The 57,671-nt window shown below is 44.5% G+C and carries 44 protein-coding genes (2 of these 44 running past the window's edge); 37 read left to right on the top strand and 7 right to left on the bottom strand.

Going from position 1 to position 57,671, the window contains the following annotated elements; translation table 11 throughout:
- The 19 genes from NE473_RS07555 to NE473_RS07465 form a co-directional block, all read left to right on the top strand.
- On the top strand, nucleotides 1–16 hold the 3' end of the coding sequence (locus NE473_RS07555; protein WP_006770955.1) for a putative ABC transporter permease. It extends 488 nt beyond the left edge of the window; the window shows 16 of its 504 coding nt (coding positions 489–504); its start codon lies beyond the left edge, outside the window; its stop codon occupies nucleotides 14–16.
- Between the two features lie 55 nt (nucleotides 17–71).
- Entirely contained in the window at nucleotides 72–821 is a 750-nt protein-coding gene (locus tag NE473_RS07550) for a lysophospholipid acyltransferase family protein (RefSeq protein ID WP_022030320.1), read from the top strand.
- Complete coding sequence (pheA, locus tag NE473_RS07545; protein ID WP_022030321.1) at nucleotides 818–1,954, top strand: prephenate dehydratase; 1,137 nt, start codon at nucleotides 818–820, stop codon at nucleotides 1,952–1,954. Before NE473_RS07550 ends, pheA begins: the two co-directional genes overlap by 4 nt.
- A 64-nt stretch (nucleotides 1,955–2,018) precedes the next feature.
- Nucleotides 2,019–3,323, top strand: coding sequence for an ATP-binding protein (locus NE473_RS07540; RefSeq protein ID WP_055650762.1), 1,305 nt, complete (start codon nucleotides 2,019–2,021; stop codon nucleotides 3,321–3,323).
- Between the two features lie 70 nt (nucleotides 3,324–3,393).
- Nucleotides 3,394–4,962 (top strand): Ppx/GppA phosphatase family protein, encoded by a 1,569-nt coding sequence (locus NE473_RS07535; RefSeq protein ID WP_006770951.1) that lies wholly within the window; start codon nucleotides 3,394–3,396, stop codon nucleotides 4,960–4,962.
- The gene (locus NE473_RS07530; protein WP_055650763.1) at nucleotides 4,962–7,097 is read left to right on the top strand and encodes an RNA degradosome polyphosphate kinase; all 2,136 of its coding nucleotides are present in this window, start codon (nucleotides 4,962–4,964) and stop codon (nucleotides 7,095–7,097) included. The genes NE473_RS07535 and NE473_RS07530 overlap by 1 nt, the downstream gene beginning before the upstream one ends.
- Nucleotides 7,098–7,300: 203 nt before the next feature.
- Nucleotides 7,301–8,389, top strand: coding sequence for an MFS transporter (locus tag NE473_RS07525; protein ID WP_207749129.1), 1,089 nt, complete (start codon nucleotides 7,301–7,303; stop codon nucleotides 8,387–8,389).
- Nucleotides 8,386–8,733, top strand: a complete 348-nt coding sequence (locus tag NE473_RS07520) for a hypothetical protein (protein WP_055650764.1) — start codon at nucleotides 8,386–8,388, stop codon at nucleotides 8,731–8,733. Before NE473_RS07525 ends, NE473_RS07520 begins: the two co-directional genes overlap by 4 nt.
- A 72-nt stretch (nucleotides 8,734–8,805) precedes the next feature.
- Nucleotides 8,806–9,726, top strand: coding sequence for a cell wall anchor protein (locus NE473_RS07515; RefSeq protein WP_243138603.1), 921 nt, complete (start codon nucleotides 8,806–8,808; stop codon nucleotides 9,724–9,726).
- Between the two features lie 105 nt (nucleotides 9,727–9,831).
- Nucleotides 9,832–10,539: a response regulator transcription factor gene (locus tag NE473_RS07510; RefSeq protein WP_002601661.1), complete on the top strand. Its 708-nt coding sequence runs from the start codon at nucleotides 9,832–9,834 to the stop codon at nucleotides 10,537–10,539.
- Nucleotides 10,529–11,665, top strand: a complete 1,137-nt coding sequence (locus tag NE473_RS07505) for a sensor histidine kinase (RefSeq protein WP_022030327.1) — start codon at nucleotides 10,529–10,531, stop codon at nucleotides 11,663–11,665. The genes NE473_RS07510 and NE473_RS07505 overlap by 11 nt, the downstream gene beginning before the upstream one ends.
- Before the next feature lie 7 nt (nucleotides 11,666–11,672).
- Nucleotides 11,673–14,165, top strand: coding sequence for a DUF8725 domain-containing protein (locus NE473_RS07500; RefSeq protein ID WP_006770943.1), 2,493 nt, complete (start codon nucleotides 11,673–11,675; stop codon nucleotides 14,163–14,165).
- A complete protein-coding gene (locus tag NE473_RS07495; RefSeq protein ID WP_022030329.1) occupies nucleotides 14,165–15,127 on the top strand; it encodes an ABC transporter ATP-binding protein in 963 nt (320 codons plus the stop codon). The genes NE473_RS07500 and NE473_RS07495 overlap by 1 nt, the downstream gene beginning before the upstream one ends.
- A complete protein-coding gene (locus NE473_RS07490) occupies nucleotides 15,105–16,067 on the top strand; it encodes an ABC transporter permease (RefSeq protein ID WP_055650766.1) in 963 nt (320 codons plus the stop codon). Before NE473_RS07495 ends, NE473_RS07490 begins: the two co-directional genes overlap by 23 nt.
- A gap of 193 nt (nucleotides 16,068–16,260) precedes the next feature.
- The gene (locus NE473_RS07485; RefSeq protein WP_055650767.1) at nucleotides 16,261–17,091 is read left to right on the top strand and encodes a deoxyribonuclease IV; all 831 of its coding nucleotides are present in this window, start codon (nucleotides 16,261–16,263) and stop codon (nucleotides 17,089–17,091) included.
- A 147-nt stretch (nucleotides 17,092–17,238) separates the two neighbouring features.
- A complete protein-coding gene (locus tag NE473_RS07480) occupies nucleotides 17,239–18,306 on the top strand; it encodes a helix-turn-helix domain-containing protein (protein WP_022030331.1) in 1,068 nt (355 codons plus the stop codon).
- 98 nt (nucleotides 18,307–18,404) lie between these two features.
- Complete coding sequence (locus NE473_RS07475) at nucleotides 18,405–19,661, top strand: SPFH domain-containing protein (RefSeq protein ID WP_055650768.1); 1,257 nt, start codon at nucleotides 18,405–18,407, stop codon at nucleotides 19,659–19,661.
- A complete protein-coding gene (locus tag NE473_RS07470; RefSeq protein WP_055650769.1) occupies nucleotides 19,658–20,743 on the top strand; it encodes a TFIIB-type zinc ribbon-containing protein in 1,086 nt (361 codons plus the stop codon). Before NE473_RS07475 ends, NE473_RS07470 begins: the two co-directional genes overlap by 4 nt.
- Nucleotides 20,740–21,669, top strand: coding sequence for a TPM domain-containing protein (locus tag NE473_RS07465; protein WP_055650770.1), 930 nt, complete (start codon nucleotides 20,740–20,742; stop codon nucleotides 21,667–21,669). Before NE473_RS07470 ends, NE473_RS07465 begins: the two co-directional genes overlap by 4 nt.
- Nucleotides 21,670–21,809: 140 nt before the next feature.
- On the opposite strand, the gene sfsA is transcribed toward NE473_RS07465, so the two are convergent.
- Nucleotides 21,810–22,619 carry a DNA/RNA nuclease SfsA gene (gene sfsA / locus NE473_RS07460; protein ID WP_055650771.1) on the bottom strand — a complete coding sequence of 270 codons (810 nt, stop codon included), beginning with the start codon at nucleotides 22,617–22,619 and terminating at the stop codon, nucleotides 21,810–21,812.
- 238 nt (nucleotides 22,620–22,857) lie between these two features.
- On the opposite strand from sfsA, the gene thrC reads away from it, so the two are divergent.
- The 3 genes from thrC (at nucleotide 22,858) to NE473_RS07445 (ending at nucleotide 27,712) form a co-directional block, all read left to right on the top strand.
- On the top strand, nucleotides 22,858–24,345 hold the full coding sequence (thrC, locus tag NE473_RS07455) for a threonine synthase (protein WP_055650772.1): 1,488 nt from the start codon (nucleotides 22,858–22,860) through the stop codon (nucleotides 24,343–24,345).
- Between the two features lie 226 nt (nucleotides 24,346–24,571).
- Nucleotides 24,572–25,435, top strand: coding sequence for a class II fructose-1,6-bisphosphate aldolase (gene fba / locus NE473_RS07450; protein ID WP_006770932.1), 864 nt, complete (start codon nucleotides 24,572–24,574; stop codon nucleotides 25,433–25,435).
- Nucleotides 25,436–25,594: 159 nt separating this feature from the next.
- Nucleotides 25,595–27,712 carry a glutamine synthetase III family protein gene (locus NE473_RS07445; protein WP_006770931.1) on the top strand — a complete coding sequence of 706 codons (2,118 nt, stop codon included), beginning with the start codon at nucleotides 25,595–25,597 and terminating at the stop codon, nucleotides 27,710–27,712.
- A 118-nt stretch (nucleotides 27,713–27,830) separates the two neighbouring features.
- Here the strand turns inward: NE473_RS07445 and NE473_RS07440 are convergent, their stop codons facing one another.
- The 3 genes from NE473_RS07440 to NE473_RS07430 form a co-directional block, all read right to left on the bottom strand.
- Nucleotides 27,831–29,681: a GH25 family lysozyme gene (locus NE473_RS07440; RefSeq protein WP_055650773.1), complete on the bottom strand. Its 1,851-nt coding sequence runs from the start codon at nucleotides 29,679–29,681 to the stop codon at nucleotides 27,831–27,833.
- Between the two features lie 140 nt (nucleotides 29,682–29,821).
- Nucleotides 29,822–30,946 (bottom strand): PspC-like choline-binding domain-containing protein, encoded by a 1,125-nt coding sequence (locus NE473_RS07435; RefSeq protein ID WP_055650774.1) that lies wholly within the window; start codon nucleotides 30,944–30,946, stop codon nucleotides 29,822–29,824.
- A gap of 114 nt (nucleotides 30,947–31,060) precedes the next feature.
- Entirely contained in the window at nucleotides 31,061–32,881 is a 1,821-nt protein-coding gene (locus NE473_RS07430; protein WP_256265192.1) for a phosphotransferase, read from the bottom strand.
- A 175-nt stretch (nucleotides 32,882–33,056) separates the two neighbouring features.
- Here NE473_RS07430 and NE473_RS07425 point away from each other — a divergent pair, with 175 nt between their 5' ends.
- Both NE473_RS07425 and NE473_RS07420 read left to right on the top strand, forming a co-directional pair.
- Complete coding sequence (locus tag NE473_RS07425; RefSeq protein WP_256265191.1) at nucleotides 33,057–33,182, top strand: hypothetical protein; 126 nt, start codon at nucleotides 33,057–33,059, stop codon at nucleotides 33,180–33,182.
- A gap of 1,096 nt (nucleotides 33,183–34,278) precedes the next feature.
- A complete protein-coding gene (locus NE473_RS07420) occupies nucleotides 34,279–35,739 on the top strand; it encodes a PspC-like choline-binding domain-containing protein (RefSeq protein WP_022032306.1) in 1,461 nt (486 codons plus the stop codon).
- 262 nt (nucleotides 35,740–36,001) lie between these two features.
- Here NE473_RS07420 and NE473_RS07415 read toward each other — a convergent pair whose 3' ends face one another.
- Nucleotides 36,002–37,672, bottom strand: coding sequence for a cell wall-binding protein (locus NE473_RS07415; protein WP_148511340.1), 1,671 nt, complete (start codon nucleotides 37,670–37,672; stop codon nucleotides 36,002–36,004).
- A gap of 413 nt (nucleotides 37,673–38,085) precedes the next feature.
- Entirely contained in the window at nucleotides 38,086–39,504 is a 1,419-nt protein-coding gene (locus tag NE473_RS07410; protein ID WP_006770923.1) for an ATP-binding protein, read from the bottom strand.
- Nucleotides 39,505–39,869: 365 nt separating this feature from the next.
- Between NE473_RS07410 and NE473_RS07405 the strand changes: the two genes are divergently transcribed.
- Both NE473_RS07405 and NE473_RS07400 read left to right on the top strand, forming a co-directional pair.
- Nucleotides 39,870–41,510 carry a hypothetical protein gene (locus tag NE473_RS07405; protein WP_006770924.1) on the top strand — a complete coding sequence of 547 codons (1,641 nt, stop codon included), beginning with the start codon at nucleotides 39,870–39,872 and terminating at the stop codon, nucleotides 41,508–41,510.
- Between the two features lie 77 nt (nucleotides 41,511–41,587).
- Nucleotides 41,588–43,078, top strand: a complete 1,491-nt coding sequence (locus tag NE473_RS07400; RefSeq protein ID WP_055652488.1) for an N-acetylmuramoyl-L-alanine amidase family protein — start codon at nucleotides 41,588–41,590, stop codon at nucleotides 43,076–43,078.
- 91 nt (nucleotides 43,079–43,169) lie between these two features.
- Here NE473_RS07400 and NE473_RS07395 read toward each other — a convergent pair whose 3' ends face one another.
- Nucleotides 43,170–44,729, bottom strand: coding sequence for a hypothetical protein (locus NE473_RS07395; protein ID WP_256265190.1), 1,560 nt, complete (start codon nucleotides 44,727–44,729; stop codon nucleotides 43,170–43,172).
- A 296-nt stretch (nucleotides 44,730–45,025) separates the two neighbouring features.
- Between NE473_RS07395 and NE473_RS07390 the strand changes: the two genes are divergently transcribed.
- From NE473_RS07390 to NE473_RS07340, 11 genes are all read left to right on the top strand, one after another.
- Nucleotides 45,026–46,678, top strand: a complete 1,653-nt coding sequence (locus tag NE473_RS07390; protein WP_055652406.1) for an O-antigen ligase family protein — start codon at nucleotides 45,026–45,028, stop codon at nucleotides 46,676–46,678.
- Nucleotides 46,675–48,063, top strand: a complete 1,389-nt coding sequence (locus NE473_RS07385) for an exopolysaccharide biosynthesis polyprenyl glycosylphosphotransferase (RefSeq protein WP_055652407.1) — start codon at nucleotides 46,675–46,677, stop codon at nucleotides 48,061–48,063. The genes NE473_RS07390 and NE473_RS07385 overlap by 4 nt, the downstream gene beginning before the upstream one ends.
- Nucleotides 48,064–48,398: 335 nt before the next feature.
- Entirely contained in the window at nucleotides 48,399–49,394 is a 996-nt protein-coding gene (locus tag NE473_RS07380) for a glycosyltransferase family 4 protein (RefSeq protein ID WP_196411661.1), read from the top strand.
- Nucleotides 49,378–50,547 carry a glycosyltransferase family 4 protein gene (locus NE473_RS07375; protein ID WP_055651185.1) on the top strand — a complete coding sequence of 390 codons (1,170 nt, stop codon included), beginning with the start codon at nucleotides 49,378–49,380 and terminating at the stop codon, nucleotides 50,545–50,547. The genes NE473_RS07380 and NE473_RS07375 overlap by 17 nt, the downstream gene beginning before the upstream one ends.
- The gene (locus tag NE473_RS07370; protein ID WP_055651186.1) at nucleotides 50,534–51,310 is read left to right on the top strand and encodes an ABC transporter permease; all 777 of its coding nucleotides are present in this window, start codon (nucleotides 50,534–50,536) and stop codon (nucleotides 51,308–51,310) included. The genes NE473_RS07375 and NE473_RS07370 overlap by 14 nt, the downstream gene beginning before the upstream one ends.
- The gene (locus NE473_RS07365) at nucleotides 51,310–52,605 is read left to right on the top strand and encodes an ABC transporter ATP-binding protein (RefSeq protein ID WP_055651187.1); all 1,296 of its coding nucleotides are present in this window, start codon (nucleotides 51,310–51,312) and stop codon (nucleotides 52,603–52,605) included. Before NE473_RS07370 ends, NE473_RS07365 begins: the two co-directional genes overlap by 1 nt.
- A 2-nt stretch (nucleotides 52,606–52,607) precedes the next feature.
- Entirely contained in the window at nucleotides 52,608–54,182 is a 1,575-nt protein-coding gene (locus NE473_RS07360) for a methyltransferase domain-containing protein (protein ID WP_055651188.1), read from the top strand.
- Nucleotides 54,183–54,190: 8 nt separating this feature from the next.
- Complete coding sequence (locus NE473_RS07355) at nucleotides 54,191–55,282, top strand: glycosyltransferase family 4 protein (RefSeq protein WP_055651189.1); 1,092 nt, start codon at nucleotides 54,191–54,193, stop codon at nucleotides 55,280–55,282.
- On the top strand, nucleotides 55,279–56,322 hold the full coding sequence (locus NE473_RS07350; RefSeq protein WP_055651190.1) for a glycosyltransferase family 4 protein: 1,044 nt from the start codon (nucleotides 55,279–55,281) through the stop codon (nucleotides 56,320–56,322). Before NE473_RS07355 ends, NE473_RS07350 begins: the two co-directional genes overlap by 4 nt.
- Before the next feature lie 10 nt (nucleotides 56,323–56,332).
- Nucleotides 56,333–57,505 carry a glycosyltransferase family protein gene (locus NE473_RS07345; protein ID WP_055651191.1) on the top strand — a complete coding sequence of 391 codons (1,173 nt, stop codon included), beginning with the start codon at nucleotides 56,333–56,335 and terminating at the stop codon, nucleotides 57,503–57,505.
- Between the two features lie 3 nt (nucleotides 57,506–57,508).
- Nucleotides 57,509–57,671, top strand: the start of a protein-coding gene (locus NE473_RS07340; RefSeq protein ID WP_055651192.1) for a DUF6311 domain-containing protein. The gene runs 1,898 nt beyond the window's last position; the window shows 163 of its 2,061 coding nt (coding positions 1–163); the start codon lies at nucleotides 57,509–57,511; its stop codon lies beyond the right edge, outside the window.

Raw genomic sequence — 57,671 nt, 5'->3', positions numbered from 1 at the left:
AAAGAAAGGCGGGTAAGTCTTGTAATTACACTCTTCATTTTATATAATAGTAAAAATGGAGGGGAAGACCAATGATACGTTTTATATTTGTAGCAGCTACAGTCATTCTGTTTTTGATTTTGAGTATTCCGCTGATGCTGGTGGAGTTTCTGATCGGGAAGAAAAACCGCCATCTGCGCGATGTGCAGAGTCTGGCCGTGATCCAGTGTGTATTCCGGCTGATCCTTAAGATGGCAGGGGTGAAGATTACGGTAAAGGGAAGAGAAAATGTCCCGACAGACCAGGCGGTACTTTACGTAGGGAACCACCGCAGCTATTTTGATATCCTGGTGGGCTATGTAACGGTTCCGTCCCTGACCGGTTTTGTGGCTAAAAAGGAGATGGAGAAGATTCCGCTGCTTTCATCCTGGATGAAGCTGGTCAACTGCCTTTTTCTCGACCGTGTGAATTTAAAGGAAGGCTTAAAGACCATCCTTGCAGGGATCGAGCAGGTGAAACGCGGCGTCTCCGTATGGATTTTCCCGGAGGGAACGAGAAATAAAAATGACAATCCGCTGGATTTGCTGCCATTTAAAGAGGGAAGCTTAAAGATTGCAGAAAAGAGCGGCTGTTACGTGGTGCCGGTGGCGCTGACCGGAACCGCAGAAGTTTTTGAACAGCATTTTCCGAAGATTAAACCGTCCCATGTGACCATCACCTTTGGAGAACCGTTCCACACAAAGGAACTTCCGCCGGAAGTGAAGAAATTCCCGGGCGCCTATACAGAAGAACAGATAAAGGCCATGCTTACGCTTCAGCTGGCAGAAGGACAGGATTTATGAGTACATTCGATTTACAGGAAATCAGAAAACAACTGGATAAGATCGACAGGGAAATCGTGACCCTGTTTGAAGAACGCATGCGTTTATGCGGTGATGTGGCGGAATATAAGATTGAAAACGGCAGACCGGTCTATGACGGAGATCGGGAGAGACAGAAGCTGGAGTCTGTGAAGGCCATGACGGACGACAGCTTCCAGAAGCAGGCCGTGGAAGAACTGTTCAGCCAGATGATGACGATCAGCCGTCGGTTTCAGTATAAGCTGATGGCGGAACACGGACTGACCGCCAGGATGGATTTTCAGGCCGTGAAGGGACTTCCCATGCAGGGGGTACGCGTGGTCTACCAGGGCGTGGAAGGGGCGTACAGCCATGAAGCTACACTTCAGTACTTTGGAGATGACGTGGATGCTTACCACGTGCAGTTCTGGGAGGACGCCATGAAGGAAGTCGAGGCGGGCCGGGCCGATTACGCGGTTCTTCCCATTGAGAATTCCTCGGCTGGAGCGGTCAGCGATAATTACGATCTGCTGATCAAGTACCATAATTATATCGTGGCGGAGACCTTCATTCCGGTCAGCCACGCACTGCTGGGACTTCCGGATGCGGAACTTTCGGATATCACCACCGTATTTTCCCACCCCCAGGCGCTGATGCAGTCTTCCCGGTACTTAAACTCCCACCGGGAATGGACGCAGTACAGTGTGGAGAACACCGCGGCATCGGCAAAGAAAGTCTTAAACGACGGGAAAAAGAATCAGGCGGCGGTGGCCAGCGAGACGGCCGGCCGGCTCTACGGCTTAAAGGTGCTGGAACCTTCCATCAACTTTAATAAAGACAATACCACCCGGTTCATCATACTGTCCAGAGAACCCATATACCGGGAGGACGCGTCAAAGGTAAGCATCAGCTTTGAACTTCCTCATACCAGCGGCTCCCTGTACAATATGCTGAGCAATTTTATCTACAATAACGTCAACATGCGCATGATCGAATCGAGGCCCATTCCGGGAAGAAACTGGGAATACCGGTTCTTTGTCGACATCGAGGGGAACTTAGGCGACGCGCAGATTCAGAATGCGTTAAAGGGGATTGAAGAAGAAGCGTCCAACATGAGAATTTTAGGCAATTATTAAGGGATGAAGAACGGTCAGGCGGCCGCAGGCTGCCTGGCCATTTCGAAAAATAAGGGAGGAACATATGAAATCGCAGGAACTCATTATCTACCGAAATCTGCAGCACCGGGAACTGTTTGATCACGTTTCCACACTTCTGGCCGTCGGGCCGGACGACAAGCCGGGAACAATGCCGGATTCCTATGCCTGTGCCAGCCAGCTGATCGACATGGCGGTGACTTACGGCTTTGAGGGGAATCTCTGGCATTGTTTTTTAGCATTCTGCCTTGCCAATAACGAAAATGTATACAGCACCTCATGTGAGATTGTGGGCCATATCGAAGGTTCTTTAAATGAACTGGCCGCCCATGACTTCAACGTGATCAAGGAACTGTTTGATTACGATATCCGCACACTGGACGGAGGAGACGGCCGGACAGGCGGTATCTGGTCCGCTCTTTCAGACTATCATGCGGCCAACGGAAACAGCCGCGTGTTTAATAAGAGAATCCGGGATCAGATCGTTGCTCTGGCCGTGGAACTGGAGCAGGCCGTGGACGTGGAGGCCTTCGGAATGGCTGTGACGGAATTTTACCGCCGGTTCGGCGTCGGTAAGTTTGGGCTTAACAAGGCATTCCGAATCGAGGAGATCGATCACGAGGTCCACATTAATCCCATTCCCAACGTGGAACATATCTATCTGGACGACATCATTGGCTATGAGCTTCAGAAGAAGAAGCTGATCGAGAACACGGAGGCGTTTATCCAGGGAAGAGCCGCCAATAACGTGCTGCTGTTCGGCGACAGCGGAACGGGCAAGTCTTCCAGCATCAAGGCCATTTTAAATGAGTACTACGACCAGGGGCTGCGCATCATCGAGGTATACAAGCACCAGTTTAAGAGTCTCTCTGAAGTACAGGAGCAGGTGAAGGACAGAAATTATAAGTTCATCATCTATATGGACGATTTGTCCTTTGAAGACTCTGAGCTGGAATACAAATATTTAAAGGCTATCATCGAAGGCGGACTCGGAAAGAAGCCGGGCAACGTACTGATCTATGCCACCTCCAACCGGCGCCATTTAATCCGTGAGAAGTTCAGTGATAAGAGAGAACTGGATGATGAATTACATAATAACGACACCGTGCAGGAGAAGCTGTCGCTGGTAGCCAGATTTGGCGTGACCATTTACTTTGGTTCTCCGGATAAGAAGCAGTTCCAGAACATTGTGCGGGAGCTGGCGGAGCGGTATCATGTAAATATGCCTTTGGAGGAGCTTTACGCGGAGGCAAATAAGTGGGAACTGAGCCATGGAGGACTGTCCGGAAGGACTGCCAGCCAGTTTATCACTCACCTGATGGGGACACGGGAAGATTTTACACAAATTTGACACATGTCCTTACAAAAGGATAGTATAATGGAAAGGATGTTGCCCGTACTGGGCGGTAAGGAGGACAAGTATGGCAATTAAACTGTTTGCAGCCATCGACGTGGGTTCATTTGAACTGGAACTCGGTATCTATGAGGTTTCGCCCAAATACGGAATCCGCCGGGTAGATCATGTGCGCCACGTCATCGCCCTTGGAAAGGATACCTATAAAAACGGAAAAATAAGCTACGAACTGGTTGAGGAGATGTGCGGCGTCTTGCAGCAGTTTGCGGAGATTATGGAGTCCTATAAGATTTCAGAGTACCGCGCCTATGCCACCAGCGCCATGCGCGAGGCACGCAACAATCAGATCGTACTGGATCAGATCCGGGTTCGGACAGGAATTGAGGTACAGATCATCAGCAACTCCGAACAGCGTTTTATCAGCTATAAGGCCATTGCCTCCAAGGATGCGGAATTTAATAAGACGATACAGAAAGGGACTGCCATTGTGGATGTAGGCTTTGGCAGCATGCAGATATCCCTGTTTGACAAGGATGCGTTGATTTCCACCCAGAACCTTCTCCTGGGGGTTTTAAGGATCAGGGAGATGATGTCCAACATGCAGGCAGACATCCGGATGGAGAATACCCTGATCGAAGAACTGGTAGACAACGAGCTTATGACCTTTAAAAAGATGTATCTGAAGGATCGGGAGATCAAGAATTTAATCGGGATCGGCGAATGCATCCTCTATCTGTCCAGGGGAAGCGGAACGGGTAAGCCTGTGGACCGGGTGACAGCCGAAGATTTCAAGGCATTTTACGAAAAGCTGGTGGATATGCCTCTCTACCAGATCGAGGAGCGGTTCGGTGTCAACAGCGACTATGCGGCCCTCTTAATGCCGGCCGCCATCATTTATCGGAGAGTTCTGGAACTGACCGGCGCCGAGATGTTCTGGATTCCCGGAATCCGTCTCTGTGACGGCATTGCGGCGGAGTACGCGGAGGAGACCAGGGCGGTAAAATTCAGCCACGATTTTACCGAGGATATCCTTGCCGCATCCCGCAACATGGCAAAGCGCTACAAATGCCACGCCTCCCATACGGCGGACATGGAGAAGCACGTACTCGATATTTTCGACAGCATGAAGCGGTATCACGGCATGGGAAAGAGAGAGCGTCTCCTGCTGCAGATTTCCGCCATTATCCACTCCTGCGGCAAGTTTATCGGGATGAAATATACGGGTGAGTCGGGATACAATATCATTATGTCGACGGAGATCATCGGTTTATCCCATATGGAGCGCGAGATCATTGCCAATGTGGTGCGGTATAACAGCATTGATTTCGATTACAACGAGGTTATATTTAATGAAGACCTGTTCCGTGATACAAAGGGTGAGCTGACCCATAATGACGTGACCATACTGATTGCCAAGCTGACGGCGATTCTGAGGCTGGCCAACGCCATGGACCGGAGCCATAAGCAGAAACTCCACGACTGCCGCTTAAATGTCAAGGAGGGCCAGCTGCTTGTGACCACAACGTATGGGGGAGACATGACCCTCGAGGCGGTGGCATTTGCCCAGAAAGCGGATTTCTTTGAGGAGATCTTCGGAATCCGGCCTGTATTAAAACAGAAGAGGAGGTTATCCTGATGGCAGATATTGATGAAAGATTTTACAATCCAGACAATTATGTAAACCGTGAACTGAGCTGGCTGGAGTTCAACTACCGGGTGCTGAGCGAGGCCAGGGATAAGAACCTGCCTCTGTTTGAAAGGCTGAAATTCTTAAGCATCACCTCATCAAACCTGGATGAGTTCTTCATGGTCCGCGTTGCCTCCTTAAAGGACATGGTTCACGCAAAATATACGAAGCCGGATATCGCCGGCCTAAAGCCCTCCGAGCAGCTGGAGAAGATTGGCGTAAAGACGCACGAGATGGTGGCCATGCAGTATTCCACCTACAACCGCTCCATCCTCCCTGCCCTAAAGCAGAATGGCCTGTGCGTGGTCACAAGCCATGTTGATTTAAATGCAGAGCAGGGCGCTTATGTAGATGAGTATTTCCGGGAAAATGTATATCCCGTTCTGACTCCCATGGCGGTGGATTCTTCCCGGCCGTTTCCGTTAATCCGGAATAAGACGTTAAACATCGCGGCCCTTCTGCAGAAGAAGAGCGGGGAAGAGGATTTAGAGTTTGCAATGGTTCAGGTTCCCAGCGTACTGCCGAGAATTGTGGAGATTCCGGCCGGCAGGAAGTCCGGGCGGTCCGTGATTCTGCTGGAAGAGATTATTGAGCGGAATATCGGTTCCATGTTCTTAAATTATAATGTGATTGCCTACAGCCCCTTCCGTATCATGAGAAACGCGGATTTAACCATCGATGAAGAAGAAGCGGTAGACTTACTGGAAGAGATCCAGAAACAGTTAAAGAAGCGTCAGTGGGGCGAGGCCATCCGTCTGGAAATCGATGAAAAGATGGACAAAAGCCTGCTGAAGATCTTAAAGAGAGAGCTTTCCATCAGCTCCGGCGATATCTATGAGATTGGAGGACCTCTCGATCTGACATTCTTAATGAAGATGTACGGGCTTGAAGGCTTCGAGCATTTAAAAGCCCCGAAGTACGTTCCGCAGCGGGTTCCGGCGCTGATGAATGAGGACGACATCTTCACCAATATACGAAAAGGCGATATCCTGCTTCACCATCCGTATGAGACCTTTGCCCCTGTGGTCAACTTCGTAAAGAGCGCGGCCAAGGATCCGGATGTACTGGCCATCAAACAGACGCTTTACCGCGTCAGCGGCAATTCCCCGATCATCGCGGCCCTGGCGGAGGCGGCTGACAACGGGAAACAGGTCTCTGTTCTGGTGGAGTTAAAGGCGCGATTCGATGAGGAAAACAACATCAACTGGGCGAAGAAGCTGGAGAAAGCAGGCTGTCACGTTATTTACGGTCTGGTAGGGTTAAAGACTCACAGCAAGATCACTCTGGTGGTGCGCCGGGAGGAAGACGGAATCCGCCGCTACGTGCATCTGGGAACGGGCAACTACAACGATTCCACCGCAAAACTCTATACGGACTTGGGACTCATGACGTGCAACCCGCAGATCGGCGAGGATGCCACCGCGGTGTTCAACATGCTGTCCGGTTACTCTGAGCCGCTGCACTGGAATAAACTGGTGGTGGCTCCGATCTGGCTGAGAAACAGATTCTTAAAGATGATCCGCCGGGAGACACAGAACGCCTTAAAAAAGAAACCGGCGCATATCATGGCAAAGATGAACTCCCTCTGCGACAAGGAGATCATAGCCGCGTTATACGAGGCATCCTGCGCCGGAGTAAAGATTGAGATGGTAATCCGCGGCATCTGCTGCTTAAAGGCCGGTATTCCCAATTTAAGTGAGAATATCGAGGTACACTCCATTGTCGGTAACTTCCTGGAGCATGCCCGCGTGTTCTATTTTGAGAATGACGGGAGCCCGGAGGTTTATATGGGAAGCGCTGACTGGATGCCGAGAAACTTAGATAAGCGTGTAGAGATCATGTTTCCGGTAGAGGAGGAATCCTTAAAGGAGCAGGTGATGCATGTCTTAAAGGTTCAGCTGGAGGACAATGTGAAGGCTCATATTCTGAAGCCGGATGGAACCTATGAGAAGCCGGATAAACGCGGAAAAGTGCTGGTGAGCAGCCAGGAACAGTTCTGTGAGGAGGCGATTAATAACGTGGAAGCGGAACTGGGAAAGATGGATCCGGTGAGCAACCGGGTGTTTGTTCCGGTGAAGAGTTAGAGGGATGTGCTGTGAGAGAAAAGCAGTAGCGCAGGACGTTTTTTGAAATGAGAATATGATAACAGGGCGGTTCATCTCTGATGGGGTGAGCCGTCTTTTTTTGAGCCGGGAGAGAGCGGAGAAATTTGCGTTGAATGTAGAGAAATATTAGGAAAAAAGTAAAGATATTGAGGGGGTAAGATGATAGAATAAGTTTATGGTGAATGAGTAACGGGAAAGGCGGTGTCGGCGCTGTGACAGCGGTATATGCTCTGGTTCATATGGCAGTGGATTTATCCTGTGCCTTTCTGGTTTTTGCATACGTGTCAGGGGGAGATCAGTGGTATCTTTGGCTGCTGATTTATAATTTCTGCGCATTTGCCCTGCAGATGCCGATTGGTGCAGCTGCGGACCGGTTGGACCGCAACAGCTGCGTGGCGGCGGGAGGCTGTGCCGGCGTGCTGGCGGGGCTTCTGCTTGGAAGCGCAGGATTTCCAGCTGCTGCTGCCGTTTTGGCTGGTATTGGGAACGCCTGCTTTCATGTAGGAGGAGGGATCGACGTTCTGAACCGAAGCGAGAGGAAAGCGGCGCCTCTGGGGATTTTTGTGGCTCCCGGTGCTCTGGGAATTTTTCTGGGAACCATGCTTGGCCGGGCAGGAAAGGGGCCGGAGGTCTGGCTTGGAGGGCTTCTGATCCTGTCTGCGGCTGCGATCCGTTTGATGGCGGGAAGAGAGAGGCTATGGACCTCATCCGGGAATGCACCGGTTTCCTTTGCGGTGCAGTCGGACAGAACGGTACCGGCTGCCGCCTGTTTTCTGGCGGCTGTGATTCTTCGGTCGTATTCCGGTATGGTGCAGAACTTTCCGTGGAAAGAGACGCTGGCGGGAAGCGGTTTTATTCTGGCAGGAGCAGTAGTACTGGGAAAGATGGCAGGTGGTGTCCTGGCGGATAAGACGGGAGTTTGGAGGACTGCGTTCTGCTCTATGTGCGCGGCTGCGGTGGGATTTCTCTGTCTGGTTTACCCGGCCGCGGGTATTCTGGCGGTATTTTGCTGGAATATGTCCATGCCGCTGACACTTTGGGCCGTCGCGGAGGCGTTTCCGGGGGCGAAGGGCTTTGGCTTCGGTCTGCTGACTTTCGGCCTGTTTGTGGGCTTCTGTCCGGCCTGGCTTGGCGGAAGCAGCGTCGGTTTCGCGGCTCAGTCCGGCATCCGGCAGCTGGCCGGAGCTGCCTCTTCGCCCGTCGGCCTGGCTCTGATGGCAGTGCTGTCCCTTTTGCTGCTGGATTGGGGACTTAAGCAGGTGGTGAAATGATGGGGCTGTGGCTGGTGCCCGTTCTGCTGGTGTCGCTGGGACTTACCATTGCTTTGGAGGAAGCCTTCAGCTGGCTTGCCGGTGTGCGGGACTGGTGGAATCGTCTGCTGATTGTACTGGTCAATATTCTGACGAATCCGGCGGTGGTATTTCTTTACTACGTGAACGATCTGTATCTGGGCTGGAATCCCATGATCGTTACTGTGGCTCTGGAAGCAGCGGCAGCTGCAGTGGAAGCCGTATGCTACAGATCGGCAGGGAAAATACGCCGCCCCTGGCTTTTTTCGATCGGCGCGAACCTGTTTTCTGTTACGCTGGGGGCGATGGTGACAAAATGCTTTTGAAGCTTGCGGCGGTTTCTATTGAACGGTTTGACTGAATCTGCCATCATAAATAAACAGGGAGGAGAGAACAGAATGAAAGAAATGAATCATAAAGGAGTCAGCAGAGGCCCGGCAATGAGTGTAAAACGTATCCTGGCTGCTTCCGTATTTATCCTGGTCCTGGCGTCCTTTCTTCTGGTGCCGGGAAGAAGAGCATCAGCCGATGTGATCTGGACACCGGATGATACGTTTTATGAGAAACATTATGAAGACTGTAAGTATATAGGACGCCGTTACTACGCCAATGGCGCAGACGGATATGTCACAGTTGTGGAAAGCCCTCTGCGCAGAAACGTGATCGATTTTATAGCCAACGGCCCTGTCTTATTCGTTTACATAACTTACGACAAGGGGAATTCCGGGACATGGGGACTGGTCCAGTACGTTTTGGATGAGGAAGGAAAGCCGGAGACGGATGGTAACTGGGAAGAAGAGGCCGCCGTGGGCTGGATTAAGATGGAAGAGCTGGTGAATGTATACGATGGCATCAGCTTTTCCGAAGAGCACGGGGCGGAGATTCAGGAGACGGATGAGAGCACGGCTCCCAGAGTAATTATGCCGGATACGGGAGTTATCTGCCTGTGGGAATATCCCGGCTCGGATATTTCTTATGGGAAACTGGAATCACTGGAGAGTGAGATATCTATCGACCGGACGTATCGTGATCCCGGCGGAGATCTCTGGGGGCACTCGGGTTACTATTTCGGTCACAGAGACTTCTGGATTAACTTAAGCAGTCCGGACGAGACGAATCCGAAGTTAGAACCAAAGGCGGCGCCGGAACTGATCCCGCCTGCAGACAGTAAAACGCTGGAAAGTCTTCCGAAGACAGGAAGATCCGGCCTGGGACTGCCCCTTGCCATGGCCGGATTAATTATTTTGACAATTGTCCTGACCGTGTTTGCAATACGGTTTATGGCAGTGAAAAAGAGGGGAGAAGAAATAACGGAGTAGGAAATATCATGGTAATTTTGTAAGAAAATAGTAAAGCAAAGAACCCTTTCTTGTGGTAGAATGGAAATAGACTAAAGCTGAAATAACACAAGGGAGGTATTTTTCATGTCAGAAACTACGAACATTCTGGTGGTAGATGATGAAAAAGAGATTGCTGAGCTGGTAGAGATCTACCTGGTCAGCGACGGATATAAAGTATTTAAGGCCAATAACGCCATGGACGGATTGGATATTCTGGATAAAAACGAGATTCATCTGGTGCTGCTCGATATCATGATGCCGGGCATGGATGGGATGGAGATGTGCAGAAAGATCAGAGAGACGAACAACATTCCGATTATCATGCTGAGCGCCAAGTCCACCGACTTAGACAAGATCATGGGACTGGGAACGGGAGCCGACGATTATGTGACCAAACCGTTTAACCCGCTGGAGCTGACGGCCCGTGTGAAGTCCCAGCTGCGCCGCTACACACAGCTGAATCCCAACAGTGCAGTGAATGAGAAGGCGGGCAACGAGATTACCATCCGCGGACTGATTATCAACAAAGACAACCATAAAGTGACCGTTTACGGGGAAGAGATCAAGCTGACGCCCATCGAATTCGATATCCTCTATCTTCTGGCGTCCAATCCGGGCCGCGTGTTCAGCACGGATGAGATATTCGAGAAGGTGTGGAACGAAAAGGTATATGAGGCCAACAACACGGTCATGGTACATATCAGGCGTCTGCGGGGCAAGATGAAGGAAGACACGAGGCAGAACAAGATTATCACCACAGTGTGGGGGGTAGGATATAAAATTGAAAAATGACATGAACCGGCGCTTCCGCACCCGCGTGATAACAAATATTTTTTACAGCGCTGTCGTTACCGTCTTAATCGAGATTTTCCTAGTAACCAACGTATCCCTGATCGCCACCTATATGGATAATGCGGGAATCGATAATTTCTTTATATCGATTCTCGTAACCTTTGATGTGGTGGTTATTCTGATGTATGTGCTGTTTGGCATCCTTGTCTTTACCGTCACATTTATGATTCTTCAGGAAAAGTCGCTCCGCTATATCACAAAGATTTCCGACGCCATGCAGAACATTTCCGAAGGGGATTTGAATGTCACCGTGGAGGTGGAGGGAGACGACGAGTTTTCTTCCATGGCCGCCAATTTGAATAAGATGGTAGAAGAATTAAAGGAACTGATGGATAAGGAGAGAGAGTCGGAGCGGACCAAGAATGAACTGATTACCAATGTGGCACATGACCTGCGGACACCGCTTACCTCTATTATCGGTTACTTAGAGCTGCTCTCCGGAGATGTGAAGCTGGATCCGGAGCTGCAGAAAAAGTACATAAATATTGCCTATGTGAAGACGAAGCGTCTGGAAAAACTGATCGAGGACTTATTTGGTTTTACAAAGATGAATTACGGAAAGCTAACCATGCATGTGGCCCAGGTGGATGTGGTAAAACTGCTCAGCCAGCTGCTGGAAGAGTTTTACCCCAGCTTTGTAGACAAAAACTTATCGTATGAACTGCAGAGCAACGTTCCCGCCAAGGTGATTACCGCGGACGGGAATCTTCTGGCCCGGCTTTTCGACAATCTGATCAACAATGCCATCAAATACGGTGCGGATGGAAAAAGGATCATGGTAAAGCTGCATGCGGATGATGAGATTGTCACAGTTTCTGTTATCAACTACGGCTATGTAATCCCTGCGGATGAACTGCCGCTTATCTTTAACAAGTTTTACCGTGTGGAACAGTCCCGTTCCACCAATACGGGAGGGACCGGACTGGGCCTGGCCATTTCAAAGAATATCGTGGATATGCACGGCGGTACAATCACTGTGACCAGCGATTTGTCCGGTACGGTATTTACGGTGAAACTGAAAGTGAATTTTGACGTTAACAAGGAAAACTTTGGAAAGATAGGATGACAAAAGGATGAGATTCAGAAAAAATACCCTTGTATGGGCAGTGATACTGAGTATGGCAGGCAGTGTTCTACTGCCTGCCTCCTGTGTAACGGCCTATGCTGTGCAAACGATGACGGAGCCGGCCAATAACTTAAATACGGAGTCCGATATCTATCTGGCGTCGTCGCCGGTCGTGATGGATGTGGCTTACGGATATGACGGAGCGGCCAAGAGCGGCCGCTATGTGCCGGTTCGCATCTCTCTGGCCAATCAGGAACAGAAGGCGTTTGAAGGAACGATTCGAATCCAGGCGATGGAGTCCGACTATGATATTTATGACTACGATTATCCGGTATCCTTAGGCGCTGAGGAGAAGCTGGAGAAATCCCTGGATATTCCCGCGGGCAGAGGCGAGATTCTGTATGTAAAGCTGTTCGATGGGAATGGCACGGAGCTTGTGCGCAAGCGGCTGAGAATCAATGTGAGCCGCGAAGTTGCAGAACTGTATGTGGGCATTCTTTCTGATTCCCCGGACCGTCTGAACTATTTAAACGGCGTGGGGGTCAATTACAGTTCAGTCAGGACAAAGACATTTCATATGACGGCGGATACCATGCCGGATAAGGCGGCGGGGCTGGACCTTCTGGATGTGCTTCTGATCACGGACTACGATACGAGAAAGCTTTCAGACAGCCAGACAGGGGCCGTCTGGGAATGGGTCAGGGGAGGCGGAACTCTGTTAATCGGAACCGGAGGCCGCGCGAATGATACCCTGGCAGCGTTTCGTGAGGAGATCGTGGAGACGGCATTTCCGGCACCGGAGGTGCGCTCCGTGGATATGGGCGTGGAATACGCCACCGACGGCCCTGGAGATTCCTTTATCAATCTGACCTGTGCAGACATCTCGTTAAAGGGCGGTACCGAAGTGCTGGCCAACGACGAGTTTCCGGTTCTCACATCGACTCCGAAAGGAAAGGGGCTGGTGGGAGTTGCAGCTTATGACTTCGTGGACATCGCGGACTTCTGTGAGACACAGCGCTCCTACGTGGATAAACTTCTGACCGCCCTTCTGGGTGAAGATAAGCTGAATAACTTATCGTCCTATCTCTATTACGGCAATTCCAGCAAATACTGGTCGGTTCAGAGTATTTTAAACACAGGAAACGTAGATAAGCTGCCAAACATGCCTCTGTATGTGATCGTGATTCTCGGGTATATCATTCTGGTGGGCCCGGGGCTTTATCTGCTGTTAAAGAAGCAGGAGCGGAGAAGATTTTACCGGACAGGAGTGGTCGTTCTTTCTCTTGCCTTTGCGGCTGTCATCTATCTTATGGGAGTCGGAACCCGGTTTAAAAATACATTCTTTACCTATGCCACGATCCTGGATACCTCGGAAAAGTCCATTGATGAGTATACATACATCAACATAAGGACTCCGTATAATAAACCGTACGCAGTTTCCCTGGATCCCGGCTATGACCTGCTTCCGATTACCAGAAGCTATTATTACGACATGACGCCGGTACCGAAGTTCACAGGCACCGAGGAGAGCAAGGTGAGGGTGGAACACGGCCTCCAGGAGACGAAGATTTCCGCGCAGGGTGTGGTTGCCTTCACTCCCAAGTACTTCTCCCTTGTGAAGAAGAGTCCTAACACGGAGCATCAGGGACTGACGGGGAATGTCACACTGTTTGACGGCCGGATAAGCGGTACGGTGACGAATCGTTACACGTTCCCGGTGGAAAAAGTCGGTGTAATGATGTATGGACAGATGGTAGTGATCGATGAACTGGGACCGGGAGAGACAGTGTCGCTGGACGGTCTGAAGATCATCAATTATCCGTTAAACAGCTCTTACTTAATCGCAGAGCGGGTAACGGGCGGATATCAGTATGAGAAGCCGGATATCGAGGATGAGAACTATATGCTGGCGCTTTCCCGTTCCAAGATTCTGAGCTTTTACCTCGATACGTATGCCTCTGTCTACAGTCCCGAGGCGCGGATCGTAGCGTTTGGCAGGGAACAGTCTGACAGCAAGTTTCTGGCAAAAGGGGATTTTGAGACCTACGGTATGACCATGTTCACCTCGGCCCTGGATATCAGTACGAAGAAGAACGGCTATACCTACCGTTCGGCACTGATGAAGGCGCCCCACGTGGTGAGCGGCCAGTATTACGCCCCCAGCAATTCCGTCTACGGCATGGATCCGACGGTTTTAGAGTACTCCCTGGGGAATGATATCGAGGTGGAGAGTCTGACATTTGAAAAGATTTCGGACGAATTCCTGGAAGGTGAGAAGAACAACGGATTGTCCCTGTTCAGCGGAAGCATCTACTTCTATAATCATGATACGGGAATTTACGACCTGATGGATTCCGGAAAAGACGTTTATACTGCGGATGAACTGGAGCCTTATCTGTCTCCTGGGAATACGATGACAATCAAATATATCTTTGACAACAATACGGATTACAGCTGGGTGACACTGCCGATGCTGACCGTTATGGGAAAGGATAAATGATGCTGGAGATCAGAAACTTAAAAAAAACATTTGGAAAATTTTACGCGCTGGATGGTCTGGACATGGATATCGGCGACGGGGCGCTCTACGGCTTCGTTGGACCCAACGGAGCCGGAAAGACAACGACCATCAAGATTATGACCGGACTGCTGGAGGCGGACGAGGGGCAGGTACTGATCAATGGAGTGAATGTTACGGGAGGCCTGTCCCAGCTGAAGCTTAAGATCGGGTATGTGCCGGATTTCTTCGGCGTATACGACAATTTAAAGGTCAGTGAATATATGGAGTTTTTCGCCTCCTGCTATGGAATCTATGGCCTGAAGGCGAGAACGCGTTATATGACGCTTCTGGAACAGGTTGGTCTGGATGACAAGGTGAATTTCTATGTGGACGGCTTATCCCGCGGTATGAAGCAGAGACTGTGTCTGGCGAGGGCGCTGATCCACGATCCGGCCCTTCTCGTCATGGATGAGCCGACTTCCGGTCTGGATCCGAGAACCCGGTTTGAATTTAAGGAGATCCTAAAAGAACTGCGGGAGCAGGGAAAGACGATTCTGATCAGTTCCCACGTCCTCTCTGAGCTTTCCGAGCTCTGTACGGACATCGGAATTATCGACCAGGGGAAGATGGTGTTAAGCGGCAGTATGGAGGCGATCCTGCGCCGGGTCAATACCTCGAATCCGCTGATCATCTCCATTCTGGGAAACAAGGAGAAGGCGCTGACGATTTTGAAGAGCCAGCCCTGCGTACAGACCATTTCCGTAAAGGAAGGCGATATCATGGTCCAGTTCGTCGGGGATGAGGAGGACGAGGCGGTTCTGCTTCAGCAGCTGGTGGATGCGGAAGTGATGGTGCACGGTTTTACCCGTGAGCCCGGAAGCCTGGAGTCCTTATTTATGCAGATAACTGACCACGATGTAGAAAAGGCGGTGTTGGTACATGAAAATGAATCCGGTATATAAAAGAGAGACCACCGTCAGCTCCAGAAGCTTCCGGCTGGCGCTGATTATCATGGTATTTAACGGAATTCTTGCCCTGGTGGCCCTGCTTAATATGTATTCCGTGGTTGCGAGAGTAAAGATTACGGCGGAGATTCAATACTCCTCCTTCCTGAACCTCTATGTATTTGTGAGTGTGGTAGAGTTTGTCATGCTGATGTTCATCATGCCGGCGCTGACAGCCGGAAGTATCAGTGGGGAACGGGAGCGCCAGACACTGGATCTGATGCTGACGACGACGATGAAGCCGTCGGACATTATTTTAGGAAAGCTGAGCGCGTCCTTTTCGACCATGTTTATCCTGATCGTATCCAGTTTCCCGCTGCTGGCCGTGTCCTTTGTATACGGAGGCATCACGTTCTATGATGTCTGCCTGCTTCTCCTGTGCTATGTGGCGGTAGCGCTGCTTACCGGAAGCATGGGAATCTGTTTCTCGGCCATATTCAAGCGTTCTACCATAGCAACGGTAATGACCTACGGCATTCTGATACTGATAGCGGCGGGAACGTACGCGATTAACGTATTTGCGCTCTCTATCGCCCGCATGAACATGAACAATACGTACATAAGCTCGGTCGGTTCCATGACGGAGCAGGCCAATTCAGGCGGATTTTTATATCTGCTGCTTTTCAATCCGGTGGCAACCTTTTATGTGATGATCAACGGCCAGGCCGGAGATAATCAGGTGACAGGAGGTTTAAACCGCTGGTTTGGCCCGCATCCGGATAATTTTATTATGAATTACTGGGTGGTTATCAGCATTGTCATTCAGCTGGCGCTGTCTGCGATTTTCCTGCTGATCGCCATACGCGCCATCAATCCGGTAAAGAAAAAGCCGGTAAAACAGCAAAAAGAAAAGAGAAAGGTGGGGGTAAGCGTCCCTGCGGCAGGCAGCCAGCTGTAAGGCGGCGGCCGTGTACGCTTCGGGCGGTACTGTGCAGTATGGAACTGCCTTACCGATCACCATGATAATGAACGCGGCCCGCGAACACGCGCACTTTGTGTCCGACAGTCGCGTTTATTTTTATGGTGAAGCCGTGGTATGCCGGCCGGAGACCCTCACGTTTGCAGTGATCAAAGAGTAAAGGAGAAAAATTATGCTTACAATTGGATGTCATTTATCATCTTCGAAAGGTTATCTTGCCATGGGGAAAGAGGCTGTGAAGATTGATGCGAATACGTTTCAGTTTTTTACAAGGAATCCGAGGGGAACGAAGGCGAAGGCGATCGATGAAAACGATGTGGAACGGTTCCTGGTATTTGCAAAGGAAAATGGAATCGAACGGATTCTGGCCCATGCGCCGTATACCCTGAATGCCTGCTCAGCGGATGAACATCTGCGTGAGCTTGCGAGAGATACGATGGCGGACGATTTGAGGCGTATGGAATATACGCCAGGAAACTGCTATAATTTCCATCCGGGAAGCCATGTGGGACAGGGGGCAGAGGCGGGAATCGCATTCATTGCGGATATGCTCAACCAGATTCTGAAACCGGAACAGCGCACCACAGTACTTCTTGAAACCATGTCGGGAAAAGGAAGCGAGGTAGGCCGCGAGTTCGAGGAACTGAGAGAGATTCTGGACCGTGTGGAGTGCAGGGAACGTATGGGGGTCTGCCTCGATACGTGCCATGTGTGGGATGGCGGTTATGACATTGTGAATGATTTAGACGGCGTCATCGGAACGTTTGACCGGATCATCGGCCTGGAAAAGCTGAAGGCCATTCATTTAAATGACAGCATGAATCCGCTGGGAGCCCATAAGGACCGCCATGCGAAGATCGGGGAAGGATATATCGGTGAGGAAGCCCTGAAGCGGGTGGTAACTCATCCGGCTTTTAAGGATCTGCCGTTTTACCTGGAAACGCCGAATGAACTTTCGGGGTATGCGAGGGAGATTGCGATGATGAGAGAGGTCTGCAGATAAAACTGTGAAAATTATAGAATAAAAATATAACTTCTGGTTAAGAAATTAAACTATGAATTAAAAGATGCTCAATTGCAGACCTGCCTGTGTCCTGCTATAATAAAATCATGAAGGGCCCTTCTTCATGGAGAACAGGAGGGATGACAGATGGCAATGAATACGGTAATACGTGAAAAACGAAAAGAACTGGGTCTGACCCAGGAGAAGGTGGCTGTGTACTTAGGGGTGTCGGCGCCGGCTGTGAACAAATGGGAAAAGGGGATCACCTGTCCTGATGTTTCGGTTCTGCCTGCGCTGGCCCGTCTTTTGAAAACGGATTTAAACACGCTGCTCTGTTTCAAAGAAGAGTTGACGGAACAGGAGATTGCCGGTTTCTGCACAGAGGTGGCGGAGGCGGTCCGGGCAGACGGGATGAGTGCGGGAATCCGGCTGGTGCGGGAAAAGGTGCAGGAGTATCCCGCGTGCGGCGCGCTGATTCACAGGGCTGCAATGATCCTGGATGGCGCATGGTTTATAAAGGGCTCGTGCTCCGGGGAGCGGGAGGCGTATGCGGATGAGATCCTTTCCCTCTATGAACGCGCGGCAGAGTGCGGTGATGAGGAAGTATCCACCAGCGCCCGGTTTATGCTGGCATCGAAATATATGGTCCGGATGGAATATGATAAATCCCAGAAGATGCTGGATCTGCTTCCGGAAAACAATCACGCAGACAAACGCCAGATCCAGGCGAATCTATACATCAGACAGGAAAAGCTTGATGAGGCGGCCCGTCTGATGGAGCGGACGCTGCTGATGCGGCTGAATGAGCTTATGGGTGTCCTCTTAAGCCTGGCAGAAATCGCAGTGAAAGAGGGCCGTCCGGGTGATGCCACAGACATAGGAGAGCGCTGGAAGGTGGTGGCGGAGCAGATGGGGCTGTGGAACTATAACGGCCTGGTAATTGCGCTGCAGGCCGCTCTCGATCAGGAAGACACGGAGCAGAGCCTCCGGCTGATCAAGGAGTTACTGAAGGCCGCCGAAGGGCCGTGGGAGGTGAATCACTCCCCGCTGTTTTGCCATATCCCGGTTTATGGGGCACCGGAAACTTATACAAAGCAGATAATTCCGCCGATTTTATATGAGTTTGAGAACAGTGAGAAATGCAGCTTTCTTCAGGATAACCGGGAATTTAAGCAGCTGATCGAACAGTACCGGAAGCAGATGAAAGATTTTTAAACAGTATCCCGTAAATTTTGTAGATAGATGGAATCCCGGTATGGTATAATAGCTTTATATCGGGATATTTATTATTTAACGTGACAGGAGGCAGCAGCATGGGAATTATCAAAGCGGTTACGACCGCGATCAGCGGTTCACTGGCTGACCAGTGGCTTGAGGTCATTGAGTCAGGCAATATGGGAGATCAGACAGTTTTTACCAGCGGTGTGAAAATCCGCAGGGGATCCAATACGAAGGGAACGGAGTATACAATATCCGACGGTTCTGTCATCCACGTGTACCCCAACCAGTTTATGATTCTGGTAGATGGCGGCAAGGTGATCGATTACACGGCGGAAGAAGGGTATTATACGGTCAGGAATTCTTCCCTGCCATCCCTGTTTAACGGACAGTTTGGGGAGGCGCTTAAAGAGTCCTTTGACCGTGTTCGTTACGGCGGTGAGACGCCTACCTCCCAGAAGGTCTACTTTATCAATCTGCAGGAGATCAAGGGAATCAAGTTTGGAACTCCGAATCCCATTAACTATTTTGATCAGTTTTATAACGCGGAGCTGTTCCTGCGTGCTCACGGTACGTACTCTATTAAGGTGACAGATCCGCTGTTGTTTTACAACGAGGCGATTCCGAAGAACAAGACAAGAGTCGAAGTCACAGATATCAATGAACAGTATTTATCGGAATTTCTGGAGGCGCTGCAGTCCTCCATCAACCAGATGTCGGCTGACGGGATCCGCATCTCCTATGTAGCATCCAAGGGCAGAGAACTGGGCAGCTATATGGCTGACACTCTGGACAGTCAGTGGAAGGCCAGCCGGGGGATGGAGATTCAGTCTGTGGGAATTGCCAGTATCTCTTATGATGAAGAATCCAAGAAGCTGATCAATATGAGAAACCAGGGCGCCATGTTAAGCGACCCCGGCGTGCGGGAAGGCTACGTTCAGGGAGCGGTTGCCAGAGGAATGGAGGCCGCCGGAAGCAATCGTAACGGCTCCATGGCCGGTTTTATGGGAATGGGCGTTGGCATGAATGCGGGAGGCGGCTTTATGGGTGCAGCCTCTCATGCGAATTTACAGCAGATGCAGATGAACCAGATGGCCGGGAACCCGCAGATGGCCGGGAACCAACAGATGACCGGAGCTCCACAGATGGCCGGGAACCAACAGATGACCGGAACTCCACAGATGGCCGCCGCCCAGTCAGGCACCTCCTGGACCTGCCAATGCGGAGCTGTCAACACGGGAAAATTCTGTCCGGAATGCGGAACTCCCCGGCCGGCCGGACCGTGGACCTGTGAATGCGGAACTGTCAACAGTGGAAAATTCTGTTCGGAGTGTGGAAAACCAAGACCATGAGTGCAACCATAACATATAAGTGTCCAAACTGCGGCGGTGGTCTGCAGTTCGATCCTGAGAAACAGAAATATGCATGTGAATACTGTCTTTCCGAGTTTACGCAGGATGAGCTGGAACGGCTGAGCCCCGAAGAATCGGCTGACCAGGCCGGCTTTTCGTTCGATGAAGCGGCTGGAGAGGAGAACACCGGGGAGCAGAGCAGAGAGGGGACCTCCGTCCTTTATACGTGTCCCAGCTGTGGCGCGGAGATCGTAACGGATGAGACCACTGCGGCTGACATATGCTATTACTGCCATAATCCGGTAATTCTCTCCGGAAAGCTGTCGGGAGAGTATAATCCGGATTACGTCATCCCCTTTCAGCTGGACCGGGAAAAGGCAGTCTCCATATTTTCCCAGTGGATGAAGAAAAAGAGATACGTCCCCCGCGCCTTTTATTCGGAAGAGCAGATCCAGAAGCTGTCCGGCGTATATTTTCCCTATCTGATGTACAGCTGCCGGGTGGAAGGCGAGCTGGAGGCCCGTGCCGACCGGCTGCGGGTCTGGGTGAGCGGGCGGTATCAGTATACGGAGACCCAGACGTACGATATTCTCCGCGAAGGCGACATGGAGGTGAGCCACGTTACCCGCAATGCTTTAAAAAAGGCGAACCGGGAGCTGGTGGAGGGAGTTCTTCCCTATGACATGAAGCAGCTGGAACCCTTTACGCCCGGTTATCTGTCAGGCTTCGTGGCGGAACGGCGCGATATGGAAGAACAGGATTTTTCTGCCGATGTCTGCAGCGAGGTGCGCCAGTTCGCTCTCGACTCCTTAAAAGAAAGTGTTGGAACGTATGACCGGGTCAGCGTGCGCCGGTCGGATGCAATGCTGAGAGATGAGAGATGGGAATATGCCCTTCTTCCCGTCTGGACGCTTACCTATCACGACCAGGCCAAAAACGAGATGTACTATTTTACCGTCAATGGACAAACGGGAAAAGTCTGTGGAAAACTTCCGGTCGACAGGAGAAAATTGTTGATTCTGTTTGCTGAGATATTCTTCCCGGTCCTGATATTTATGCTTCTGATGGGGTATCTGATATGATAAGACGACAAAGAAACAGGATATCCGCATACATAACAAAGGATAGTCTGCTGCTTCGGCTTCTGCTGTTAGCTTTCATGGCTGTTTTCCTGGCCGGTGCCGTCAGCGGATTTACGGCTTATGCCTCCGGGAAATCTGATCTGGCGGCCGGAGAGAAGAGGGTTTTCGATGAAGCAGGACTGTTTGGGGAAACGGAGAAGAGTTCCATGGAAGAAGAAATTGCTTCCATGCGGAAAGAGATGAATATGGACGTGGTAATAGCCACCACGGACGACGCAGAGGGAAAATCAGCCGAAACATACTGTGAAGATTTTTACATCAATGGAGGCTTTGGAACAGGGAAAGACTACAGCGGTGTGATATTCCTGATTGATATGGATAACCGGGAACTGTATATTGCGCCGGTAGGGATGATGAACCGGTTTCTGACCGATAAACGGTGGAATGAGATTTTAGACAATGCCTATGAAGGCGCATCGAACGGGGATTACGCGGCCAGTGCGGAAGCGTTTCTGGATGGGGTCCGTCAATATTACGCAGCCGGGATACCGGGCGGTCAGTATAATTACGACCGTGACACCGGAAAGGTCAGCATTTACCGCAGCATAACCTGGTTAGAAGCCCTGGTTGCCCTGGCAGTGGCGCTGTTTACGGCGGCTGGACCATGCATCGGCGTCATGAACCGCTACGCGATGAAGAAGGAGCGGAGGCAGGCCGGTAATTACTTAAAAGCCTATCGGGCAGACTGCCGTTTCTGCTTTTCTACCAATACGGATCATCTGGTCAATAAGACCGTTACCCATATCGTGATTCCGAAAAGTAATACCGACGGTCATACCGGCGGTGGCGGCGGTTCCTCTTCCGGCCGCAGTACGACCCATTCCTCCGGAGGCCGCAGCTTCGGCGGCGGTGGAAGGAAATTTTAACAAAACAAGCGAGAATTCCCCCACTGACATGAAGTCAAGCCGCGCATCTATATGATGTAGTCGCACTCTGTGAAATTATCGAGCGTGGATTGAAACAAAAGAGAATCCAGCAGCAGAGTCATCCTGAATGATCTATGGGTTCAAAATGTGGCGGGAAATACCGGCACAGGCTGGTCGATTGCCAATGAATCCACAGTTACCATACAATCATAGGCGAGAACATGAACGCCGGACTCGTGTGCCTGGCGCAGCGCATCTCCGAACTGGGGATGCGTTTTTTTGTTGGGCGTGAATTCCCGGATTCCCTTCATCTGGATTACAAACAGAATATAGGCCTCATACCCTGCCTTTACCGCTTCTGCCAGCTCCAGAATGTGCTTGATGCCCCGCTCGGTCGGAGCGTCGGGGAACATGGCGATGCCGTTCTCTTCTAAGGTTACGCCCTTGACTTCCATAAAAGCCGGCTTTCTCTGTTCCTGGGACGCAGAGGCGGATGAGCCGAAAACCAGATGAAAAGCCAGATCAAACCGGGACTGTCCATAGGTAACTTCCCTGCGGATATCGGCCAGTGTAAGAGACGAAGGAAGTTTCTTCCCGTCAAAACCGGAAATCGGCAGTGTGGGCGCCTGTTCCATTGAATGAAGCCATTCCGCCGCCACCTGGTTGGGAGCCTGGGAGTCCATGTTGATAAGCAGAAATTCGCCATGATGCTCCTTCCAAACACCAATAAGCGAATATTCCGTCTTCCTGCCTGACGCCGCAGCTTCCGGATGAAACTGAAGAATCACCGCAGCACCCGGCAGGAGCAGTTCCCTGCAGCGGCCCGTGTTTTTGACGTGGCAGACCACAATTTCTTCCTCAGCGCCCTCATTTCTCCGGATCGCCGCGTGGGCGATAAAGCGGTTGGGCCGGCTTATAAAAGTTCCCTGTATGATATGTTCGTATCTCATGACCGAATGGTATCCTTTCTATGCAGACTATTCATAGCATACCACATTGCGGAACAAAAATAAATTGGAATGTGCTGTCTTTAAACTAGATACATATGTCCGCACTGTGAAAACTTTTTTGCTGTTTCTGGTTGCACCTTCCAACAAAGTGTGCTACAATTCTGGCAAGGTTTTAGAGTAAAAGCTTGAAAATACGGCTGAATGACAATCTGTAAGAGCAAGAAAGGAAAGACATATCATGGAATTATCCTATCAAAGCACCCGCGGCGGCGAGACCGGTGTGACGGCCTCCCAGGCAATCTTAAAGGGGCTGGCCGACGACGGCGGCCTGTTTATGCCGACCTTTATCCCGAAACTCGACAAAACGATGGAAGAGCTTGCGGGCATGACGTATCAGGAGACCGCCTATGAGGTAATGAAGCTGTTCCTCACCGATTATACGGAAGAAGAGCTGAAGAACTGTATCGCCCGGGCGTATGACAGCAAATTTGACACTGAGGAGATCGCGCCATTAGCGAAAGTGTCCGGTGCGTATTACCTGGAACTGTATCATGGAAGTACCATTGCATTTAAAGATATGGCTCTTTCCATTCTGCCGCATTTCATGACGACCGCAGCAAAGAAAAATCAGGTAAAGAACAAAATTGTAGTTCTGACTGCAACCTCCGGTGATACCGGTAAGGCGGCCATGGCAGGCTTTGCAGATGTCGAAGGCACAGCCATTATCGTCTTCTATCCCAAAGACGGCGTAAGCCGCATTCAGGAGCTCCAGATGGTGACTCAGAAGGGGGATAACACTCATGTGGTGGCTATCCACGGCAATTTTGACGATGCCCAGACCGGCGTGAAAAAAATATTCGGTGATAAGGCATTTGCGGAAGCTCTCGCTGAAAAGGGTTGCCAGCTGTCCTCCGCCAATTCCATCAATATTGGCCGCCTTGTACCTCAGGTGGTATACTATGTGTACGCCTATGCAAAGCTTCTGGAGGCGGGGGAGATTGAAGCAGGAGAACCGATCAATGTGACGGTGCCTACCGGCAACTTCGGCAATATTCTTGCAGCTTATATAGCGAAGCAGATGGGCGTTCCGGTGAAGACTCTGATCTGTGCTTCCAATGAGAATAAGGTCCTGTATGACTTTTTCCGCACGGGTACATACGACAGGAACCGCGATTTTATACTGACCACCTCCCCATCCATGGATATCCTCATCTCCAGTAACTTAGAGCGCCTGATCTATTTAAGCGCCGGCAGTGATGCGGCAGCCAATGCGGCTCTGATGAAGGAACTGAATGAGAAGGGAAGCTACACAGTCACAGATGAGATGCGTGAGTTCATGAAGGATTTCCGCGGTGGTTTCGCATCAGAAGAAGAGAACCGCGCCACGATTCAAAAGATCTTTAAAGATACCGGATACTTAATCGATACTCACACAGGCGTTGCAGCGTCTGTATACAACCGCTATAAAGAAGAGACAAAGGATGCGGCAAAGACTGTTATTGCCTCCACTGCCAGTCCGTATAAGTTCTCAGGAAGTGTTCTGGAAGCCATCGACGGCGTTCGTCCAGAAGAAGATGAATTTGCCATTGTGGACCGCCTGGCAGAGATCTCAGGCACGGTGATTCCACAGGCGGTGGAGGAGATCCGCACGGCCCCTGTGCGCCATACCGTCCAGTGCGATACCGATCAGATGCAGGCTGTGGTAGCCAGGATTCTTTCGGTATAATAATCTGCCTCCAGTCCATTTCGCCTCGTGCGCATGGAAGACAGTGCTTTCAGACGCATCCAAGCCGGTTCATCGAAAAGATGATGGTCGAAAAAGGAGATATGTAAGAAAATATGTAAGATTGTTATAAAAATCACAATTCAAAAATATTTATCTTTGCAAATTCCGCGAAATGGTATATAATGTAGAAATGAAATAAATATAAATCGAATTGGAGGTTTGTGATATGTTAGTTTCAGCAAAAGAAATGCTTGAAAAAGCAAGAGACGGAAAGTATGCTGTTGGCCAGTTCAACATCAACAACCTTGAGTGGACCAAGGCGGTCTTACTGACAGCAGAAGAACTGAAATCCCCGGTCATCCTTGGCGTATCCGAGGGTGCTGGTAAATACATGACAGGTTACAAGACAGTATCAGCGATGGTGAAGGCTATGATCGATGAACTGAACATCACGGTTCCGGTAGCTTTACATCTGGATCACGGCAGCTACGAAGGCTGCTATAAATGTATCGAGGCAGGATTCTCCTCCATCATGTTCGATGGCTCTCACTATCCGATTGCAGAGAACGTAGAGAAGACGAAAGAACTTGTAGCCGTATGTGCAGAGAAAGGCATCTCCTTAGAGGCAGAGGTCGGCTCCATCGGCGGTGAGGAAGACGGCGTAGTCGGAATGGGCGAGTGCGCGGATCCGAACGAGTGCAAGCAGATTGCAGACTTAGGCGTAACCATGCTGGCTGCCGGTATCGGCAACATCCATGGCAAATACCCGGAGAACTGGGCTGGATTAAGCTTTGAGACTCTGGCTGCCGTAAAAGATAAAGTAGGCGACATGCCACTGGTACTTCACGGTGGTACAGGCATTCCGGAGGATCAGATCAAGAAGGCGATCAGCCTCGGCGTAGCCAAGATCAACGTTAACACAGAGTGCCAGCTGTCCTTCGCTGACGCTACCCGTAAATACATCGAAGCAGGCAAGGATTTAGAAGGCAAAGGCTTTGACCCGCGTAAACTTCTCGCACCAGGTACGGAAGCAATCAAGGCAACCGTAAAAGAGAAAATGGAATTATTCGGTTCCGTGGGAAGAGCTTAAGTTTGATATTCCTGTCTCCTGAAATGTAATTATTAAAAAAAATACTTGCATTTTTGAGAAAAATGGTTTATTTTAATTAAGGAACGATGGCGTTCTCCTGACAACAGGAGGGCGCCATTTCTGGTATCATAGATAATTGCGCGAGAGGATGGAAAATTTATGAGCGAAGTAGTAAATGTTGCCGAGATCTTTGGTAAAAACGTATTTAACGAAACTGTCATGAGAGAGCGTTTGCCGAAATCCGTTTTCAAGAAATTAAAGAAAACGATCGAAGACGGAGCGGAACTGGACCCGTCCATTGCTGATGTCGTTGCACATGCGATGAAGGACTGGGCAATTGAGAGAGGCGCAACCCACTATACCCACTGGTTCCAGCCGTTAACCGGCATCACGGCTGAAAAGCATGATTCCTTTATTTCAGCACCGACCTCCGAGGGAAAAGTCATCATGGAGTTCTCCGGAAAAGAACTGATCAAAGGCGAGCCGGATGCTTCCTCCTTTCCGTCAGGCGGATTGAGAGCAACCTTCGAGGCGAGAGGCTATACCGCATGGGATTGTACCTCACCGGCATTCTTAAGAGAAGACGCCATCGGCGTTACTCTTTGCATTCCAACCGCATTCTGCTCCTATACCGGAGAAGCCCTGGATAAGAAGACTCCTCTTTTAAAATCCATGGAGGCCGTTGACGAGCAGGCGCTGAGAATCTTACGATTATTCGGCAATACCACTTCCAAACGGGTGATCCCCTCCGTAGGGGCGGAGCAGGAGTATTTCCTGGTTGACCGTGAAAAATATTTACAGAGAAAAGACTTAATTTACGCGGGGCGCACCTTATTCGGCGCCATGCCTCCCAAGGGACAGGAGCTGGAAGACCACTACTTCGGCGCTATCCGGGAACGCGTTGCAGCATATATGAAGGAAGTCAACGAAGAGCTCTGGCGCTTAGGCGTCCCGGCCAAGACCCAGCATAACGAGGTGGCGCCGGCCCAGCACGAACTGGCACCGATTTACGAGCAGGTCAACGTGGCCGTAGACCACAACCAGATGGTTATGGAGACCTTAAAGAAGGTAGCCGGCCGTCACGGGTTAAACTGTCTGCTTCATGAGAAGCCCTTTGCCGGAGTCAATGGTTCCGGCAAACATAACAACTGGTCCCTGACTACGGAGGATGGAATCAACCTGTTAAATCCAGGCGAGACTCCCCACGAGAACATTCAGTTCCTTCTGGTGCTCTCCTGTATCCTAAAGGCGGTTGACCGCCACGCCGATCTGCTTCGCGAATCCGCGGCAGACGTGGGAAATGACCATAGACTGGGGGCCAACGAGGCGCCGCCCGCGATTATTTCCGTATTCATCGGCGAGCAGCTGGAGGACGTGGTGGATCAGCTTTGCAGCACCGGAGAGGCCACTCATTCCAAGGTGGGCGGCACATTAAAGACCGGCGTCAGAACGCTCCCGGATCTCTTCAAGGATGCCACTGACAGAAACAGGACATCACCGTTTGCCTTTACCGGCAATAAGTTCGAGTTCCGTATGGTAGGCTCCTCCGATTCCATTTCCTCGCCGAACGTGGTATTAAATACCATTGCGGCGGAAGCATTTAAGGAAGCGGCTGACATACTGGAAAAGGCGGAGGATTTCGATACCGCGGTACATGACATGATCAAAGAACAGCTGGCGGCCCACAGAAGGATTATCTTTAATGGAAACGGCTATTCGGACGCATGGGTGGAAGAAGCCGAGAAGAGAGGCCTTCCGAACATCAAATCCATGGTGGAAGCGATCCCGGCCCTCACTACGGAAGCATCTGTCAGGATGTTCGAAGAGTTTAACGTATTTACGAAAGCCGAACTGGAATCCCGTGTTGAAATCGAATACGAGGCATACAGCAAGGCAATCAACATCGAGGCCAGAACCATGATTGATATGGCCGGCAAGCAGATCATCCCGGCAGCCGTCAAATACGCGACGATGCTGGCTGATTCCTTAAGCAAAGTGCAGACTGCCTGCCCGGATGCAGACGTAAGCGTACAGGCCGAACTGCTGACAGAGACCTCCGCCTATCTTTCCGACATGAAGGTGGCGCTGGCAGCGCTGATCGATGCAACCGAGAAATGCGGAACTATTGAGAACAATAAGGAACAGGCCAATGCCTACCACGATACGGTAGTCCCGGCCATGGAAGCGCTCCGCGCTCCGGCCGATAAGCTTGAAATGATGGTCGATAAGGAATTATGGCCGATGCCAAGCTATGGAGATTTGATTTTTGAAGTATAAAAAATCAAATCGCCTGAGAAGGTTTCAATAACAATAACACCCCGGCCGTAATAAAACCGCCTCCTGTCCGACAGGAGGCGGTTTTATTACGGCTGAAGCTGTTTTAGAATCTATGCTGCTATTTGATTCCGGGTCCAATCTCTTTCTTAGAATCTGTCTGGCCGCTGTCCGCAGGAGATTCCTGCGTGGCGCTGCCTGTATTTTGTCCATTTGCTGCCGGTTCATTTTGGCTGCTCTGTCCGCTCTGACCGTTTCCTTCGGCTCCATTTTGTCCATCCTGTGTGCCGTCCGCCGGTTCTTCTACCTTCGTGCAGACACCATTTGCATCGACCGTATAATCGACGCCGTCAAAATCAAGGGTGGTAGAAACCGCCATCCTGCCGTCGGAAGGATTTAAGTAATAAAGCTGTCCGTTGATCTCTGTAAGTCCCGTCACCATGGCACCGCTGCCGTTGAAATAGTACCACGCGCCGTCAACTTCACGCCATCCAACTGTCATCTTTCCGGAAGAAGTGCTTAAGTAGTACTTTGCGCCGCCGTCATCCAGCCATCCGGTCTGCATCTTTCCGTCCTGATTCAGATAATACCAGTTTCCATCCGGATTGATCCAGCCGCGCGCCATATCGCCGCCCTGGTTGAAGTAGTACCATGTACCGTCTAACTGAAGCCATCCGACCGCAGCCGCGCCGCTGTCTGTTAAGAAGTACTTTTTGTCGCCCTCCGTATGCCAGCCGGTTACCATGGATCCGTCGTTGTTTAAGAAATACTTTGTTCCGTTTTGATCCAGCCATCCGGTCGCCATGATTCCGGTATCCTGAAGGAAATACCATTTTCCGGACAGCTGTTTCCATCCGGTCGCCATCTTTCCGGAATTCTCATCGAGATAGTAATACTGATTCATCTGCTGAAGCCATCCCGTCTTCATGGTACCGTCGGCGTTCAGGAAATACCGGGAACCATTGTCATCCAGCCATCCAGTGCTCATTGCACCGCTTGAATTAAAGAAATACCAGCTATTAGAAAGCTGTTTCCATCCGGTAACCATGCGTCCGGTGGTTTCGTCAAGGTAGTAATGTAAGCCCAGCTTTTCCAGCCATCCGACAGAGGCAAGCCCGTCCCCGTTCATATAGAACCAGCCGGTTCCGTCATTGATCCAGGCGTCCTTCTGCATCTGATAATTCTGGTAATAATACGTCTTATCCCCGATGGTTCTCCAGAGATTACCTGGAAGATAGGGAGTCAGGTCTTTATAAAGGAAATTAATATCAACATTTCCGGCAATTCCGTCGATGGAGCCGGTACTGGTGGCCTGCCACATGATCGGGTCAGAAAAATTGTGTTTTACCTCATAACGGGCCACCCATACATCATAGTGCATGTTTGACATATCAATCTTATTGGCCAGCCAGTAGTCGTTGGCGTAGACCATGGGATAATAGCCGGCTGCCTCCACACGTTCGCAGAACGCGTTGATGATCTCCGTCACCTGTGCCGGCGGCAGCGATCCCAGTGTGGAACTGTCCTCCGCGTCAAATGCGATCGGAAATGAAATTGGATAATCCTTCACCAGATCGAGGACGAAATCCGCCTCCTCCACAGCCATCTGCGGTGTGGTGGCCAGTGAATATATGTAGGCGCCGACCCGTACTCCGGCATCGGAGGCCTCCTTCACGTTTTTGTGGAAATAGGGGTCAACCGCCCCTTTCGACCGGGTTCCCAGCATGACGAATTCCACATCGTCAGCGGCTACGGCGTTCCAGTCGATATTGCCCTGCCATCGGGATACGTCGATTCCTCTTGCTACGACGCCGTCGATCACGGTTCCATCCAGCATCTGATAATACCCGTTTACCCGTTCATAGCCCGCGGCATAAGCGGGCGGGGCGGAGTACAGGAATGCTCCTGAACAGCCCATGACGGCGCTGAGCGCTGCCGCCGTAATTCTTCCAGTAAGTCTTCTGTGTTTCAAAGTGTCAGCCTCCTCATCCTTGCAGTCAGTTGTTCCGTTAAAACTACAATGGGTATCCGCGCCGAAGTGCAGATACCCACACAAAATCTGTATTTAATTTCCACCGGCCATGAGCTATGGGCCGAACGGACACGCCGGCATCAGCCCGGTCCGTTAGTCAGTCCCGGTGCCAGCTGGTAAACACCGTTGTTGGAGGAAGAACCTCCAGGAGCATTGCTGCCCCCCGGTGAGCTGCTGCCGCCTGGTGTATTATCGCTGCTGCCTGGCGCACTGCTTAAACTGCCGTTCCCCGTAGATGATCCGCCGGGGCCTCCGGAAGTATTGGTGTTATTGTTGCTGGTACCGGGAGCATTGGTATTATTTGTTCCGCTGCCCGGTGCTGATACATTGCCGCCTGTGCTGGGAGCGCCGGAATTGCTGTTCTGGTAAGCGCCGTTGGAGGCAAATGTATAGCTGACTCCGTCAATGGTTAAAGTCGTATTAGCCGCCATCTTACCGGTAGAAGGATCAAGGTAATAGTAGACACCGGAAAGCTGGATCCATCCCGTCATCATGTGGCCTGCATCATTAAAGTAGTACCAGGCACCGTCAAGTTCCTTCCAGCCGTGAGCCATCTTACCGCTTGATGTGTCCATATAGTACTTATTCGTGCCGTCGCTGAGCCAGCCTGTCATCATCTTGCCGAGAACGCTCTTGCTGTCTGAGTTCAGGTAGTAATAGTCTCCGCCGATCTGCTGCCATCCGGTCAGCATCTTGCCATCGGGCCCGAAATAGAACCAGTCGCTGCCGATCTGTCCCCATCCAAGGGTACACTTCCCGTTTTCCTTAAAATAGAACCAGCCGCCATCCATCTCACGCCATCCGGTGGACATGGCGCCGTCGCCCTTCATATAGTAGTAATCATCGCCGATTCTCAGCCAGCCTTTGACGAGAACGCCGGTGTCGTCCATCAGGTAGTAATACTTCCCGCCATCCTCCACCCATTTCGTTGCCATAGCCCCGTTTGAACGGAAATAATACCAGTTATTATTAATCTGCTTCCATCCCGTTACCATGTAACCGGTTGAGAGATCCATATAATAATAAGTACCATCAGTACTTTTTGCCCAACCCTTATGTTCAGACCCATCCGTGTCGATATATTTCCATTGTGAGCCTTCCTGCTTCCATCCTGCTGCTGCCCAGGCAGTGTCCGCCGACATGAAAACGGAACTTCCCACGAGTCCGGCCAGGAGTAACGCAGTCATTGTTTTCCCACATCTCATCCTAATCTCCTCCTATTCTTACAAGATACGACATCACATATGAATTCATTATAACACAGGAGACCTTATAATGCATAAAAAAATTATTACGATTTGTGGACAAATTTCCAAAACTCATCCAATTTCCCTGCATTTTTTATAAAAATGCTTTGCGTACCGGTACATAATGATCGTATATTCGCCGAACTCTTCTCCAAGCGCTGCCTTGTACACAGCCCAGAGGCTCCATAAAAATCCGCCGAGGGCCATATGGGCGTAAACCGAATAACGCTCATCCAGTGACGGTTCACGTTCCAGATAAATCCGAATCAGCCGCTCAGTCTCATCATCTGTATAATAGGAATAGATTGCGCACATGGCCACATCCACCAGCGGATCGCACATACCGGCGTATTCCCAGTCGATCAGCCGGACCCCGCCGTCTTCCAGCATCAGGAAATTATCGCCGTTGTCATCGAGGTGAGAAAGGACTTTCCTGCGTCCCATGGAGTCCAGCCGGTCCATCAGTTCCGTCATCCAGCCACGTACTTTTCCGTAATCTTCAAATGGGATTTCTCCATGTCTCCTGCAAAGATCCTCATAAAAGTCAATCCGCTCCCTCATATCAAAAGAGTGCTCAACAGTGAGCCCGGAATGATGAAGGCGGCGAACGATTGCCATGCATTTTTCCATCTGCTCCCAGTTCCGGGGATCGGCATTATTGGCCCCGTCATAATACTCCGCGATCTTATAACCGGTCTCTCCGTCAAAGTAAATGATTTTTTCCGTAATACCGAGACCGGCTACCACGTCGTATACCGCCTTTTCCTGCCTTCGGTTAATAAGAAGCTCCGTACCCGGACCGGGAATTCTGCAGATATAGTGGCGTTCCTTCACTTTAAACAGAAATGATTTATTCGTCATACCTGATTTTAAGCATCTGATTTCCGTTATATCCGACTCAGGAACTTTGAAAACCCGGGCGACCAGTTCCATAGCCTCGTTGTCAGAATGGCGCTGATACTTGATATCAAATCTCCGGAGTTCCTCCAGATTTTCAAACTCGTATACCTCATCCTCCGGTCTGCGGTTCACATACATGTCAATGTCTTCGCCTGCTTCCTTAAGGTTAGGAAGGCGTTTGGCCGCTTCTCCGGAGAGCATTTCCATATAGACATTTTCCCAATAGAACTGTTCCGTCCCCGGAAGCTCATAATAGGCCTCAAGGACAGGCAGAAATTTAGCAGTAAATTCTTTTGAGAAGTAGGAGGGGCCATACATGACCCACTGATTGGTTCCGCCAACTGAGACGCCTCCGATTCTGCCTTTCTTATTATAATCGAGGCACCATTCTGAAGTCTCCCCTTCCATAAAAGCGGAAGAGTACCAGGCGCCGCCCTCATAGGCATGATACATATTGTGCCGCATCCAGTTATCGGAAGAGAGAACATACATATTTCTGCCCCGCAGGACCTCTCTTGCGCGGTAAATGGTGGTCAGTGTATTCTTGGTAGAGTACTCGGGATTATATAGAAGCTTTACGTCATATTTATCAATCAGGTATTCAAATTTTTCTTTCAGATACCCGACGACAATCGTTATATCTTTGATGCCGGCCTCATGGAGCTGCCGAATCTGCCGTTCAATCATGCGTTCTCCGAAGACCTCCAGGAGACCCTTTGGCATTTCAAAGGTCAGGGGAACGAAACGGGAACCAAAGCCGGCGGCGATAATCAGGGCTCCGTCAACCTTATACTGTTTCAGCAGCTCCAGCCCCGCCGGGAGCAGTTCGTATGCTCCGCCTGTACCGGCCGGCGTGATAAGATGCTGCGAAATACATTCCTTCACAAGATTATTGGCTGTTCCGAGAGAGACATCCAGCGCCTGGGCCAGTTCCCGCTGTGTGATAGCAGGATTCTCGAGGATAGAACGGCAGATGATGATATTACGATTCATGATGAATACCTCCGTGATTGATAATCATTATTTTAGTAAAATGCATACTTTAAAAGTAGAGATTTGATGTTCAAAAAATGCGATATATTAATGTATGTGAACATTATAGCATAATTGTGGGGAAATGCAAGATTGGAGTTAGGGGAAGAGAGGGAGAGAAGCGGGCGGTTGAAAGTTGGGAGTTGTTGAAAAGATGGGGATTGGGCAGGGGATTGATGATAATAGGAAGGGAGGGGCGGAGGGAGACGGTTTTAGAGGGGAGTTTGGGAGGAGGTTTAATGAGATTTATTATATTGAGTAGGTCTTATATCTGTTTGTCTGCCTGCCTGGTATAGAAATATTATAGTATATATAAAAAGATGACTGTGTATAAAGAAATATGGAGGAGTGGTTCGGTAAAGGGGGGATTTGACAGGGGGGAAGGAAGTGTTTGTAAAGAAGATTGTTTGTTAAGGGCATTATATGTGAAAAGGGTTATTTGTAAAGAGTATTGTTGTAAAGATCATTATTTAATAGGTAAGAATAATATTGGTGGAGATAATTTGATTAAACATAATATTAGATAATTACAGGTAAGCACAGATATACACAGGATTATTATTAAGTGTAATTCGTTGGTCTAAGATTATGTGTGGTATTAAAAAGTGGGATAAGCTATTTACTTAGAAGTTAGAGCTTTGTAATTTATTTCGTCAAATGCTTTTATAATTTATAACATAGAAAGAAACATTTATTCAATGAGTGTATTTAATGAATGAAATGAAGTAAGAATAAAAATGGAAGAATGGAAATAGGGAGGAGGGGAGCGTGCGTGGGCGAAAAAATACAGAGAGCACCGGAGTAAAGAGCGTAGCTGATCAGTCATTTTTAATCCTATCAGTAATGAGCCTACAGTCTCTCGAATTCATTATTAGGATAGGGGTGAATACTTAAAGTATGCAATGAAAGCTATTTTTACTATCTAAAATATAAATCTGTATGATAGTTTCGCAATATAATGGTTTATACTATTAAAATTTTGTCCGCATGCGACATCATGCATGCAGCGAAATATATAGCACAAAATTAAGAGAATTAAGCGGATAATCCGAAATAAGATTGGATTGTACTAATTTGAGTACAATATGTCGCGGAGGCCCGGTTTTCGTAAAGATTACGTAAGAAAATGCACAGAGAAAAGTTATAGCATTTTTGAAAAAATTATATTATACTGTCAGTGTGATGGAGGAAATGATATTTTCCTGGTGGAATTGTGAATATTTATTACTTTTTGAAAAATATGCAAAAAAAGTGAAAAAAAGTATTGATAATTTCCCTTATAGGAAGTATAATTACCTCGTAATGCAATTAGGAATTTCAAAAAGTATTTCAAAAAGAAAAAGGAGAGTGCATTAATTATGAGAAAGCAGACAAAATTAGTTGCAGTATTATCTGCAGCAGCTCTGTTAGCTGTCGGCGCTTCTATGACCTCTTTTGCAGCAACTGGCTGGCAGGAAGAGAATGGCGAGTGGGTTTATTATAACAAGGACGGCGATCAGGTAACAGATACTTGGGCAAAATCAGGAGACGCTTGGTTCTATTTAAACGGTGATGGCGTTATGGCTACCGATGAACTGATCGATGATGGTACAAACTACTACTATGTAGATTCCAACGGTGCTATGGTAACTAATGGATGGGTAGCAGTTGAGAATGAGAATGCAGGCGATACTGACGAGCCAGATGCATACTGGTATTATTTCCAGGCTAATGGTAAGGCATATAAGTCCTCCGGTTCCGCTTCTTTCAAGACAATCAACGGCAAGAAATATGCTTTTGACAGCGAAGGCAAGATGCTTTATGGCTGGGTAAACAAAGAGGATGCTACCAGAATCACTGGCGATGATGCATGGCAGTCAGGTGATTATTACTGTGGCGACGAAAATGATGGTTCTCGTGCTTCAGGCTGGATGAAACTTGATGTTATTAAAGATGATGAAGATAAGAGCTACTGGTTCTACTTCAACCCATCGAATGGCAAAAAGTATGCAGCTGACGATGCTACAAAGTTTGCAATCAAGACAATTAACAGCAAGAAGTATGCGTTTGATGAGACTGGTGTAATGCAGGATGGTTGGACTGATACTTTGGCAACAGATGCAGATGTAGCTACTATTACTGAATATCAGTACTTCAACGGTGGCGATGAAGGTTGGAGATTACAGAAGGGCTGGGTTAAAGTAGTTCCGGCAGAAAAGGTTAATAAGAGCGCTTATGATGATGATTCTACAAAGTGGTTCTATGCTGACGGAAGTGGTAATGTATATAACTCAGCTTTAAAGACAATCAATAACAAGAAATACGCATTTAATGCTAATGGCGAAATGATCAGTGGATTATGGGCACTTAATATTGATTCTACTGGTAAAATTCTTGGCGAAATGATTGAAATTGATGACGCTGGTAAATTCGATACTGCATATGCAGCATATAGTACAAACAAAAATTATGCCGTATACTATTTTGGTAGTGGGGATGATGGCGCAGCTAAGACTGGTAATCAGACCATTGATGTAGATGGCGATAACTATTCTTATTCCTTTGGTACCACAGGCGCTACTAAGTACAAAGGTGTAAATGAGACCAAGAAGACTCTGTTAGTTTTAGGACGTAAGATCAAAGCTGACAAAGACTACAGATATCAGTCCTTTGGTGAAGATGGTAAAGAAGTTGCTGGTAAGGTTGGTGGATATTTAGTTAATACATCTGCTTCTATCATGAAGAAGAAGACCAACTTAAAAGATGCTGATGGTATGTACTACTGTACAGATGAATATGGTGTGGTAACATACTTTGGAAGTACTGCAAAGGCAAAATAATATAATTAGTAATTCCATAAATTTCGATAAGAAATTCTAATTGCTAAAAGAGGGTATTCAACAAAGCGTATCATAATTTGTTGAATATCCTCTTTATTTGTGTATTCATTTGTGTATTCAAGGATATAAGCTGTTAAAATTATATTCGCCCAAGACTGCTCAATCAAATTAAAAAAATGTTGGAAATGTACTCGTTAAGTACACTTCCAACATTCAAAACAGAACTTCTTTGGCAATTAGAATTTCTTATTGTTAATTACAATTAGCTTTCTACAAAAACAGCCTCAATTTCTTTATTGCTGCCAACCTTGAAGCAACGATCATCGCCGTCTTTTGCTTTATTCTTATTCTTCTGAACACTACCAGAGGTATTTACAAGTCTGTACTGTGTTGTAGCAGTATCAGCAGCATCGGCTTTTACATCATAGTACTCATCGTAATCGTCGGCTTTTCCTGTCGGAATAGAGGAAGTTGCATTTACATCATCAAGGAACTCTTCTGTACTTAAGCATTCCAGTGCAGTAATTGCACCACTTGCATCTTTTGTAATTTTGATTACAGAATACTTGTCATCTTTAGATGCCTTTAATAACATGCCGCCTAAGTAATACTTATCGTCATCGATACCTAATTTACCAGCACCCTTGGAGCTGCCCGATTTGTTGAATAAGAAGGAATAGTCCTCACCATCAATGGTTACGGTCTGCTTTCCTGTCTTCATAGCTCCGTCATCGCCGGATCCAAAGTAATATAACTTATAATCAGCACCATATAAGTCAGAAACGTTATCCTTGAAGTTATCTTCTGTATCGAAATGCATATTAGCGATACCATCATCGCCCTTAATTTCGTCGATTTCAGTAGTGCTGCTTCCAACGAACTTAATTGCCTTCAGGCCACTCTTCATTACGCCGTAAGAGTCAAATGCATATTTCTTGCCATTGATTGTTTTAACTTCAGAAGCAACTAATTTTCCATCCTTATCAGAATAATACCAGTTGTTTTCATCGTCTTCATAATCATCTGGGCTTAAATAAGAATCCGGAACAACCTGGAACCAGCCTTTTGTGACTCTTGCACCATCCTCAGGATCTCCATAGTATCTGTAACCGGTTGTATAGGAAGCTGAACCAGCGCTAGCTGTGGATGGAGTTGCATCCCAGTTAACCCACTCTGCATTCATTCGGCCATATTCGTCAAAACTATATTTTCTGCCGTTGATGGTTTTTCCCTTCTCGTCGGTCATTTTCTTACCATTAGTTTTGAAATAGAAATAGCGGGTCTGGTCTTCGTCGTCAAACAGATTATTGCTGGAAAGCCCTGTATCTACATCGTCCCAGTTGTTGTCTGTAATGTCAAGATAAGCCCATTCTCCAGCCTTCTGAGCACCATCATTTTCATCACCACAGTAAAAAGTGCCTTCACGCCAGTCATCATCACCAGTTACTCTCTGACCGTCTGTATCAATCCAGCCATAAAGCATCTGAGCCTCATCGTTAAAGATGTACTTCTTGCCATTGATGGTCTTAAATGATGCACTGTTGCTGTTGGAAGAGCTCTTGTATGCTTTGCCGTTAGCTCCAAAATAATACCAGTAGTTTAACGGTTCATCACCATCGTCTCCATCATAGTCTTCATTTTCAATGGAAACCCACTGATTGGTTACCATAGCTCCGTTGGCATCCACATAATAGTAATTGCCATCATCATCTACCAGATAATCCGTAGCCATTTCACCATCTTCATTGAGCCAAAACCAGTTATTACCGGATTTTGCCCACTGTTCTGTTACTGCATCGCCATTCTTGTCATAATAAACCCATGTACCATTTTCTTCCTGCCAGCCTGTAGCTGCAAGAGAAGTCATGGAAGCACCGATGGCAAGCAGTGCTGCTGCAGATAATACTGCAACTAATTTTGTCTGCTTTCTCATAAAAATGCACTCTCCTTTTTCTTTTTGAAATACTTTTTGAAATTCCTAATTGCATTACGAGGTAATTATACTTCCTATAAGGGAAATTAGGTGGAAGAAGAATGTGATTAATAATTGATACTGCTTGATATACTAGATTTTATAATTAAATTACAGATTATATGCTTTGCATTAAAAATATCCATGTAACAAAGCTTGCCTGCATGCAATGCATAATTTGTTTAAAAAATGAATATTTATTACAGCGATATTATTGCTTTTTATCGAAAAATATACGTATATTTTTATTGCTTTGATATTATATAAAATTAAAAGCAAGTCTTATTATACCAATCATATGTATTAGTAAGACTCGCTTTCAACTATATATTATACAATGAATTCCTGATATAAGCAGAATTAATGCTTCTAACTCACTCTAAATCATAAAGTTCATCAAGCGTAAAGAGTTTCATGTAAACCGACTGTTGAGCAGTTAATTTTAGTACACTATCGCTAAATCCTTTCTTCGAGTATAATATATACCCTTTCTTTCTATATCTAGAAAAGAGTTCGGAGCGTTGGATTAACAGTTCCAGCGTATCCAGATCAAGAACTTCATTTCGATATTTGCATTCACCGAACAATGCAGTCTTATCTATATCGTTGATTCCCATTATATCAATCTCTTCCTGGCGCTTTAAAACCGGATTATTGCCCCACCATCTGCCAAGTTTTAATATATCATAAGGAAATTTTTCCTGAGCGTTAAGCATAGCAACATGTTGCAGACACATTTTCTCAAATACCTTTCCCATATAATTCTGCAAATCGGGAACAATAATTTTTTCATAAGCTCGTTCCGGGCGTCTGGTATTAATGAGCAGCATGCATTTTGGCACATAACGGTACCAGAAGCGGAACATATGATCCGCCAGGATATAGCCGGTTTTCTTTTTGTTATCTTCTTCTGTAATGGCACTTTCCTTTTCGACTAACCCTAAAGAGATTAATGACTTAAGACATGCCGAAACATTTGAATTTTCCATTTGTACTTTATTAGATATTTCATTTAGTTTTGTAGCTCCCTGTGCGATTGCTTCAACAATAGCGTTATAATTGGCCGGTTCTTTTAATTCCTGCTTCATCAGATTAGCAGGCTCCTCGTAAAGATAGGCATTCGGATTTAAATACATCTCCAAAATATTTTCCTTAATCGAAATAGAGTCATCTACCATTTCCAGGTATTGAGGAATTCCGCCAGTTATACCATATACGAGTGCCTTTTCTTCCGCTGAATATCGGGGCACAAATAAAGAAGACTCATAGTAATCTAATGGATCAAGCCGAAATTGTGCTGTTCTTCTTCCATATAGAGGACTTTGATATCCCAAAACCTGATTCTCCATAAAACTCATGGACGAGCCACATAGAATGAGCATAATATTACTGGTTTTCCATTCCTGATCAATCGTAGCCTGAAGAATCGAAGAAATACTTTTATCCGCCTGAGCCAGATAAGGATATTCATCAATAATAAGTAATACTTTTGATTCTTTCGCTTTTTGAGTAATATATTGTAAGGCAGTTCTAAAATCTTTGAATGATGGCATCAATGTAGCCTCTTCTTCACCTAAAAATGTCAGATAGGTAGCAGTGCTAAGAAGTTCCAGATTTATGGCTATACCGGCCTCTACTGCTGTCATATAGACAGCGGACTTGTCTTTCATAAACTCTTGTATCAATCTGGTTTTTCCTATTCTACGACGTCCGTAGATGACTGCCATTTGAAATGAGGTTTTATTGTATAACTTATTTAGTTCGTTTAATTCAGTTCTTCTTCCTATAAACATATAATTTCTCCATTATATTTTAAGATATTATACTATGAATGATTATAGTATAACATCTCATAGTAAACATAGCAATACTAATTAATTAAGTCATTGCTTTAATATTTTTTACAATAGGGGACAATTAAATATACAATTATTTTTATATTCATTCATAAATTATAATAATATAAAAATATCACTATAATATATGCGTTGAATAATTTTTGATTAGTATTTAAAAATAAATATCAAACAGATGACAAAACTGCTGATTTATTATCACCTATTTCCTTTTAATTTCCCTTATAGGAAGTATAATTACCTCGTAATGCAATTAGGAATTTCAAAAAGTATTTCAAAAAGAAAAAGGAGAGTGCATTTTTATGAGAAAGCAGACAAAATTAGTTGCAGTATTATCTGCAGCAGCTCTGTTAGCTATCGGTGCCTCCATGACTTCCTTCGCAGCTACAGGCTGGCAGGAAGAAAGTGGTACATGGGTGTATTATGATAATGATGGCTACAAAGTAAGCAACGAATGGAAGAAGTCGGGAAATAACTGGTTCTATCTTAATGACGACGGAGAGATGGCAACAGAAACTCTGGTTGAAGACGGTGATTATACCTATTATGTTGATGAGAATGGTGTTATGGCTGCTAACAGATGGGTACAGGTAGCTAATGATGACGATAACAGTGATGATGCACCAGCAAACTACTGGTATTATTTTCAGGCATCTGGAAAAGCATATAAAGCTGGCGACTCAACTTCCTTCAAGACTATCAACGGTAAGAAATATGCTTTTGATGATGAAGGAAAGATGTTATATGGCTGGGTTGATGGCACATCTAACAGAATAACTGACGATGAAGGCTGGAAAGAATCTACTACACTTTATTATTGTGGTACAGAAGATGATGGTGCACAGAGAGTTGGCTGGGCACAGATTCATGTAATTAATAAAGATGAAGATGACGAAGATCAGGACTACTGGTTCTACTTCAAAGCAAATGGTAAAAAGCTCTTTGCTGAAGATGGAGATTCCATTACCAACAAAACAATCAACGGCAGAAAATATGGCTTTAATAGCTGGGGTAAGATGGTATCTGGCTGGACAGAGGCTACTGCCGGAGAAATTCCAACTGCTTCTAATTACCAGAACTACAGCACTTCTGAAGATGGTTCCAGAAGAAAAGGCTGGTTTAAGGCAGTTCCAACAGATAAGATTAACAAAGAAGCAAATCAGGATGATGAAGAGAAGTGGTTTTATGCCAACAATGATGGCTATTTAGTAGTAAATCAGTTAAAGACCATCAATGGTAAGAAGTATGCATTCTACGACAAAGGTGAAATGTTAAGCGGATTATATGCATTAGGCGTAGATGATGATAACTTTATCTGGGGTGCAGAGAAGATTGACAGTGAGTCTAAGGTTAAATCCTACTGGGCTCCGAAGGAAGAAGATTCTAAGGCTGGTATTCCATTAAGTGACGAGAGAGCTACTTATGTAGATGAGAATAATATCAAATTAAATGTTGATGTATATTATTTCGGATCTTCTGACGATGGTTCCATGAAGACTGGCGTTCAGAATGTCGATGTTGATGGCGATACCTATGCTTACTTCTTTGGTAAGAGTGGCAATAATAAGGGTAAAGGATTTGGTTCTACAACTGTAGGCAATTATTCTGATACAGTACTTGGTGATGGTACAGTTGTTAAGACCTTTATCTATGATAAGAGTGCCATGTATGTTCAGGGTAGAAAGATCAAAGCAGACAGTGATCTGAAATACGAAGCATTTGATGCCATAGGTGTTAAAGTATCAGCTAGAAACGAAGGTTATAAAGATGAACCTTTATTCTTACTTAACTCCTCAGGTTCTCTGATGAAGAATAAGAAGAATGTTAAAGACGGTAATGATATGTATTACTGTACAGACGGTGCCGGAAGAGTTACTTATTATGGTTCCGAAAAATGTGACAGCAAAGACGGCGTTAAACATGACAAAAACAATATTCACTAATAATTGATTAGAAATTCTAATTGCCAAAGCGGACGAAGATTATTATTCGTCCGCTTTTAAAAGTTAAAGGAGATTGTATGAAAAAAGTATACTATCAACTGACTCTAATACTTGCTATTCTTGTACTGACAGGAGTTTTTAATATATTTCCAGCAAAAGGAGAGACCTTACTGACTTCAATTAAAGATAACGATGTTCCGACTATGGCTAGTGATAGCAATGCATCAAAGCAAAGAGATATTGACAAGTCTAAAAATACTCTTATTAGTATATCATCGGCGAATATAGTCTTTGACCTCCATCATGAACTTGATAATACTTATAGCCTACCTCAACCAATCAATGTAACTATTGAATTAGCCCAATCAGACACTCCTAAAACTAATATTCATTTTGAAGTATCAGATAATTTGACTGAAAAATTATCAATCACCCCCGAATCTTTTGACATACTAGAGCCAGAAAGACAAGCCGATATTCAGGTTGCATTTATAGACAAGAATCTGGATACATTAAATCAACTACCGTATGATAGTGGGTACATTAACATTTTATCAGAAAATGAAATATTAGGACAAATTAATGTAACTTATTGCATCGATGGATTGTATGATGAACATTATACTAATAATATTGATCGATATTCAGGAACAAAGATTCGAATAGACGGTAGCTTTTATAAAAACATCGGCAGCATAAATCTCAGAAACTCAGTTCCCCCAGTAATGACAATTACTTTTAATCCGTATATTTTAGATACAAGCAATGTGCCTAATGATATGGGAGTAGAAATAAATAACGACTCGCTTGGACGTATTTTATTAAATGAGGTTGGAAATTTTGAATTTTCAGATCATACGTTTGAACAGAATATTATTGATGGAAATAAAAAGGTAACCTTGTATATACAGATGAAGCAATCTGTTTTTGATGATATAAAGGAAAAGGCTAAACAGAATCCAAGTGCTTATAATGGGAGCTATCTGTTATCTGACTTGGTGTTCGAATTTAAGGATGGTTGCCGAATGGGAGGAAGAATCTCCCCACTGCCATTAGTATATAAAATAACGCCCGAATCATACAACAATAGCAGTAATTCTGGCGGAGGGGGAAGCAGTTCTGGCGGAGGTAATTCGAGCGGAAGCAGTAATAGCAGTAATACAAACAGTGGCCCTGGCATAGATAGTACCTTTACATCTAACGAGTATAATACTATTGGAAGCAATGATATTGGCTGGCGACAGAGTGATAATGGAATGTGGCAGTATCTGGGACCGGATGGACGCGTCAAAACAGGCTGGTTATGGGACCCAACGGGTATCTGGTATTATATAGATTCTACAGGTAATATGGTCACTGGCTGGGCCCAAATAAACAATATATGGTATTTATTACGCCCTGATGGTTCTATGGTAACAGGGTGGTCATTTACGGCAGATAAGTGGTACTATTTCAATCAGGATGGATCAATGAGAACTGGCTGGTTCCAGGATAGGGATAATAGATGGTATTATTTTCAGAATGATGGTTCTATGGCCATGGAAACGACAACTCCGGATGGATTATAAGATAATGCGACATATTAAAGAGGCTATCGAATTTATTATACGATAGCCTCTTTTTGGCAATTAGAATTTCTAAATCTTATTAATAAAGAAATTATTTGTGTTTTGGATTACTACAAGTATAAACGGTACCGTCGTCTTTCTTCGTTCCGCACTTGGTTTCGCTATAACCAGTTACATGTCCCTTAGAATCTGTGCAGTAGTATCCGTCGTCTGTATCTTTCAGATTTTTCTTATTCTTCATGATAGATCCGGATGTATTTACTAAGTAAGCATTCTGATCATCGATAATAGTTGTTGGATCTTCTACAGCTGTTCCATTCTTAAACGCCTGGTATCTCATATCAGAATCGGCTTTAATTCTAAGACCATTTACATAAAGAACGTCATCAGCTTCACTTAAGCCACGGCCCTTGTTAGAACCTGTTTTCCCAAATGAGAATGCATATGTGTCACCATCAACATCAACATTCTGATTACCAATCTTCATAGCACCGTCGCTACCAGCGCCGAAGTAGTAAACATATACATCTGATCCGATTGTATAAGTATTGCCATTATAGCCTTCGAATGATAAAGTGCCAGCCTTTAATGCATCAACTAAATCAGCATCATCAATAGCCTTATTTCCAACAATTTTACTGCTTGATGACATAGCTAATGCCTGAACACCGCTAAGCATCTCACCCTTGTTATTAAATGCATACTTCTTGCTAGAGATAGTTTTGATTTCAGATTTGACTAAATCGCCATCACTCTCAGCATAGAACCATTTTGCACTGTCATCGTTATATGCACTTTCATTTACATCTTCTTCCGGAACAACATTAAACCAACCTTTAGCTCTCCAGCCCTGATCTGACAGGTTGAAATAATGATAACTGCTAATGGAAGCCTGATCAGCAGTTGCCTTTGGCATTGCCCACTCAGATACCATTTTACCATATTCATTAAAGGCATACTTTAATCCATTGATGGTCTTGCTCTTTAATTCACTAGCATCAGAAGCCTTAACCTTCTTGCCATTGCTTGCATCAAAGTAGAAGTAGTAGCTCTGATCAGGATCATCCTGAGTGTCATCTACAACATCGATCAGCGCCCAACCGTTTGCCTGTGCACCATCATTTTCATCGCCACAGAAGTAAAGGCCATTAGTCCAAGCATCATCACCTGTCTGGCGCTCTGAACTTTCATTTACCCAACCGTAGAGCATCTTGCCTTCGCTGTCAAAAGCATATTTCTTGCCATTGATATTTTTGAAAGAAGTTTTTCCACTGGTCGGAGCTTTATATGCTTTACCATTACTCTGGAAGTAATACCAGAAGTAGTCAGGATCGTCATCACCGTAGCTGTCTTCATTTTCTACCTGAATCCACTGATTTGTTACCATAGCGCCGTTGGCATCTACGTAATAGGTGTAATCATCATCTTCAACGATCGCGTCAGTAGTCATTTCTCCATCACTGTTTAAATAGAACCAGTTGTTACCTGATTTCTGCCACTGATCACTTACCTGATAACCATCCTTGTCATAATAAACCCATGTACCGTTCTCTTCCTGCCAGCCCTGAGCCGCGAAGGAGGTCATGGAGGCACCGATAGCTAACAGAGCTGCTGCAGATAATACTGCAACTATTTTTGTCTGCTTTCTCATAATTAATGCACTCTCCTTTTTCTTTTTGAAATACTTTTTGAAATTCCTAATTGCATTACGAGGTAATTATACTTCCTATAAGGGAAATTATGGGCAGTATTGGAAGGGGCGGAAATGCGTTGAAATACTGGGAATAAAAGTTGCAAAAATTCATAAAATCTTAAATAATATCCCAGCTTTTTCATGAGGGAAGCGGTTGCGGTATCTGAGTTAAAATGTTATACTGTGTAATAAAAGTAAATCAGTAAACCATAAATTGATGTGTTGTGGTAATATGCAGTTTGGAGAGGATAATTATGTCGTCAGTGAAAATTAATAAAAGTAAGAATAGTAAAAGTGATTCGGCACTTTTATCACATATAATAGATATTTTTACGTTCTTAATATTATGTTTGTTTCCACTTTTTGTAATGGATAAATATTATAATATATTACAGGCAAAATATTATTTTTATATTGGTTCAGTGATACTATTAGTTATAGCTGTTATTTTTGCGGGCTGTATAGAACACAATAAGCTGGAAAAGTATATTACATCTTTTAAGTGGAACGACTTGATAAAGAAATTTTCTGTTACGGATGTCGCACTGCTGGTCTTTCTAATCATCGCGGGTATCTCAACGATAAGTTCCGATTACGTATATGAATCTTTTTGGGGGAATGAAGGGCGGTTTTCAGGGCTCTTCTTACTCTGTTTGTATGGTGTGGCATATTTTTGTGTTACCAGATTCGGAAAATTAAAAAGATGGTATTTAGATGCCTTTTTAATTGCAAATATGCTGGTTTGCATATTCGGGATTACAGATTACTTTAAGATGGATCTTTTACATTTTAAGGTGGGCATGCTGGAAGAACAGAAATTTATGTTTACCTCAACGATCGGTAACATTAATACATATACTGCACTGGTAGGGATGGTGACCGCAGTATCGGCAGTATTATTTGCAGTTGAAGATAAATGGAAAAAACAGAGCTTTTATTTTGTCAGTCTTGTGATCAGTTTTTTTGCACTGGTGATGGGCATCAGTGATAACGCCTATTTATCATTAGCAGCTTTGTTTGGATTCCTTCCGCTGTATTTATTTAAGAATAAGAAAGGAGTAAAATCCTATTTATTAATTCTTACTGCATTTTTTTCGGTAATCCAATGCATCGACTGGATTAATACTGGAATGGGAGATAAAGTACTGGGAATCGACAGTGCTTTTAATATAATAGTTAAATACGACGGATTATTATTGATTGTAACAGCTCTTTGGATTATTTGCGCCGTTGTTTATGGGTTAGATTATTTATATGCAAAAAAGAAGAGCCGGGATGTGGAGATACGTGGCGGAGATTCCGAAGAGAATGGGAAAAAGTTAACCGGCTATGGCGCTTTGCGAATTATCTGGCTGGCGATATTGGTTATCTGTATTTTAGGAATTGGATATGCCTTATATGATGTGAATATCCAGGGGAATACGGAACGATATGGAGCCATTGGTGGTTACCTGTTGTTTAATGATGACTGGGGGACTCACAGAGGCTATATCTGGCGAAATGCTATGGAATGCTTTGAACAATTTCCAGTAATGAAAAAGATATTTGGCTTTGGGCCTGATACCTTTGGAATTGTTTTGTTGGATAAGACAAAGGGAAATATTTATGGCCAAATTTTTGATAATGCCCATAATGAGTATCTGCATTATCTTATTACAGTAGGAATTACAGGATTAATGGCGTATCTTGTTTTTATAAGTTCTTTTGTAGTTCGAGTTATTCGTAAAGCTGGAAAAAATCAGTATATTGTAGCGGCTTTTTTTGCAGTGCTGTGTTATAGTACACAGGCATTTGTTAATTTGAATTTACCAATTGCAACTCCGGTCATGTGGATGTTTCTGATGCTGGGTGAATTGGGCATTAGAGAACGTTACAGACAGTCTGGAAGTAAGGATAAAGGAAAATGAGAAATTACGAGCAATATAAAAGGCTGATAAAATTATTTTCATCCTCTGTGATTGTACTGTTGGAAGTTAGTGCTTATTGGATTGTATGGCATCGCTATTATAATAATCTTATCATGGCCCCCTTTTTCAGGCGGGGAAACTGGTTGATGGTAGCGGTATACGGAATTTTATTACTATTCTTCTTAAAAACCTATGGAGGTTTGAAGATCGGGTTTTATAAGACTGGTAATGTGATCTATTCACAAATTCTGTCGATTCTCTTTGTTAACATTATTACTTACCTGCAGATCGCGTTACTTGCCTTGGGATTTCCACCGGTCGGCGTAATGTTTCTCATGACTTTGACTGACGTTGTATTAATTGTTTTATGGGCATTTATTTTCCAGGCAGTATATGAGAAAATGTTTCCGAGAAAGCGTATGCTGTTGGTATACGGAGATATTCCGGCATTTCATTTACAGGAAAAGATTAATTCAAGGGAAGACAAGTACCAGATCTGTGGGGCTGTGCATATCCGGATTGGCATCAGGCGGATTATGGAGATGGCAGGAGATTACGATGCAGTAATTATAGGAGATGTTCCATCGCATGAAAGAAACTGTTTGATGAAGGAATGTTTTGGTGCATCGATAAGAAGTTATACAGTCCCTAAAATATCGGATATTCTTTTGAGCTCATCGGTGGAGCTTAATATATTTGATTCGCCGTTATATCTTTCCAGAAATGAGGACTTAAAGGTTGAACAGAAGTTTTTCAAAAGACTGATAGACATACTTTTTTCAGCGCTGGGATTGATTGTAACATCGCCATTTTGGGCAATTATATCGATCATGATTAAATGCTCGGACAGAGGCCCTGTGTTTTATAAACAGCTGCGTTTGACCAAAGATGGAAAGGTATTCGAGATATATAAATTCCGAACAATGGTTCAAAATGCAGAGGAAGATGGAGTCGCAAGGCTGGCATCAGAATCTGATAACAGGATTCTCCCAGTGGGACGTTTTTTAAGAATGACCAGATTAGATGAGCTTCCCCAGTTGATCAATATACTGAAGGGGGAAATGTCAGTTGTAGGTCCGCGTCCAGAACGTCCGGAACTTGCAGCTGAGATTGAGAAGGAGATTCCTGAGTTTTCCTATCGCCTTAAAGTCAAGGCCGGCTTAACCGGTTATGCGCAGGTTTACGGGAAGTATAATACGACCGCGTATGATAAGCTGAAGCTGGATCTTACTTATATAAGGAAGTATTCCGTTTTCCTGGATCTTAAATTGATTCTTATGACACCTAAGATTATGCTTTTGAAAGAAAGCACAGAGGGAGTAAAGGAAAGCCCGGCTGAACAATCAGCAAGAGAGGAAGCAGCGGCGGCTAGTTTAAAGGATTAATTTAAGAGTGAATGGTGGTTAATGGAAGAAATGTAAGAAGGAAAATGTCGCATTTTGTTTAAAAAGTTGATTAATATGAGATAAGGTGGTATACTATCCGAAGGTTTAGTTCGCATAAGCGCGATTATTAGAACCCATTTATCTCTCATAAAAAACGGCAGTCGCAGCCGATTTTTTCAAAACATTACGTGCAAAACGAGGATAATACTGTGATAGAAATAGTTGTTGATGCGAGGACTATGGGAAGCCAGCCCAGCGGAATCGGATTTTATTTATATGACTTTTTAAAAGGTCTGGTTCATGCAGAAAAGCTTCATATAAAGCTGATCACTGATGTGGCAGAGAGTGAGCAGATCCATTATCTGCAGCAGCAAAAAGTTCCTGTTATCTGCTATGGAAAAAGGGTATACCGAAGCGCAGGTGTTTACGCATATTTTAAATTTATAAAAAACTACTTAATCAAAGAACAGCCTGATATTTTCTGGGAACCAAACAATCTTATACCTATCAAGCTGCATGGATTTTCCGGGAAAATAGTATTGACGGTCCACGACCTGTTCCCGATAACGAATCCCGAATATTTTAGTCTGCTCTATTGCTTATATTTTCGACGCGGAATCAGACAGTCAATTCATCGCGCAGATGCTCTGCTTTTTGACTCTGATGAAACCCGGAGTTTTGTACACCATTATTTTTCAGAAGCTGTGCGTAAGCGTTCCTTTATTTCTTATCTGATCATTGATCGCCGCATAAACGTGGAACCACATGATGGTGGATACTTTCTTTATGTAGGAAACATCGAAAAAAGGAAAGGCAGTAATCTACTTATAAAAGCTTATAAAAAATATTGCAGCGAAGGCGGTACAATGCCTCTCTATCTGGGAGGCCGCATACGTGAAAAGAAGCTCCAGTCACTAATGAACGAAGCGGCCGACAAGTATCCGATGCTTCATCACCTGGGATACTTATCTCAGGAAGAAAAAGAAAAATGGATCGCAGGATGCAGCTGTTTTCTATTCCCATCTAAGGCAGAGGGGTTTGGCCTTCCTCCTCTGGAAGCGATCAAGTATGGGAAAAGGGTGATCACCAGTAATCTCCCGATTTTTCGGGAAATTTTATGTGGAACAACAGAATGCTTTGATATTAATGGTTCAGAGGCGCAGCAGATTGACCGTTTGTGCAAATGCATGATGTCATATCCGGAGCCCCCTGAATCTGACAAAAACGAAATATACGCCAACGTATTAAAAAAATATGATCCTCAGATACTTACTGAGTCATTAAAGAACTTTATGCTGAGCCTGGAGGATAACCGTGAGGATAGCATTTGATGCACAATTATTGTTCGAAAAACAAAAAACCGGTATTGGCTGGAATTCAAAAAAAATGATTGATGAATTAATTCAATTGCCGGGGAATGAATATCATTTAAATTGCTTTAATTTCAGGAAAAATCCAGAACGTGACCAGTTGATCCGGCAATATCGGGAAAAAGGATGTATTGTGCATGAATGCAAATGGATGCCAGCGTCTGTCTATAACCATTTAGAACGGCTGATTCCTTTTCCATATCGTTTCATTTTCAGAGAGAACGCTGATATTACCCAATTTTTTAACTATACAATACCGCTGGGAGTAAAAAGCAAACAAATAACAATTGTCCATGATATGGCATATAAAGCATATCCTGATACAGTAGCTCAAAAAACAAAGCATTGGTTAGACAGCCATTTAGAACAATACTGCAGGCGAGCAGATATAATTATCACAGTATCGGAGTTCAGCAAAAAAGAAATTATGAAATATCTGGCTGTTCCGTCTGAAAAAATTCATGTTGTCTACAATGGTGTTGATTTGGATCAATATCGCGAAGCAGATAATACGCAGAATATCGAGAATATAAAGAAAAAATACGGTATTACCGGAGCTTATCTCCTTTATTTAGGTACATTGGAGCCACGAAAGAATCTCGGGAGTCTTCTGGAGGCATATATGCACTTAAAGGAGGAACATGAACCTGTTCCAAAACTCGTTCTAGCCGGCAAAAAAGGCTGGTTATATGATTCTATCTTTGAAAAAGTGAAAGAATACGGATTGCAGGAAAATGTTGTTTTTCCGGGATACATTGCTGCAAATGATGCTCCTATTCTGCTTAGCGGAGCACTTCTGTTCGTGTTTCCTTCCCTCTATGAAGGCTTTGGCATACCGCCTCTTGAGGCAATGGCGTGTGGAACTCCGGTGATTACTTCCAATAGTTCTTCACTTCCCGAGGTAACAGGAGATGCGGCCATCTTAACAGACCCCCTGGATATTCAGGGACTAAAAAACGCCATGCAGAAGTTGATTAACAGCCCGGAATTGAGACTGGAGCTAAAAGAAAAGGGAAAACTACGAGCTGAACAGTTCAGCTGGAGAGCTTCCGCAAAAAGACTTCTGGATATTTATAACGAAGTAAAAATGGAGACAGGAAATGCAGACATTTAGAGAACTATACGCTTACAGAGAAATGATATTCAGCCTGGTAAGAAGAGATTTAAAGGGCCGCTACAAAGGGTCCGTACTTGGATTTCTCTGGACATTTATTAATCCGCTCCTTCAGTTGGCTGTGTATACCCTTGTATTTTCTGTTATTTTGAGAAACAACATTGAAGACTTTTACCTGTTCTTATTTGTCGCATTGGTACCCTGGATTTTTTTCAGTACCTCGGTTGCCGGCGGCTCAAGCTGCATCTGGCAGCAGCAGGATATGGTTAAGAAAATTTACTTTCCACGGGAAGTTCTTCCAATTGCTTTTGTAACAAGCCAGTTTATCAATATGCTTCTTAGTCTTTTGGTTGTTCTGGCGACATTAATAGTCAGCGGTTTTGGTATCAATTTTAAAGCGTTGCTCTATCTGCCAATTATTATGATTATCGAGTATTCGCTGTCTTTAGGTATGGCTCTTATTACCTCGGCAGTTACGGTTTACGTACGCGATCTGGAATATTTGCTCGGCATCATCACAATGGCATGGCAGTTCTTAACTCCAATCATGTACTCAGTTGAGCTCGTTCCTGCAGGCCTGATGCCAATTTTTAACTTGAATCCGATGACTCCCGTTATTATTGCATACCGTGATATTTTGTATTATAAACAGCTACCTAAAATGGAAACGTTGCTTCAAGCCACAATCTTAGGAGTACTCTTAATTGTAATTGGCTGGTGGACATTCTCAAAATTAAAACGGCACTTTGCGGAGGAATTGTAATGAAGCCAGAAAATGCGATCGAAGTTAATCATATATCCAAAAAGTTTAAAGTTTATATGGATAAAGGTCATACCCTAAAAGAAAAAATGCTTTTCAGCAAGCGGCGAAAATATGAAGAACGAATTGTTCTGGATGATATCAGCTTTGAAGTAAAAAAAGGGGAAGCTATCGGATTGATCGGTCAAAACGGGTGCGGGAAAAGCACTACATTAAAACTTCTGACCAGGATCATGTATCCGGATTCAGGAAATATTGAGATGTGCGGACGCGTGTCCAGTCTGATCGAACTGGGCGCGGGGTTTCATCCTGATATGAGTGGGCGTCAGAATATTTATACTAATGCGTCTATCTTTGGTTTGACGAGGAAAGAAATTGAGGCTCGTTTTAATGATATTGTAGCATTCTCAGAGCTGGAGCAATTCATCGATAACCCGGTCAGAACTTACTCCTCAGGAATGTACATGAGATTGGCATTTTCAGTGGCAATTAATGTCGATGCGGATATTTTGCTGATTGATGAGATACTGGCGGTGGGGGATGCGAATTTTCAAGCGAAGTGTTTTAACAAGTTGAGAGAATTAAAGGCTAACGGAACAACCATAGTGATTGTATCACATTCACTGGGACAAGTTGAACAAATATGTGAAAGAAGTATCTGGATTTTAGGAGGAAAATTACAAGCTATTGGAATTCCGAGAGACATACATCCAATGTATTTGGATTTTATGGGGCAGGCTCGACAAGACAGTGTTGAAGAGGAACGGCAGCGAGAAAAAGCTAACGAAGTACAGGCTGTACAGGATCCTTTAAAAGTCGAAGCTCATAATCATTCGGAATCATTTTCACCGGAGTCACAGAGCAAACGCTGGGGTAATGGCAATGCACGCATTAGTACAATTCGTGTTTTAGATGGTTCCATGAAAGAAAAAGCCGTTTTTTCAACAGGGGATAAGGTAGTTATCTCCATTAGCTATGAACTATACAAAGAAGTGGATGACGTCAGTTTTGGTATCGGAATATACAGAAGCGACGGTCAGCATTGTTATGGAACGAATACAAAAGTAGAAAAATTTGAACATTTTAATATAAATCATAGCGGTAAAGTCAATATTACATTTGAACATATTGAATTATTGCCAGGTTCCTATTGTATTGATATTGCAATTGAGGCCGGGTTGGGTTTACCAATCGATTATTTCACGAAAGCCTGTTCTTTTGAAATTTATTCCAACATAGATGACATTGGCATCTCCAGGTTGAAACATACATGGGAATTTTGCTGCGTCGAGAGGTGAATATGAGAATAAAAGATTTAGATACCCTAATAAAAGAAAATGAATGTTTTATTCGGGAAAACGATACCCTGGAGATACCTGCAAATAAATATGAAGAGGTGTCATTGGGGAAAATCATGCTGGATATTGAAAATGTTTCTAAGTCTATGGAAGACAGAGGTTCCATAATTCCATCTAATATATCTAAGGCCAATTTAACTGCCTCTGTTAGTGAAGGAAACTTTTTAAAGAAAACGATCAAAAAGATTGACTCAAAGTTATGCGGCAATTTAATTTATAAAAAGCATGTACATGAGCCCTTAAAATCCTTGTTTGTTAATTTTAATTCTAATATTTCAATAAACTGTAAAGAACTTTTGAAATATAATGGTGCAGAATTTGTTGATATTCTATATAGAAGCCTTTTGCGACGGGAACCTGATGATAATGGCAAACAGAATGCTCTGGTAGAACTGTCTTCGGGAAAATTAACAAAGTTAGACTTAATCAATAATATACTATATTCGGACGAAGGAAAAATAAAGTATGTTCGCGTAAAGGGATTAGTAAAATATAATTTCTGGGCCAAAATAAAAAGGATAATAAAAAAAATCCCTGTACTGGGCTATTTTTGCAGACTTGCCAAATCAATTATATTGGCACCACGATACTTCAGAAAAATTAATACTTCACTTTCCCTGTTAGAGCAGAATCTGAATGGATGTAGAGAAAGCGTTAAGAGTTTAGAACAATTATCTTACGCCGGTCAAATGGATATTAAAAAATTAGTAAGTTCTTATGAAGTCATTAACAACCTGGAATCTCAACTCGAGCATTATACAGAACAATTAAAAAACTTTGTTGATGAACAACGTATAAATGAAAAAATGCAGCAGGAAAATGCTCAAAAACAGGAAATGCTTATTGATCAATTTTACCTTGATTATAATCGGGATCTGATGCCGGATCCAAGGGAAGAGGTAATGGAACGGGAAGCGGTATATTTGCCATATATTACTGAATGGCATCAAGCACGTTCGAAAGATAGTTTGAAGATTTTAGACTTAGGGTGTGGAGAATGTGAATGGATTGAACTTTTAGAAAAAAATGGCTATCAGGTTACCGGTATAGACACTAATTTGAAAGTAATTGAAAAAGCCCATAGTATTTCCCCTGATTTTTCTATTATTAAGGCCAATGCCTATGAGTATTTATGTGGTCTTGAGGATAATTCAATAGATTTAATTACTATGTTTCATGTTATTGAGCATATGACGATTTTCGACGGATATAAGTTAATTATTGAATGCAAAAGAGTTTTAAGTAATGGTGGAATGTTAATACTGGAGACTCCTAATCCACTCAATATTTTAACCGCTACTTATTATTTTCGACTCGATCCCACTCACCGTTTCCCCATTCCAAAGGAATTACTTGAATTCACAGTAAAGGAAGCTGGGCTTAATATAAAAGAAACCCTTATGTTGAATCCATTGAATTTTATTCCCTATACCTATGAAGAGGATGATCCTATTAAGGATATTATATTCCGCTTTAATATGGAACAGGCGTATTCAGTCCTTGCAGTGAAAGGTTAAATAAAAATATGAAAATAGTTATCATGCATCAGACCATAACCAATCATGATGCCATTGGAAATGATATAGAAGCAATGTATCAAATATTTAGCAAAACATTTGAATGTAGTTGTTATGCACAAAATCAATTTAATACTGCCGTTACTTATATTGATGAGGAAGAATTAAGACAGTACTTAAGCGATAGTGAAAATTTAGTGATATATCATCATAGTGTGTATTGGGAACAGGGTGAAAAAATATTAGAATCATGCAAATGCAAAATACTTTTTCGTTATCACAATATAACACCCCCTTCCTTTTTCGAGAATTATAACGAACATCATTTTTTACAATGTGACAGAGGACGTAAACAAACTTTGCGTTTCCAGGAAAAATATAAAGATGCTTTCTGGTTATCAGCTTCCGTTTATAATACCCTCGACTTAAATAATGTATCTCAATCTAAAATAGGAATTTGTCCACCATTTCACAAGATAGAAAGTTGGGGAAAAAGCGCTCCAGATGAGGCAATTCTTCAAGATTTGTTAACTAATAAAACGCTTAATCTTCTTTTTGTTGGCAGAGTTGCACCAAACAAGGGACATCTATTTTTAATAGATGCGCTATACAAATATTGCATTAATTGGGGTAGTAACATTAAATTAAGAATAATTGGGAAATTTGATGATAGCCTTCTTAAATATAATCAAGAAATCCAAGAGTGTATCAGGGGGTACGGTTTAAACAACAATGTGGAATTTATAGGTGAAATTACAGATGCAACACTCATATCCTATTATCTGGGAAGTGATATTTTTGTATGTGCCAGTGAACATGAAGGGTTTTGTGTTCCTATTGTAGAGGCACAGTATTTTCAGCTTCCAATCATTGCATTAAGCAGTACGGCAGTAACAGAGACACTTGGTTCAAATCAAATACTTATGCATAGAGATACTAAAAAGTTCGCATCAGCTATTTCAGTAATTGAAAAAAACTTGGAATATAGAGATTTTCTTAGAAAAAACGGGAAAAGAAATTTTGATACAAGATTTACATTTCATAATATTGAAAAAAATTTAAAAACTATTTTTAACGAAAGAATGGAGATAAAACTATGAAAATTGCTATAGCTATGGTACAAGTTCCATTTATTCGCGGCGGGGCTGAAATTTTAGCTGATATGCTATGCAATGAACTGAAGAACCGTGGTCACCAAGCCGATATTATAACAATTCCCTTTAAATGGTATCCTTCGACTTCTATATTAAATTGTATGCTTGCGGGGAGAATGCTTGATTTATCTGAGATAAATGGAGAAAAGATCGATATGGTAATAGCGATGAAATTCCCTGCTTATTACGTAAAACATAATAATAAAGTATTGTGGCTAATGCATCAGCATAGACAAGCCTATGATCTTTGGGAAAGTCCCTATGGCGATATGGATAAATGGCCTGATGGAGAATTTGTCCGTGAAATGATTAACGAACATGATAATAAATATATCTCCGAAGCTAAAGCCATTTTTACCATCTCACAGAATACAACCAACCGCCTATTACATTTTAACAAAATAGATAGCGAGATTTTATATCATCCACCGTTAAACTATGAAAAGATGTATTGTGAAAGTTATGGTGATTATATTTTTTATCCAAGCAGAATTGATCCAATGAAACGTCAACGCCTTTTAGTTGAAGCTGCACGTTATATTCAAACGGAGGCAAAAATTATAATTGCAGGTACAGGTTCGAAAAGTGAATTGCTTTACATTAATGACTATATTAAAAAGTACAAACTGGAAAACAAAATATCTTTGACCGGCTTTATCTCTGAAGAAGAAAAAATTCGATATTATGGAAATTGTTTAGCTGTTTATTTTGGCGCTTATGATGAAGATTATGGTTATATTACACTGGAAGGCTTTTTTTCAAAAAAACCCGTTATTGTACATACAGATGCAGGTGGCCCTTTAGAATTTGTTAAAAATAATGAAAATGGATATGTTCTAGAAAATAATGCCAGACTACTTGCAAATAAAATAGATGAATTATATCTTAATAAAATCAAAGCAAAAGAAATGGGCGAAAATGGTTACCGTCTGATTCAGGAAAAAAACATTAATTGGGATTATGTAATAGATAAACTTTTACAGTAGGAGTACGTACATGGACAAGCGACGAATGTTATATATAAGCCCTTTCTGGCCGGTAAAAAGCGGTGTAAGCGAATACAGTGAGATTCTTATTTGGGGATTAAAAAAATACTTTGATATTACACTTTTCATTGATAATTATCTTATAGAGAATAGGGAAATATCAAAGGTATTTCCAATTGTTCATAAAAGTGATATGAGCGAAAGAGACTTTAAAAAATATGACATTCTTATCTATAATTTCGGTAATAATCCTGAAGCTCATGAGTATATGTATGATGTATTTTTAAATCATCCCGGTTTTATTGTCTTGCACGATTTGAGTTTATATTATCTGACAATAGGTTACTATCAAAAAAAAGGAATGTTATATCAAAAAATATATGAATTAGAAGGCGCAGATGGCATTACTAAAGTTAAGGAAAGCCTAAATAATGCTCCGGGTACAGATCTACTTCAACAAAAGGATTTGGCATCCTCTCTTTTACTTAATAATGAAATATTACCGTTAGCAAAAGGTATATTTGTTCATTCAAATTATACCAAAAATCAAGTTATACAATTATTTCCTGATAGTAATGTTTCCGTTATAAATCTTGTTAATTGTGTACCTGCACAGGTCAAAAAAAGCAATTATGATTTACGAAAACAATTTAACGTAAAGAGTAATGAATTTATTGTTGGATCCATTGGATTCATCGCTCCAAGCAAACAATGTGAATGCTGTTGTCATGCCATAAAAAAATATAATCTAATGAGCAGTCAAAAAGTTCATTATATCATGATAGGAGAGGGTAATTATATAGATCATTTATTGGATGACCATATCCATAAAACTGGTTTCCTAAGTAACATGGATTTTTTTAAGGCTATATCAGAATGTGATTTTATATTCAACTTACGCTATCCGTACCACGGCGAATCTTCTGCAACACTCTTGCAATGTATGATTTTAAAAAAATTTTGTATAGTCACTAATATTGGTTGGTTTGGTGAATTACCATCAGACGCTGTTCTAAAAGTTTCTGCTGATATAGATTCCGCTGAACTAAGTTCCATAATAGAAAAAGTAATATGTTCACCAGAAGATGTGCAACCAATTATAGAAAGGGCTTACGAATACGCAGCAAATGAATGTTCAGTAGAAACAGTTGCATTACAAATCAAGAATAGTATAGGTGAATAAAAATTGGTTGGAAAATTAACTCATTCTCAAAAACAATATATAAAATTGATTATAATTGCTTTCTTTATTGGAAGTTTTGCTTTTATATGTATATACGGAACTAATATTCTGCATATTACTAATGATTCGTGGTTATTAAATGGTAATGATTTAAATCAACATTATT

The sequence above is a fragment of the Hungatella sp. SL.1.14 genome, assembly GCF_024460495.1.
In the GTDB taxonomy this organism is placed as follows: domain Bacteria; phylum Bacillota; class Clostridia; order Lachnospirales; family Lachnospiraceae; genus Hungatella; species Hungatella hathewayi.
Note: the sequence above shows the minus strand (reverse complement) of the source record. Positions and strands in the feature narration are given on the sequence as shown.

What these genes read in the sequence shown, in the direction of transcription:
- NE473_RS07475 (WP_055650768.1), top strand. Translation starts at nt 18,405, where the DNA reads ATGGGAATTATCAAAGCGGTTACGACCGCGATCAGCGGTTCACTGGCT.
- NE473_RS07515 (WP_243138603.1), top strand. Translation starts at nt 8,806, where the DNA reads ATGAAAGAAATGAATCATAAAGGAGTCAGCAGAGGCCCGGCAATGAGT.
- NE473_RS07370 (WP_055651186.1), top strand. Translation starts at nt 50,534, where the DNA reads ATGCAGACATTTAGAGAACTATACGCTTACAGAGAAATGATATTCAGC.
- NE473_RS07470 (WP_055650769.1), top strand. Translation starts at nt 19,658, where the DNA reads ATGAGTGCAACCATAACATATAAGTGTCCAAACTGCGGCGGTGGTCTG.
- NE473_RS07400 (WP_055652488.1), top strand. Translation starts at nt 41,588, where the DNA reads ATGAAAAAAGTATACTATCAACTGACTCTAATACTTGCTATTCTTGTA.
- NE473_RS07410 (WP_006770923.1), bottom strand. Translation starts at nt 39,504, where the DNA reads ATGTTTATAGGAAGAAGAACTGAATTAAACGAACTAAATAAGTTATAC.
- NE473_RS07525 (WP_207749129.1), top strand. Translation starts at nt 7,301, where the DNA reads ATGAGTAACGGGAAAGGCGGTGTCGGCGCTGTGACAGCGGTATATGCT.
- NE473_RS07530 (WP_055650763.1), top strand. Translation starts at nt 4,962, where the DNA reads ATGGCAGATATTGATGAAAGATTTTACAATCCAGACAATTATGTAAAC.
- NE473_RS07430 (WP_256265192.1), bottom strand. Translation starts at nt 32,881, where the DNA reads ATGAATCGTAATATCATCATCTGCCGTTCTATCCTCGAGAATCCTGCT.
- NE473_RS07390 (WP_055652406.1), top strand. Translation starts at nt 45,026, where the DNA reads ATGTCGTCAGTGAAAATTAATAAAAGTAAGAATAGTAAAAGTGATTCG.
- NE473_RS07540 (WP_055650762.1), top strand. Translation starts at nt 2,019, where the DNA reads ATGAAATCGCAGGAACTCATTATCTACCGAAATCTGCAGCACCGGGAA.
- NE473_RS07520 (WP_055650764.1), top strand. Translation starts at nt 8,386, where the DNA reads ATGATGGGGCTGTGGCTGGTGCCCGTTCTGCTGGTGTCGCTGGGACTT.
- sfsA (WP_055650771.1), bottom strand. Translation starts at nt 22,619, where the DNA reads ATGAGATACGAACATATCATACAGGGAACTTTTATAAGCCGGCCCAAC.
- NE473_RS07445 (WP_006770931.1), top strand. Translation starts at nt 25,595, where the DNA reads ATGAGCGAAGTAGTAAATGTTGCCGAGATCTTTGGTAAAAACGTATTT.
- NE473_RS07405 (WP_006770924.1), top strand. Translation starts at nt 39,870, where the DNA reads ATGAGAAAGCAGACAAAATTAGTTGCAGTATTATCTGCAGCAGCTCTG.
- NE473_RS07415 (WP_148511340.1), bottom strand. Translation starts at nt 37,672, where the DNA reads ATGAGAAAGCAGACAAAATTAGTTGCAGTATTATCTGCAGCAGCACTG.
- NE473_RS07465 (WP_055650770.1), top strand. Translation starts at nt 20,740, where the DNA reads ATGATAAGACGACAAAGAAACAGGATATCCGCATACATAACAAAGGAT.
- NE473_RS07420 (WP_022032306.1), top strand. Translation starts at nt 34,279, where the DNA reads ATGAGAAAGCAGACAAAATTAGTTGCAGTATTATCTGCAGCAGCTCTG.
- NE473_RS07510 (WP_002601661.1), top strand. Translation starts at nt 9,832, where the DNA reads ATGTCAGAAACTACGAACATTCTGGTGGTAGATGATGAAAAAGAGATT.
- fba (WP_006770932.1), top strand. Translation starts at nt 24,572, where the DNA reads ATGTTAGTTTCAGCAAAAGAAATGCTTGAAAAAGCAAGAGACGGAAAG.
- pheA (WP_022030321.1), top strand. Translation starts at nt 818, where the DNA reads ATGAGTACATTCGATTTACAGGAAATCAGAAAACAACTGGATAAGATC.
- NE473_RS07395 (WP_256265190.1), bottom strand. Translation starts at nt 44,729, where the DNA reads ATGAGAAAGCAGACAAAAATAGTTGCAGTATTATCTGCAGCAGCTCTG.
- NE473_RS07485 (WP_055650767.1), top strand. Translation starts at nt 16,261, where the DNA reads ATGCTTACAATTGGATGTCATTTATCATCTTCGAAAGGTTATCTTGCC.
- NE473_RS07360 (WP_055651188.1), top strand. Translation starts at nt 52,608, where the DNA reads ATGAGAATAAAAGATTTAGATACCCTAATAAAAGAAAATGAATGTTTT.
- NE473_RS07355 (WP_055651189.1), top strand. Translation starts at nt 54,191, where the DNA reads ATGAAAATAGTTATCATGCATCAGACCATAACCAATCATGATGCCATT.
- NE473_RS07495 (WP_022030329.1), top strand. Translation starts at nt 14,165, where the DNA reads ATGCTGGAGATCAGAAACTTAAAAAAAACATTTGGAAAATTTTACGCG.
- NE473_RS07550 (WP_022030320.1), top strand. Translation starts at nt 72, where the DNA reads ATGATACGTTTTATATTTGTAGCAGCTACAGTCATTCTGTTTTTGATT.
- NE473_RS07435 (WP_055650774.1), bottom strand. Translation starts at nt 30,946, where the DNA reads ATGAGATGTGGGAAAACAATGACTGCGTTACTCCTGGCCGGACTCGTG.
- NE473_RS07490 (WP_055650766.1), top strand. Translation starts at nt 15,105, where the DNA reads ATGAAAATGAATCCGGTATATAAAAGAGAGACCACCGTCAGCTCCAGA.
- thrC (WP_055650772.1), top strand. Translation starts at nt 22,858, where the DNA reads ATGGAATTATCCTATCAAAGCACCCGCGGCGGCGAGACCGGTGTGACG.
- NE473_RS07345 (WP_055651191.1), top strand. Translation starts at nt 56,333, where the DNA reads ATGGACAAGCGACGAATGTTATATATAAGCCCTTTCTGGCCGGTAAAA.
- NE473_RS07535 (WP_006770951.1), top strand. Translation starts at nt 3,394, where the DNA reads ATGGCAATTAAACTGTTTGCAGCCATCGACGTGGGTTCATTTGAACTG.
- NE473_RS07500 (WP_006770943.1), top strand. Translation starts at nt 11,673, where the DNA reads ATGAGATTCAGAAAAAATACCCTTGTATGGGCAGTGATACTGAGTATG.
- NE473_RS07480 (WP_022030331.1), top strand. Translation starts at nt 17,239, where the DNA reads ATGGCAATGAATACGGTAATACGTGAAAAACGAAAAGAACTGGGTCTG.
- NE473_RS07350 (WP_055651190.1), top strand. Translation starts at nt 55,279, where the DNA reads ATGAAAATTGCTATAGCTATGGTACAAGTTCCATTTATTCGCGGCGGG.
- NE473_RS07385 (WP_055652407.1), top strand. Translation starts at nt 46,675, where the DNA reads ATGAGAAATTACGAGCAATATAAAAGGCTGATAAAATTATTTTCATCC.
- NE473_RS07365 (WP_055651187.1), top strand. Translation starts at nt 51,310, where the DNA reads ATGAAGCCAGAAAATGCGATCGAAGTTAATCATATATCCAAAAAGTTT.